This window comes from Streptococcus penaeicida (assembly GCF_002887775.1).
Classification (GTDB): Bacteria; Bacillota; Bacilli; order Lactobacillales; family Streptococcaceae; genus Streptococcus; species Streptococcus penaeicida.
Genome location: NZ_LOCM01000015.1, coordinates 230686 through 288356, shown reverse-complemented (window position 1 = coordinate 288356; position 57671 = coordinate 230686). Strand labels below are relative to the sequence as shown.

Genomic DNA, 57671 nt, shown 5'->3' with positions numbered 1-57671 from the left:
TTTTGGTCAAGCCCTACCCATAATCGGGGGACCTGTTTTCGGTATTTTATTGGGGATGCTAATTGCCCTTTTTTATCAGAAACGTGACAAAACGCAAGTGGGTATTGCATTTACTTCCAAGTATATCTTGCAAACTGCTGTCGTTTTATTAGGGTTTGGGCTTAATTTAACTCAGGTATTAAAAGTGGGTCTGGAGTCGCTTCCCATTATTATTTCAACCATTGCAACAGCTTTGATAGTTGCCTATTTCCTCCAAAAGAAACTTAATCTTGATGTCAATACGGCAACACTGGTCGGTGTCGGTTCCTCAATTTGTGGTGGTTCAGCTATTGCCGCTACAGCACCAGTAGTAGGGGCAAAAGATGATGAAATCGCTAAGGCTATTTCCGTTATTTTCCTTTTTAATATTCTTGCAGCTTTACTTTTTCCAACACTAGGTCAGTTGCTTGGATTATCTAATCATGGATTTGCCATTTTTGCTGGGACTGCTGTAAATGATACCTCTTCGGTAACTGCCACCGCAGCTTCCTGGGATGCTCTTCATCACTCTAATACTTTGGATGGAGCGACAATCGTCAAATTAACCAGAACTCTAGCCATTATTCCCATTACCTTAGGTCTCTCTTATTATCAGGCGAAAAAAGAGGAGCAATCCGATTCAACAAAAGGCTTTAGTTTGAAAAAAGCTTTCCCGACTTTTGTTTTATTCTTTTTATTAGCTTCATTGGTAACGACAATTGCTTCAGCTCTTGGCTTTAATATGATTTTGTTTGAAAATCTCAAAATCTTATCTAAATTCTTTATTGTAATGGCCATGGTAGCCATTGGACTTAACACGAATGTCGTTAAGTTGGTTAAAACAGGAGGACAAGCTATAACTTTAGGTGCTATTTGTTGGCTAGCCATTACCTGTGTCAGCCTTCTGATGCAAGCTCTATTAGGGACCTGGTAAAAGTTAATAATATTTAAGAGACACAATTAAAATTACTTTACATTTAATCTATCACTTTCTGTCATTTCTTTTTGGGAAATGACTTTTTAATTTTCTAAATTTGTAGTCAAAACTTGCTAGTCTTCCAATCTTTTGATAGGCTAAAAGTTGATACATATTTATGAAAAGAAGTGGAGGACTGTGTTGTCTATAATTAAAAAGTTTGCCTTTTTGCTATTAGAATTGATTGTTATTGTTGTTTTTATTTTTAATTTAGCGACTCTCTTTCCCTTACCTTACTTGGGTTCCATCGCAAATCACTACACCGTCCCCTATGTTCGGGTCTGGCTCCCTGTGCTTTGTGGATTATTTCTGGTTAGTGTCTATTTAGGCATCAAAAACAAGAAGAGTGAGTGGCATATTTTTAATGCCGCAATTGCTTCCCTCAGTTTAGCCATGGGCGCCTATATGATTATGACCATTGAAACCAATCTGAATCAGCTTGGGGCCAATGTTTCCTTTCTGAAATCCTATCAGGTGGAGGATACTTCGGGGGTTAAGTTGGCTGTCAAAACCTATAGCTATTCTAAGTTGGGGCCAGTGAAACTCAATGTTTATTATCAGGATGATGATGTTAAGGATAAGCCAGTTCTGGTATATATCCACGGCGGTGGTTGGGTTGCCGGTACCCGTTATTCACATGACTATTACTGGAGAAGTTTTGCTAAGGATGATTTCGTGGTGGTCAGTCTCGATTATGACCTTTCCAACAAGAATCGCCATTTGTCAGATGTGACAGAAGAACAGTTGATTAAAGGTTTTGCTTGGATTGAAAATAATATTGATAAGTATGGTGGCAACACGGATCGCCTTTATACGACTGGTGTTTCTGCTGGCGGTAATTTGGCATTAGAGTTGTCATACAAAATCAATAGTGGCCATTTCCGGGCTGCAAATGGGGAAAAGCTACCTCAGATTGACGCGGTTTCTGTCTCTTATCCCGTTGCTAGTCCTAAGGATTTTTATGAAAATAGTGACCTGGTCAAGGGGGATTTGGCCAAATTAATGGTATTGTCCTACCTAGGAGGCCGTCCCGATCAGTTGCCTAAAAAATATGCTCGCCTAACGCCTAAGAATGCTATTTCACCGCAGACCCCACCAACCTTATTGATGGCTGGTCAACGGGATAGTCTTGTTCCTCAAGAACCTACTTATGAACTGGCAGAAATCTTAACTAAGAAAAAAATTGCCAACAAGCTGGTTATTTTCCCCTATACCAATCATGCCTATGACCGGATTGATGGTAACCTTGGTAGTCAGGCTTATCTTCATTTGACAAAGGAATGGTTTAAAACCTATCCAGAAAAGACGATTAAGCCTTAAGCATCAAACTATTTTCTCAAAACTTAATATGGTAAGATAGAAATAGAGAAAATTTAAGACTGATAAGGAGCTTATGTGAGAAAATATTTACAGGAATTTGAAAAAGAACTTTCAGACTATTTGGAAATGATCTTATCCTTTATTTTAATGATAGCCATGGCCTTTTTTGCCTTTTCATTATTAAGGGATATGACAGGTTTTATGTCAAGCGGAATTGACGACTTAAAATTATTCGAAATTGTCTTAGCACGAGCCATGGCCTTAGCGTAGGTATTGAGCTTATCAAAATGATTTCCAATCCAGGTCCTAAGACAGTCATTGAAGTTTTGCTTTTTGCCTTGACCCGTCAACTGATTGTTGATCATCCAAATATGTTGGATTTTCTCTTTGGCATCATCGCAGTAGCAGTCCTCTTTGCTATTAGACGTTACCTCTTTATTCAATTTGATAACAATACCCGTATGATTGTTAGGGGAAGTCACAAGCTGAAAATGATTAATGTCTTGGCGCGTGTGACCATTCCTGGAGAAAAAGAAGATACTCTCCGTAGCTATATGACTCGTCGTCTCAAAGAGGACAATAAAACCATCTCGGTTGGTTCGGTTGTCTATTTGAAAAATGTCGCTTTACGCGTTGATAAAATGCATGGTGATGTGATTACTCGTGTTGAAATTATAAAAGGCATTTATTAAGAAGTCTTGCTGTGCAAGGCTTTTTTGCTTGTCAGTTACCTTGTATATTGAGGTCAAAATGACATTATTAGAAAATAAGGGTTGACCTAATGGGATTGTCAGAAAATATAAATTAAGTTCTGAAAATTACTGACAACTTAAAGAAAGTTCAGTCAAATCTTTATAATCATTTTTGAAAATCAATATGCCATTTTTCTAAAAGTGTCGGCTTTCAGTTACTGACAAAGTTAGAAAGAAGATGAAATGAACTGATTATGATAAACTTAAAGTAAGTCGAAAATAAATTCAAAACGGAGATTAGAGATGACTGCTAAACTTTTGTCGAAGAAGCAATTTTTAAAAGATGTCTTTCTGTGTGCCTTGGCATCTTATGGCGGCCCGGAAGCTCATTATGGCGTCTTCCAACACCAGTTGATTGAGAAGAAGTCTTATATTACTGAAGAGGAATTGGCAGAATTAATAGGACTTTTTTCAATCGTACCGGGTCCTTCAAGCACGCAAACAATTACTGCCATTGGTTATCACCTAGGTGGTAAAAAATTAGCACTGTTAACCTTCCTTTTATGGGTTAGTCCAGCTATTCTTATGATGTCCACCTTAGGTCTCTTCTTTCAGCTTTTTAAGGACAATCAACATTGGCAAAGCCTTGTCCGCTTCCTACCCGCTGTTGCTATTGGCTTCATCGTCTATGCAGCCATCAATATGACTCGCAAAACCGTCAAAAGAATGCCGGACTTGTTCCTATATATTGCCATAGCTATTCTGGCCTACTTTACCCTTTCATGCTCAGTTTGGATGATTTTCATCCTCCTCATGCTGGCAGGTCTTATTAAATCATTGCCTCATTGGTCTCAAATCAAGGAACAGTGGCATTACCTAGGTCAGATGAATGAAAAGCCACAATGGATTTACTTAGTGGCCTTATTCGCCATTGCCATCATCTTGGAGTTAGCAGCTATCAATGGACAACCCTTAATGACATTGCTTGCTTCACTTTACCGTTATGGCTATTCAGTCATTGGCGGTGGCCAATTGATCATCCCAATGATGATTGAAGATTTTGTCAAACTTCAGACCGTTATTAGTCAATCCGATTTCTTAGCAGGCTATGCCTTTGACCAAGCCGTCCCAGGTCCACTCTTTAGTTTTGCAGCATTTGTAGCATCTAGAGGGTTCTCGCAAAGTATCTTCGCCTTACTTATCGGCATTGTAGGTGGCTTTACCATTTTCCTTCCTGGCACACTATTAGTCTATTTCATGACTCCACTTTGGCAAACCATTCGAAAATTTAAGGCTGTATCCTATTTCCTAAAAGGGGTTACCATCGCAGTTGCAGCCCTAATTACCCTGACAGCAATTACCCAAACCATGACGAGACAAAATAACTTATTGGAATTACTGATTATATTAATCACCAGCCTTTTATTACTTAGTAAAAAGGTGCCCGCTCCAATTTTAATCATTGCAGCTATCCTTTTTGGATTGGTCTATCAAGGGTAAAATGGCTGGCGCTAGCAGAATCTATCTTTTCCCATCTTCAGTAAGGTGGGGTTTTTAAATTTGATAAAGTAAGAATTCATCAGAAATAAAATGAAATTTTTTGAAAATCAAACAAAACACTTGCGAGCATTTTCATAATTGGTTAAACTAGTTTAGTAAGTATTACTAACTAGTATAAAATTCAAATACTTACAGAGGAGAAATTTATGGAAAAACATATAGATCGTTTCAGTCCTTTTGCTTTAGGTTTATTACGTATCGTTGCTGGATACATGATGCTCTTTCACGGTTTGGATAAAGTATTCGGACTCTTTAGTGGAAAAGCAGTCCCTCTAGCAAGTTTAATGGGTGTTGGTGGTATCCTTGAATTAGTACTAGGATTTTTGGTATTGATTGGATTAGGAACACGCCTTGCTGCCTTTGTATTATCTGGTGAAATGGCCGTAGCCTATTTCATGTTTCATGGTTTAGCAGGTAATATTTTCTTACCTTATGTCAATAAGGGTGAATTAGCCGCTTTATATACTTTTGTCTTTTTCCTTTTTGTATTTACAGGAAGTGGAGCATTAGCAGTTGATAATTTCTTTGGCAAAAAAGACAAGTAGGCTATTAAAGCAAAATAGTAAGGTCATGATATAGACACTTTACAAATAAAAAAATCCCTTGAAAATAAAATCAAGGGATTTTTATCCGCGTAACCACAAAACATAGGAGGTTTTTTTAGCCGCCAGATAGCTTAATTTAAGTGTAAGATAATTGATTTCGACTTTCAATCCCTTGGGATTCACTTGTACACTTATCTCATATTGTCAAACTATTAAAAGTTAAAAATGAGAAATTTGTCTCACTTTAAGATATATTAGTATTACTAAGATCTCTAGTTTAGGATAAGTTGAGGAAAACGATGAATATCTATGAAAAATTATCAACCATTAAATTAAGTACCAATGAGGAGGCTATCAAAGCATTGATTTTTGCGGATAGTCCAGCTTTTATTAAGATGTCGCTCAATACTATTTGTAAGAAAACCTTTGTTTCACGCTCAACACTTTATCGATTTTGTGATAAATTGGGTGTCAATGGCTTTTCTGACCTAAAACTTAATCTACAGGCTGACCTGGATCAATACCAAAAAACGCTATCTAATTTTAATATTGATTTTCCAGTACAAAGCCAAGATAGTTTGGAAAAAATGTTAAGCAATATGCAAGAAGTATATGGTGAAACAGTCCAATCGACAGCCAATTTAATGGACCTGCAAGTCTTGAATCGAGTAGCTAGACAGCTTAATAAAGCTGACCGAACCTTACTTTTCACTTCGGCGGGTAATATCTTTTTTGCTGAAAATTTTAAATTCCAACTTACTGAGATTGGTAAAAGAGTTGAAGTTCCAAAAGAAGACTATTACATGTCTTGGACGGCGGCCTCAAGCCGAGAAGAAGACTTTGCTATTGTGATTTCTTTTGGTGGGCGATCTCATCAAATGGGGCATATTTGTAAACTTCTTAAACAGAATCATACCAAGATTTTATTGATTTGTTCACCAGAAGCTGAGCGTCTTTTTGACTACGCTGACTATATTCTATATATGTCGCCTAAAGAAAATCATTATCAGAAAATCTCATCCTTTTCGACGCGACTTTCCTTATTATTTATCCTCGATTTACTTTACACCACTGTTTTTAAGGAAAACTATGATCGCAATAAGGACTATAAGACCTCAACTTATCAAATGATGATTGACCGAGATTGAGACATATGTTTCAAAATTCCTGTCCTAAATTTTCTAAATGTGAGATTTCTTTCCGAATGAATTCTTAGAGAGTCGCAACTTCTTATTTAAGCTTATAATAGGCTTAGTAGAAAAAAAGGAGATTTGATTGTCATGATTAAAGCGATTATTTTAGACATTGACGGTACTTTGACTAACTCGCAAAAAGAGATTACTGCTGAAACTAAGGAAGCTTTATTAAAAGCTCAGAAAATGGGTATCCGCTTGGCCATTGCGTCAGCTCGTAGTGAGAATGGCTACGCCGTTTTGGTCGCTGGTTAGATTTTGAGAAAAATAACGGCATTTTCATTTGTTACAATGGTGGCTTGATTATCAATAGTCAGACCAAAGAAGTCTATTATGAGAAGCTATGCCGACAGAATTAGCTAAGGAAATTTTGGAACATTTGAAGCAATTCGACTGTATTCCAATGGTTAATAAGGACGAGTACATGTACCTGAACGATGCTTTCAAGGGCATGATTCAGACGCCTAATGGTGATGTGGATATTATTCAATATGAGACACGATCCAATGAATTCTTGATTTGTGAAAAAGCTGATTTGGCAGACTTCGTGGATTTCGAAGTACCAAAAATTTTGGTAGCAGCTTCATCTGATTATATGGCTGAAAATGCAGAAAAAATGGGGGCGCCATTTAAAGATCGTGCCCGTACCGGAATGACAGCGCCTTTCTATTATGAATTCAACGCTAAGGGCGTGGAAAAAGATGTGGCTATCGAAAAAGCCTTCGAAGAAATGGGCATTTCAAGCGATGACATGATGGCCTTCGGCGACGCCCAAAATGACATGGCCATGCTCAAATACGTCAAATATGGCATCGCTATGGGCAACGCCATCGATGAATTGAAAGAAGTCGCCTACGATGTCACAGACGACAATGACCACGACGGCATTGCTAAAGCCCTTTACAAATACATCCCAGAATTAAAAGATGTGAAACTTTAAGAAGTAAGAGAAAAGCAGCTTTACGAAAGAAGGGCTGCTTTTTGGGTGGGTTAAAACCATGATTTTCAGATTTTTCACTTGTATTGTTCCGCTAAATCGAAAATGTTATTCCGATAAATCCTCTATTGTTCCGAACTATGGTATAATTGGGTTTGAAAGTGAGGTTATGTATGGACTATATGAGTGTAAAACAAGCAGCACTTCTCTGGGGAATTTCGGATAGACGTATTCGAACCCTTTGTCAGGAAGGCAAAATTGAAGGAGCTTTCCAAGAGCGCAGAGCATGGCAAATTCCAATTGATGCTAAAAAGCCGTCAGATGGGAGATACAAAAAAACTGCTAGTCTCATTCCCCTCATTGAAGAAAAATTGGAAGTTCTGCAATCATTACGACCACTAACAAGTGGAGAATTAGAACGCTTACTAGAAGAATTTACAGTTGAATTTACCTATAATTCAAATGCTATTGAGGGAAATACGCTCACCCTGCGTGAAACAGACATGGTTCTACGAGGGTTAACCATTGATCAGAAGCCTTTAAAAGACCACTTGGAAGCCATCGGACATCAGGAGGCTTTCAAATATATTTGTAATCTTGTTTCTGAAAAACAAAGTTTAACGGAACAAGTCATAAAGGACATTCATTATTTAGTTTTATCAGATAAAAAGGACGACCGTGGTGTTTATCGAAAAGTCCCAGTTCGTATTATGGGAGCAGCTAATGAACCAGCTCAGCCCTATCTTATCCGTCCAATGATGGAACAACTCCTAAGCAAATTTGAAAGCAATAGGGAAAATATTGTTACCAAAATGGCTCTTTTTCATATTGAGTTTGAAAGCATTCATCCCTTTATTGATGGTAATGGCCGTACTGGTCGATTATTAGTTAATTTAGAGCTGATGAAAGCAGGTTATCCTCCAATAAATATTAAGTTTACGGATAGATTGGCCTACTATCAGGCTTTTGATCAATACCATTCAAAAGGTGATTTGTCAGCTATGGAAGATTTATTTGCTCGATATATTAATGAAAGACTTGATCATTACCTTAGTATCTTAGGTGATCAATAATATCTCATGTAATTCGAATCAGTTATTTTATTATTATGATATAATTGGACTCATCAAATGGTCAGGAAATTTTAGAATTTTACTGACACATAATACCTCGTCGCCCTGTTTGCAATCCTAGAAAGGAATCCTAAAATTGTCATACAAATTCTTATTATTCGACCTTGACCACACCTTGCTGGATTTTGATAAAGCAGAAGAAGTGGCTTTGTCTGAACTTTTAATTGAGTGCAAGGTCACCGATGTTCAGGCCTACAAAGACTATTACAAACCCATGAATCAGGCTATGTGGAAGGATTTGGAGCTCAAGTTGGTGACCAAAAAAGAGCTGGTTAATACCCGTTTTGCTAAGTTGTTCGATCATTTTGGGAAAACTGTCGATGGCATTTACATGGCGGAAAGATACCAGGCCCACCTCCAACATCAAGGGCAAACCTATGCTGGTGCGGCAGAATTATTGGCTACTTTAAAAGAAAAAGGCTACCGCATTTATGCTGCGACTAATGGGATTACGAAAATTCAAACAGGTCGTATGAGAAATTCCGAAATTGAATCTTTCTTTGAGAAGGTCTTTATTTCAGAAGCCTCTGGTAGTCAAAAACCAGATAAAGCATTTTATGATTGGATTGGCCAACAAATTCCCGACTTTGACCCAAGTGACTGTTTAATGATTGGCGATTCTTTATCAGCCGATATTCAAGGTGGTAATAATGCTGGCATTGATACGGTTTGGTATAACCCGCATCACTTAGAAAATGGCAGTAAAGCTCAGCCAACTTATGTGGTTTCTAATTATCAGGAACTTTTAGAGATTTTGTCTAAATAGATACTACACACAAAAAAGTTTATGGAAAAGGCAAAATTATTTGCCTTTTTTATATGGTTCTCACCTTATTTTTCCGCTACTTTTGAGAAATTTTCGAAAATTTTCGCATTTCGTAGCATTTTTTTGAAATCGTTCTCAATTTCTGATAGACTTTAAGTAATAAAAAGAGGAGGCTTATTATGGCTTATAAAACTATTTACCCTTTTACAAATGAAGTTCTTAAAGAATATGAGAACACTACTGATGCACAATTAGAAGAAGTGCTTGAAACGGCACACCAACTTTACAAAAAATGGCGCAAAGATGACCAATTAGAAACTCGTAAAGCGCAACTTCATGAAGTGGCTGCTATCTTACGTCGTGACCGTGATAAATATGCGGAAATCTTGACTAAAGATATGGGTAAACTTTTCACTGAAGCTCAAGGTGAAATTGAACTTTGTGCTGACATTGCTGACTACTATGCTGACAATGCTGACAAATTCTTAGAACCAACTCCACTTGCTACTGATACTGGTGACGCTTACTACATCAAACAAGCTACAGGTGTTGTTCTTGCGGTTGAACCATGGAACTTCCCTTACTACCAAATCATGCGCGTGTTTGCTCCAAACTTTATCGTTGGTAACCCAATGGTCTTGAAACATGCTTCAATCTGTCCTTGGTCAGCGCAATCATTTGAAGAATTAGTTGATGAAGCTGGTGCTGAAAAAGGTACATTTACTAACCTCTTTGTTTCTTACGGCCAAGTGTCTAACATCATCGCTGATAAACGTGTTGTTGGTGTCTGCTTAACTGGTTCTGAACGTGGAGGTGCATCTATCGCTGAAGAAGCTGGTAAAAACTTGAAGAAAACTACCCTTGAATTGGGTGGTGATGATGCTTTCATCATTCTTGACGATGCTGATTGGGATGAATTAGAATCTGTTCTTTTCTTCTCACGTCTTTACAATGCAGGGCAAGTATGTACATCTTCTAAACGTTTCATCGTTCTTGAAAAAGACTATGATCGTTTCAAAGAATTATTAACAAAAGTCTTCAAAACAGCTAAATGGGGTGACCCAATGGATCCAGAAACAACTTTGGCACCATTATCATCAGCTCAAGCTAAAGAAGATGTTCTTGCTCAAATTAAATTGGCTTTAGACAACGGAGCTGAATTAGTATACGGTGGTGAATCTATTGACCATCCAGGTAACTTCGTCATGCCAACTATCATTGCTGGTATGACTAAAGATAACCCAATCTACTACCAAGAAATCTTTGGTCCAGTTGGGGAAATCTACAAAGTGGCTTCAGAAGAAGAAGCTATCGAAGTGGCTAATGACTCTAACTATGGTCTTGGTGGTACCATCTTCTCAAGCAACAAAGAACACCGCGAAGCAGTTGCTGCAAAAATCGAAACTGGTATGTCATTCATCAACTCAGGTTGGGCAAGTCTTCCAGAACTTCCATTCGGCGGAATCAAAAACTCAGGTTATGGCCGTGAATTAAGTGAACTTGGCTTCACAGCATTCGTTAACGAACACCTAATCTACACACCAAAAAAATAAGAAACTCAACTAAACAAAGTTAAGGCTTAAAGGGAAACTTTTAAGCCTTCTTTTTAAGAAAAGGAGACGTTTATGGATATTAAAGTATTTGCTACCGATATGGATGGCACTTTCTTAAATAGTCAAAACGATTATGATCGTCAGCGTTTTGCCGCTCTTTTTGAAAAAATAGATGCTCAGCAAAAGCACTTCGTGGCTATCAGTGGCAACCAGTATTATCAGATCAAGACATTCTTCTCAGGCTACGCTGATAAGATGACTATCGTTGGGGAAAACGGGGCTTATATCGTCGATAAAGGACAGGTCCTGAAGACCTATCCGCTTGCAGATGATATTGTGACCACCGTTATCCGATACCTCTACGACAATAATTTGGCCAATCAAGCTGTTGTCTGTGGTGAAAAATCTGCCTACATCTTGGATTCTGCCAGCGCAGCTGATTTGGAAATGTTCTCCATTTACTATACAGAATTACTGCAAGTGGCTAGCTTTGATGCTCTGCCATCTGACAAAATCTTAAAATTCTCATTTAACACCACTGTTTCGGAAACGCAGGAGATCGTCAATGCCCTCAATGGGCAATTAGGTGAGCGAGTGGTGGCAGTGGAGACCGGCAACGGCAATGTGGATGTGATCTCTAGAGGCGTCAACAAGGGTTCTGCCATGGCTTTCTTGCTAGAAAAATGGGGCTTAGAAGCCAGTCAAATGGCTACTTTCGGCGACAGTAACAATGATCTGGAAATGTTAGCCATGACTGAGCATTCCTACGCCATGCTTAACGGCAACGACCAAGTCAAAGAAACCGCAACGTTCATGACCTCCAGCAATGATGACTCGGGTGTTATGGCGGTAATTGAAAAATTTGTAGAAACATCTTAAGTCAATCAGACGCATAAAACTAGCCGACAAAGTCGGCTCTTTTTGCGGTCAAATGGGCAATAATTTGGTAAAATAGGGTCATGAATGAACTGATAAAACATAAATTGGAATTGCTTCCGGGTAGTCCTGGTTGTTACCTGCACAAGGATAAGAATGGGACCATTATCTATGTGGGCAAGGCCAAGAATTTACGTAATCGGGTGCGCTCTTATTTTAGGGGCAGTCACGATACGAAAACAGAACTTCTGGTTTCTGAGATTGAAGATTTTGAATACATTGTAACGGGCTCCAATACGGAAGCTCTTCTTTTGGAGATCAATTTAATCCAGAAGAATATGCCCAAGTACAATATCAAGTTAAAGGATGACAAGTCTTATCCTTTTATTAAGATTACGAACGAGCTTTTTCCGCGTCTTTTAATTACCAGACAAATTAAGAAAAAGGACGGCCTCTACTTTGGTCCCTATCCGGATTCCTATACGGCCAATGAGGTCAAGAAGCTTTTGGACCGGATTTTCCCTTTCAAAAAATGTACCAATCCTGTCAATAAGGTTTGTTTTTACTATCATCTGGGCCAATGTAATGCCCATACCATTTGTCAGACCGACAAGGCCTATTGGGATGGCTTGGTTGAAGATGTCAAACTTTTCTTAGAAGGCAAGGATGATAAAATTGTCAATCAATTAAAAGAGAAGATGACAGCTGCCGCTGGGGAAATGGAATTTGAGCGGGCGGCTGAGTTTCGTGATTTGATTTCGGGAATCGCCAAGCTGCGCACTAAGCAAAGAATTATGAGTAAGGATTTACAGGACCGCGATATCTTTGGCTACTATGTGGACAAAGGATGGATGTGTGTGCAGGTATTCTTTGTCCGCCAGGGAAAATTAATTCAGCGTGATGTTAATATGTTCCCATATTACAATGATGCGGAAGAAGATTTCTTAACCTACATGGGTCAATTCTACCAGGACCAAAGACACTTTATTCCAAGAGAAGTCTTTATTCCTACCAATGTCGACCAAGAATTAGTGGAAGCAATTGTCCCAACAAAAGTGATTAAACCTCAAAGAGGTGAGAAGAAGCAGTTGGTGGCTTTGGCAACTAAGAATGCCAGGGTCAGTCTGCAACAAAAATTTGACTTGTTAGAGAAAGATCTTAAGAAAACGCAAGGGGCTATTGATAATCTTGGACAACTGATTGGGATTCCTACGCCTAAACGGATTGAGGCTTTTGATAATTCCAACATTCAGGGGACAAGCCCTGTTGCGGCTATGGTTGTTTTTGTAGATGGTAAGCCAAGTAAGAAGGACTACCGTAAATTTAAGATTAAAACTGTTGTTGGCCCAGACGATTATGCGAGTATGCGGGAGGTCATTTATCGCCGTTATAGTCGGGTCTTAAAGGATGAGTTAGTAGCACCAGACTTAATTGTCATTGATGGTGGTGCTGGTCAGGTAAACATTGCTAAGGATGTGGTCTATCATCAGCTTGGTTTAAAGATTCCAATTGCTGGTTTGCAGAAGAATGATAAGCACCAAACGCAAGAATTACTTTTCGGTGATCCCTTGCAGGTTATTGATTTGCCTCGTAATTCTGAGGAATTCTTCTTGCTTCACCGGATTCAGGATGAGGTTCACCGCTTTGCTATTACTTTCCACCGGCAGGTGCGTTCCAAGAATTCATTCAGTTCTAAGTTGGATGGGATTGAGGGGCTTGGTCCAAAGCGCAAGCAGCTTTTACTCAAACACTTCAAGGGGGTAACGGCTATTGCGTCAGCGACCGAAGATGAGATTAGAGCCTTGGGGATTCCCCAAAAAGTAGCTCAAAGTATTTTGGAAACTTTTGCTAAAAAATGATTTGTAGAAAGTCCATTTTTTGTAAGAAAATGAATGAAAAGCCTTGCAAAAAGTGGTAAAATAAGACTGTATTTAAATAAAAAAAGATTGGAAGTTTTGCCATGAAATTTCTTGAATTAAACAAAAAACGTCACGGTGTTCGTTCTTTTAATGACCAGCCGGTTGACTTTAAGGATTTGCGGACTGCTATTGAAATTGCAACGCTTGCTCCGAGTGCTAATAATATTCAGCCTTGGAAATTTGTTGTTGTTGAAGATAAAAAGGCAGATTTAGCTAAGGACATGGTTCTTGGGAACAAGGTGCAGGTTGAGCAAGCTCAGTATGTTGTGGCAATTTTTTCTGATACTGATCTGGTTCAAAGATCGCGTAAGATTGCCCGTGTGGGTGTTAAATCACTTCCTGATGATTTGATTGGCTACTACATGGAAACTCTTCCTCCACGTTATGCCAAAATGGAAGAGCTTGAAAAAGCAGAATACTTGTCGTTCAATACTGGTTTGGTAGCTATGAACCTGATTTTAGCCCTAACTGACCAAAAGATTGCTTCAAATATGATTTTAGGTTTTGATAAATCAAAAACTAATGAAATCTTAGATGTTGATCCACGTTTCCGTCCGGAAATTTTAATCACTGTTGGCTATACTGATGATAAATTGGAACCAACTTACCGTTTGCCTGTTGACGAATTAATTGAACGTCGTTAAAAAGAGTGAAAATTCAGATATAAAGTGTTATACTGTCTATATTGACAGTTGATAAAGTTAAGTAAGTTGTATTGTTATGGTACAACTTATTAACTTTGTAAATTTTAAAAGGAGATAAACTTAATGATTGATTTTAAAGCAGAAGTTGAGAGCCGCAAAGAGGCTATGCTTGAAGACTTGATTAGCTTGCTTCGCATTAACTCTGAACGTGATGATTCTCTTGCAGATGAGAAACACCCATTTGGTCCTGGTCCTGTGAAAGCTTTGGAACATTTCTTAGCCATGGCAGAACGTGATGGTTACCAAACGCGTAACATTGATAACTATGCTGGTGACTTCGAATTTGGTGAAGGAGAAGAAGTCCTTGGTATTTTCGGTCACTTGGACGTGGTCCCTGCTGGAGCTGGTTGGGACACTGACCCTTATGAGCCAATCATCAAAGACAATCGCATTTATGCGCGTGGTTCATCAGATGATAAAGGTCCAACTTTAGCTTGTTACTATGCTTTAAAAATCATTAAAGAACTAGGTTTACCAACCTCTAAAAAAGTTCGTTTTGTTGTTGGTACCGATGAAGAATCAGGTTGGGGCGATATGGATTACTACTTTGCCCACAACGGTTTGAAGGACCCAGACTTTGGTTTCTCTCCTGATGCTGAATTCCCAATCATCAATGGTGAAAAAGGAAATATCACTGAATATCTACACTTTGGTGGTGAAAACGATGGTTCATTTGTTCTTCATTCATTCAAAGGTGGCCTTCGTGAAAATATGGTTCCTGAGTCAGCGACTGCTATTATTTCTACATCACGAGAATTTAATATTTTTGAAGCAGAATTTGATCAATACATTAAACGTAAAGAAGTTAAGGGTGATATCTCCAAAGAAGGTGACAAGATTAAAGTTACCATTCATGGTAAATCTGCTCATGGTTCTACACCAGAACTAGGTATTAATGGAGCAACTTTACTTGCGCGTTACCTTTCACGTTATGCTTTCAACAAAGATGCAGAAGCTTACTTACGTTTAGCTGGTCACCAATTACATGAAGCCTTTGATGGTAAAAAATTTGGTCTTGCTTTCAAAGATGAAAAAATGGGTGCCCTCAGTATGAATGCTGGTGTCTTTAGTTTTGATAGAGAATCAAACGATAACACTATAGCTTTGAACTTCCGTTATCCAAAAGGAATCGATGCTTTTGTTCTTAAAGCTGGTTTAGAAAAATTAAAAGGTGTTCGTGAAGTTACCTTGTCACAACATGAACATGTGCCACACTATGTTCCAATGGATGATGAACTCGTTTCAACTCTTTTAAGTGTTTATGAAAAACAAACTGGCTTAAAAGGTTATGAACAAGTTATCGGTGGTGGAACATTCGGTCGTCTCCTTAAACGTGGCGTTGCCTTTGGAGCGATGTTCCCAGGTGATGAAAACACCATGCACCAAGCCAATGAATATATGCCTTTAGAAAACATCTACAGATCAGCAGCAATCTATGCTGAAGCTATCTACGAATTAATTAAATAAGCAAAAAAGAAGCCGTCAGGCTTCTTTTTGTGACATTAATTTATTTCAAATATTTATTATTGTTCATTTCATTTGTGAGTCGGACGTCAGCGACTTCAATCCCTTCGGTCTTGAATTCCATGACTAATTTTTTAGCCTAAGGTCTAAAAAATTCCGAGTACCAAAAAGTGTATTTTTGGTACTTTCACCACAATGAAATGAACTTATAAGGGCTTACACTGATTTCTTACTGAGTATGGTTATAATTTTTCGAAATAATTTATGAATTATTTTCTTAGATTATCTTTACTGATAGTTGTCGTCAGCGACTTCAAATCTCGTGGTCTTGTATTCATGAATTATTTTAATTATTTCATTCACTTACACGATGACAATATTAATTTATTTTTTCTGGAATTTGTACTTATTGTTATTATCAATAAAAAATCACTTGAAAACTTTTTATCAATTTGCTAATTTATATTTACAAAATTTCAATTAATGGAGGTGACAAATTGTCCCATACACTGAAAAATAATTATGAAAGTGATGACCAAATAGTAATGGATTATTTTGAATATGATTTACATAGAGCTTTTACTGACTTGAAAAATGAAATCCTATTAGGACATCGAGATATTTTAGAAGGAAAGATATCATCATTGTCAGATGTTAGGGAAGAATTTGGGCTTAGTTAATTTTAAAATAATGAATCAGCAAATTAATAATTTATTTAATTTTAACAATGTTTTATCAACTGACACAAAAATCATCTTGCAAAGGTTGTCGAAAAATAATATTATTATTGTGTAGTAAGCAACTAACGTTGATTTATTCAATGAAGCTAGTGAGGATAGCCGGCTGCTTTAGGCTTGAATTGGATACTAATTGCAATTAGTATCGGCTTTAAAGGGTTTTGGGATACTTTTTCCACAAGCAGTAAAAAGTATTTCTTATGGAAGAGGGATTAAACAACCCTCTTTTTTGTTTGGATATTAGCAAATTTAAAATTAATACTATGATGAACCTCGGGGTAAAAGGAGTCTGAGAAAAGAAAAAAACTGAAAACAATCCTGTTTGAATTCAATGAAAAAAGGAACTGTTATAGTTCCTTTTTGTGTTATTCAGATAGCTTCCCCTTCGCTTTCAATTTTCAAGACTCAGGCTGAAAAGGTCCACTGGACCTTTTCACTTTCCTAAACAAAATTGGCTGAAGAGTTGGGTGATGAGTTCGTCGGGGGCGGCGTCACCGGTGATTTCGCCAAGGATTTCCCAGGTTCTGGTCAGGTCGACTTGTAGTAGGTCCACGGGCATTCCCATTTCTAGGCCGTCGTTAACAGCTTGGAGGCTTTGGACGGCTTGTTCGATAAGTGAAATGTGGCGGGCGTTAGATAGGTAGGTGGCGTCCTGTTCAACCAAGCCAGCATTATCAAAGAAGAGCTGGTTGATGCGGTCTTCGATCATGTCGATGTTCTCATTTTTCAAGACAGAAATTGGGATTAAATCGTCTGGCAATTCTTGGCGTTCGATGTGTTCTGCTAAGTCGGTCTTGTTAAGGAGAATGAGTCGGTTGGCCTCTTTGCTCAAGTCCAAAAGCGTTCTATCTTGCTCAGTTAAGGGCTCTGATGCGTTGAGGACTAGTAGTACCAAGTCGGCTTCGTTGAGGGCTTTTTTGGAGCGCTCGACACCGATTTTTTCAACCACGTCGTCGGTATCGCGGATGCCGGCGGTATCAATCAGTTTGAGTGGCACGCCTTTGATGTTAACATATTCCTCGATGACGTCACGAGTTGTGCCGGCGATGTCGGTTACGATGGCTTTTTCTTCTCTTAGTAAGTTGTTGAGCAAGCTCGATTTACCAACGTTAGGACGGCCTATGATAGCAGTTGAGAGGCCTTCTCGCAGAATTTTGCCACGCTTAGCGGTGCGCAATAAATTCTCTAAAAGTGTTTGAAACTCTTGGGTCTTTTCACGCATGAGGGCAGTGGTCATTTCCTCCACGTCATCATACTCGGGATAGTCAATATTAACCTCCACTTGAGCAAGAGTGTTGAGAATTTCCTGACGGGTGTCGTTGATCAGTTGGGATAGGGAACCATCAAGTTGCTTAACGGCTATATTCATAGCTTTATCAGTTTTGGCTCTGATAATATCCATAACGGCTTCGGCTTGGGTCAGGTCAACTCGGCCATTCAAAAAGGCCCGTTTGGTGAATTCACCGGGTTCGGCCATGCGGGCACCATTTTTTATTAATAATTGTAAAATTTCATTTGTGACAGCAATCCCACCGTGGGTATTGATTTCAATGACATTTTCTCTGGTAAAGGTCTTAGGTGCCAGCATGACTGTGACCATGACCTCATCAAGAATTTCTTCTGTTTGAGGGTCAATGATGTGACCATAATTAATGGTATGCGAAGCCACCTGCTCTAAATCTTTACCTTTGAAGACTTTGGAAGCAATGTCTAGGGCTTCTGTCCCAGATAGTCGGACGATACCGATAGCACCCTCACCAAGAGGGGTTGAAATAGCTGTAATGGTGTCAAATTCTTTTGTTATACTCATGCCCTTATTTTAGAATAAAGCTTGGTTAAAAGCAAGGCTTTGAATTAATCTTGTCCCTGCTCGGCCATTGCCAAAAGTCCGGAAATTAAAGGTAATTTCATTAACAAGTGGGCGCTTTCATGGTATAATATAAGTCCATAATGTTTAAACTATTCAGGAGGAATCATGGAAGCACTTAAGAAAATTGCTGGCGTGACAGCTGCGCAATATGTTAAAGATGGTATGACAATCGGTTTAGGTACAGGCTCTACGGCTTATTTCTTTGTTGAAGAAATTGGACGTCGGGTTAAGGAAGAAGGCTTGGATGTTGTCGGTGTGACCACATCAAGTGCCACAACCAAGCAAGCTCAAGGTCTTGGAATTCCTTTAAAAGCCGTTGATGAGATTGATTCAATCGATATTACTGTAGATGGTGCTGATGAAGTGGACAAGGATTTCAATGGGATTAAAGGTGGTGGTGCTGCCTTGCTCATGGAAAAAATTGTTGCGACGCCAACCAAAGAGTATATTTGGGTGGTTGATGAAAGCAAGATGGTTGAACATTTAGGTGCATTTAAATTGCCGGTCGAAGTGGTTCAGTATGGTGCGGAACGTCTTTTCCGAGTTTTTGAAAAATCAGGCTACCAACCATCATTTCGGATGAAAGATAGCCAAAAACTGATTACGGACATGCAAAACTATATCATCGATTTGGACTTGAAGAAAATTGAAAACCCACTTGCCTTTGCCGAAATGTTGGATACAACTGTCGGTGTGGTGGAACACGGCTTATTCAACGGCATGGTCAATAAAGTGATTGTTGCCGGTAAAAATGGTGTGGAAGTTTTAGAAGCACCAAAACACTAATTCGTTACTATTATTATAGGTATTTGGGAGCCAACCGTAACCTCCCTTAGAATGGAGACATAATGTCTAAATTTGATCGTATTCATTTAGTTGTACTTGATTCCGTAGGGATTGGGGCAGCTCCAGATGCAAATAATTTCCAAAATGCTGGTGTACCAGATGGTGCATCAGATACCCTTGGACACATTTCAAAAGCTGTCGGACTTGATGTTCCTAACATGGCCAAGATTGGTCTAGGAAATATTCCTCGTCCACAGGCTCTTAAAACGGTGCCTGCAGAAGCAAACCCAAGTGGTTATGCTACAAAATTGGAAGAAGTGTCACTGGGTAAAGATACCATGACTGGCCACTGGGAAATCATGGGTCTAAATATAACTGAACCTTTTGATACCTTCTGGGATGGTTTCCCGGAAGAAATTCTAACAAAAATTGAAGCATTTTCAGGCCGTAAAGTTATTCGTGAAGCTAACAAACCTTATTCAGGAACAGCTGTTATCGATGACTTTGGACAACGTCAAATGGAAACTGGCGAGTTGATTATCTACACATCAGCTGACCCAGTATTACAAATTGCAGCTCATGAAGAAATCATTCCACTTGAAGAGCTATACAAAATCTGTGAATATGCTCGTTCAATCACCATGGAACGCCCAGCCTTATTAGGACGTGTCATTGCTCGCCCTTATCTAGGTCAACCAGGGAACTTCACGCGGACAGCAAATCGTCATGACTACGCCGTAGCCCCATTTGAAGATACTGTTTTGAACAAATTAGACCAAGCTGGCATTGATACTTATGCTGTTGGAAAAATCAATGATATTTTCAATGGTTCAGGTATCAACCATGATATGGGCCATAACAAATCAAACAGCCATGGTATCGATACCTTGATTACAACCATGGGCTTAACTGAATTTGAAAAAGGCTTCTCATTTACTAACTTAGTAGACTTTGATGCTCTATATGGCCACCGTCGTGACGCCTTTGGCTACCGTGATTGCCTGCATGAATTTGACCAACGCTTACCAGAAATCATTGCTGCCATGCGTGACAATGACTTGCTTTTAATCACAGCTGACCATGGTAATGATCCAACTTATGCTGGAACAGACCATACCCGTGAATACATTCCTCTCTTAGCTTACTCACCAGCTTTAACAGGCAATGGCTTAATCCCGCAAGGACATTTCGCTGATATTTCAGCAACTATTGCGGAGAATTTCGGTGTCGACACAGCTATGATCGGGGAATCATTCCTCTCTCAATTACAATAGGACAGGGAACAAATGGAAAAAGTAAGAATTTATCATAATCCAAACTGTGGAACCTCTCGTAACGTGCTTGCTATGATCAAACATGCAGGACTTGAGCCAGAAGTGATTGAATATTTAATCAACCCACCAAGTCGTCAAGAACTCTTGGACTTGATTGCGGCAATGGGCATTTCAGTTCGCGACTTAACCCGTAGCAATGTCCCTGAATTTGACAAACATGGACTTGCTGATGAGAGTAAAAGCGATGAAGACATCATTGATGCCATGATGCTTGACCCTATTTTAATCAACCGGCCTATCGTGGTGACTTCAAAAGGCACTAAACTTTGCCGTCCTTCAGAAATACTTTTAGATATTTTACCAGTCAATTTACCTAGTCCTTATACCAAAGAGGACGGGGAAATTGTTTATCCAAAATAAAAGAAAAAAGGAGACAATATGTCTTTAGTGACAAAAATTAATGAAACAAGAGATTATTTAAATCTTAAAGGAATTAAAGAACCTGAATTTGGGCTTATTTTAGGCTCAGGTTTAGGCGAACTGGCTGATGAAATTGAAAATCCAATTGTCATCGACTATAATGATATTCCTAACTGGGGCAAATCAACAGTTGTCGGCCATGCTGGTAAATTAGTCTATGGTGATTTATCAGGTCGCAAAGTGCTCGCTTTGCAAGGTCGTTTCCATTTCTATGAGGGGAATCCTTTAGAAGTAGTGACTTTCCCAGTACGTGTCATGAAAGCTCTTGGTTGCCAAGGAGTTATCGTAACAAATGCTGCTGGGGGTATTGGCTACGGACCAGGTACCTTAATGGCAATTACAGACCATATTAATATGACTGGTAATAATCCATTAATTGGTGAGAACTTAGAAGAATTTGGTCCACGGTTCCCAGACATGTCAGATGCCTACACAGCTGAATACCGTCAAATTGCTAACCGTGTTGCCCAAGAATTAGGCATCAAACTTGAAGGCGGGATATATATTGGTGTTACTGGTCCTACCTATGAAACACCAGCTGAAATCCGTGCTTTCAAAATGATGGGTGCTGACGCTGTCGGTATGTCAACTGTTCCAGAAGTTATCGTTGCAGCCCATTCAGGCATGAAAGTGCTAGGAATCTCTGCTATTACCAACTTTGCGGCTGGCTTCCAATCAGAATTAAACCATGAAGAAGTTGTTGCTGTAACAGAGCATATCAAAGAAGACTTCAAAGGTTTAGTCAAAGCTATTTTAGGTCAACTTTAAAAAGCTATAAAGTTATAAAATCAAAAATTTTTAGATTAATCGTTTATCACGTATGAACGTTAATCAGGTTTTACTATCACTTACTATCAAATGAAAGGTAAGGGCAGGGTTCTTGTAATAGAACTTTTCAAATCAATTTCTCTAATTCGCTTTTAAAATCTTGTTTAAAAATCAGAATCGAGAATAATTAGAACTGCCCTTAATGTTTACTATTATGTCTATTCATATTTCTGCTGAAAAGGGTCAGATTGCTGACAAAATTCTTTTGCCAGGTGATCCTTTACGTGCTAAATTTATTGCTGAAAACTTTTTAGAAGACGCTGTTTGTTTCAACGAAATCCGTGGCATGCTAGGATATACAGGTACATATAAAGGTCACCGTGTTTCAGTAATGGGTACTGGAATGGGGATGCCATCTATCTCAATTTATGCCCGTGAATTGATTGTCGATTACGGGGTTAAAACCTTAATCCGTGTAGGGACGGCTGGTGCCATTGACCCTGATGTGCATGTGCGTGAATTAGTTCTTGCCCAAGCCGCAGCAACCAACTCAAACATTATTCGTAACGACTTCCCTGAGTTCGATTTCCCTCAAATTGCGGACTTTGGTCTTTTAGACAAAGCCTACCATATCGCCAAAGATTTAGGCATGACCACTCACGTAGGTAATGTCCTCTCTTCTGATGTTTTCTATTCAAATTCACCGGAACGCACTATGGAGCTTGGTAAGATGGGTGTCAAAGCTGTTGAAATGGAAGCCGCAGCTCTTTATTACTTAGCAGCACAACACCGTGTGAAAGCTCTTGGTATCATGACAATTTCTGATAATTTGAATGACCCAAGTGAAGACACAAGCGCTGAAGAACGCCAAACAACCTTTACTGACATGATGCAAGTCGGGCTGGAAACCCTTATCGCTTATGACTGAAATTGAAAAAACAATAGACATCCTTTTGGGTGTCTATGCTTATAATCACACTTTTAAGATTGCTCAAGAAATGCCTAAGCTGGATGAGGAGTCGCTCTTTCTACTAGAAATGGTCAAGGAAAGACGAGAGCTCAACCTTGCCTTTTTGACTGAGCACAAAACGAAATTGGAAGAGTTAGAAAAGACACACCATTTTAACTTTTTTATGAATGAGGATTTGGAAAAAGAACAAATCGCCAATTATCTCTTGGACTTGGAAGTTAAAATCAAGAACGGTGACATTATCGATTTCGTGCGGTCTGTTTCACCTATCCTTTACCGACTTTTCCAAACATTGATCCGTCAGCAAATCCCTAACTTTGACAGCTTCATCATTGATGCCAAAAATGATGAGTATGATACCTGGGATTTCCACAAGATGAAAGCAGCAGGACTGCCGATTTTTGAGACTTATTTGGGAAAAAGGCAAAGCCGTAATATCACTTCGCGAAGTCTGACGGATCTTTTAATCCTATCTGACCTGCCACAAGAAATCAAAGATACTGTTGAAGAATTGCGTCGATTTGAGAAATCTGTCCGTAATCCATTAGCTCACCTCATAAAAGCTTTTGATGAAGAAGAGTTACACCGAACAACCAATTTCTCTTCACAAGCATTCTTAAACAAAATTATTGAATTAGCCACCTATTCAGGTGTCAACTACCAACGTCAACCTTTCTATTTTGATCAAGTTAATGACATTATCAAAAAAGGGTTCACTGGTCATTAAAATTAAACGATTGAAAAGAAGCCTAACTTTTGTTAGGCTTCTTTGGTTATTCAGGATGCTTAAATTGAACTTCTTCTTTTAGATAATCGATGAATTTTTCGCCCATTTTTGAGAGGTTTGCTTTTTCATGTTTGATATAGACAACATCAATAATATCAGGGACTTCGAGAGGGATGGCTACGATATGATTACCATTGAGTTGGCTATTGAGGACACCTGATGCGACAGTGTATCCATGAAGACCAATCATTAGATTGAAAAGTGTAGCTCGGTCACTGACAACGATAGATTTATTGTGCGGCATGTTGGCCATCATCTCCTCTGAAAAGTAGAAGGAGTTGTGAAGCCCTTGGTCGTAGGATAAATAGGGATAAGGTTCTAAGTCCTCTAATGTCAGACTGGTTTTATCAGCTAGTGGGTGGTCTTCACTGACAAAAATATGGGGCTGGGTTTTAAAGAGTAAATTTGAGATCAGATGGCTCTCATCTAATAACTTAGTCAGGACATCTCGGTTATAGTCGTTTAAGAAGAGAACCCCAATTTCTGAGCGGAAGTTTTTAACATCATCAATAATTTCCCAAGTTCTGGTTTCCCGTAAGAAGAGTTCGTATTGAGACATATCTGTTTCTTTTAGGAGTGACACAAAGGCATTGACCACAAAAGCGTAATGTTGCGAGGAAACACTGAAGAGATCACGGTTGCTATTTTGGTTTTTGTAGCGATCTTCTAATAGCGAGGCTTGCTCCACAATTTGACGGGCATATGAAAGAAATTCCACACCATCTTTGGTCAGGGTAATCCCTTTAGGATTGCGGATAAATATAGAAATACCCATCTCTGCCTCAAGGTCTTTGACCGCATTAGAGAGACTGGGTTGTGTAATATATAATTGTTTGGCAGCTTCATTCATAGAGCCACATTCGACAATTTTAATAATGTAATGTAATTGTTGTAATCTCATAAAGACAGTTTATCTTAAATAGTTGTAAGATTCAAGTATCTAAACATAAAGGGTTTTCATCCGTGTTTTAATAATCTTTTTGGATAATTATAAATGCTGTCACTAAGCGGACATTTCTCATAGAAATTTTAATAATAAATAAATGATTAAAAATTACAGGAAAATGATGTTTCTAGAAATTGCAATTTTTCTCTAAAAATGCTAGAATTAATCTATATTTTTGTGTATTTAAAAGAATCTGGAGATTTTAAAAAATGTCGACAAGGTCACGTAAAAACAGAAAATCAAGTCGTAGAGGAAATGGTACTTTTACCCTTATTAATTTTGCATTATTAATTCTCTATGCCCTTCTCTCAATTATTGTTGGTTTTATGATGTATAGTTATAATTTCTTAGCTTTTCATCATCTCAACCTTATCATCAGTGCCGTTTTAGGAGCTCTTTTTTTTCTAGCGCTTTTATTAGTTATTAAGAAAAAAGCCAAACTTTTTACAATGCTTGGTCTCATTTTGGCTAACATCGCCTTAGCATCATGCTTTATACTTTTAAGTCAACCATTGATTTAACGGCGCAAATGAATAAAACGGCAGCCTTCTCAGAAGTTGAAATGTCAGTTGTTGTGCCAAAAGACAGTAGCATCTCTACCATTAAAGAAGTGGATAGCCTCGAAGCACCGAAGAAAGCTGATGAAAGTAACATCAGTGAACTGATGACCCACTTACAATCTGTCAAAAAAGTCAGTCCAAAAACAAAAGAAGTGGCTTCTTATCAAGCTGCATATCAAGATCTTAAGGACGGCTCTGCCAAAGCCATGGTCATGAACTCTGCTTACCAAGCTTTGATTGAACAAAATGACGAAAATTACAAAGACAAAGTCAAAACCATCTATACCTACAAAATCAAAAAGAACATTAAAAGTTCTGAAAAACCATTAAATAAATCAGGAGTTTATAACCTTTATATTAGTGGTATTGATACTTATGGCGATATCTCAACAGTTTCACGTTCAGATGTCAATATTATCATGACCGTTAATATGAATACTCATAAAGTTCTCTTAACAACAACACCTCGTGACTCTTACGTCAAAATTCCAGATGGTGGTGGCGATCAATACGATAAATTGACCCATGCCGGTATTTATGGTGTTGAAACCTCAATGAAAACCCTAGAAAATCTCTACGGTATTCAAATTGATAATTATGCTCGTATTAACTTCACAACCTTTACGGAACTCATCGACCAATTGGGTGGTATTGAAGTGCAAAATGATACAGCCTTCTCTGCAGGTGGTTATGATTTCCCACGAGGAATCATTGCCTTGAATTCAAAACAAGCCTTGGTCTTCGTCCGCGAACGACACGCCTTACAAGGTGGCGATAACGACCGTGGGAAAAATCAAGAACGCGTAATCACAGCTATTATTAATAAGTTAAGTAGCATCAAATCACCAAGTCAAGCAACAGCTGTTATTTCTGGTCTGCAAAATTCTGTTCAAACCAATTTGAGTTTGAATCAAATGATGACCATAGCAAACAGTCAAATTGAAAATAAAGAAAGTTTCTCCGTTACATCTCAAGATGTCACAGGTACAGGTTCTACAGGTCAATTACCTTCCTATGCTATGCCGGGATCAGCTTTATATATGCTTAAACTAGATGATGCAAGTGTTAACCAAGCAAAAGAAGCCATTAAGGCAACCATGGAGGGAAATGAATGATTGATATCCATTCCCACATCGTCTTTGATGTGGATGATGGTCCGCTAACGATAGATGAAAGTCTATCTCTTATTGGAGAAAGTTATAAACAAGGTGTTCGTACCATTGTTTCGACATCCCACCGTCGAAAAGGAATGTTTGAAACGCCTGAAGATGATATTGCAAATAAATTTTTACAAGTTAAAAGGGAAGCGCAGAAGCTCTATCCTGATTTAACTCTCCTCTATGGAGCAGAACTTTATTTCACCCGTGATATTTTGGAAAAATTAGAGCATCAGTTAGTTCCCCGCATGAATGGGACCCGTTACGCTTTAATTGAATTCTCCATGCTACGCCTTGGAAGGAGATTCACACAGCCTTATCACAGGTTATCATGTTAGGAATTACACCAATTGTAGCCCACATCGAACGTTATGAGGCCCTAGCATTTAAGAAAGACCGCGTCCAAGAATTAATTGATATGGGTTGCTACACACAAGTTAACAGTGCTCACGTTGTGAAAGCGAAGCTATTCGGCGATAAACTAAAAGTCTTTAAAAAGCGAGCAACTTACTTTTTGGATGAAAACCTTGTTCACTGTGTGGCTTCAGATATGCACAACTTAAAGAAACGCCCACCATATATGAAAGAAGCTCGTGATTTAGTGGCTAAAGAATATGGTCGCAACCGGGCACGGGCACTTTTTGAAAGCAATGCTCAGACCTTAATCGATAATCAATATTTATAGGAGATTTTATGAATAACACAGACCGTTCATCAATGGAGATTGATGTTCTTAGCCTTTTGAAAAAACTTTGGAATAAAAAATTTCTCATCCTTTTTATGGCCCTTTTCTTTGGCACACTTGCTTTAATGGCTTCCCTTTTTCTTATTAAGCCTGAATATACTTCTTCAACACGATTGTATGTAATTAATCGTCAGCAATCTGATAACTTGACTGCATTAGATTTACAGGCGGGTGATTATTTGGTAAACGATTATAAAGAAATTATTACCTCTCGTGATGTCATGAAAGATGTGATAGCTAATGATGGTTTGACTGTTACTCCAGAACAATTATCTAAAATGATCTCAGTCACTATCCCAGCTGATACCCGAGTTATCTCAATCTCAGTAACCAACCAAGATCCACAACAGGCTAAAGATTTAGCTAATTCCATTCGTGAAGTGGCTTCAGAAAAAATTAAAAAAGTTACTAAAGTTGAAGATGTGACACCACTTGAAAAAGCGCAATTGCCGTCTAGTCCATCCTCACCAAACATTAAACGTAACACTTTACTTGGTATCTTCATGGGTGCTTTACTGACAATGATTGTCGTTGTTGTTCGTGAAGTTCTCGATGATCGTGTCAAACGACCTGAAGATGTCGAAGAAGTTCTTGGAATGACGCTCCTAGGTATCGTTCCAAATACAGATAAAATGTAAGGGGTGTATCATGGCACAATTAGAATTAGTCAAATCAAAATTAGATTTATATACATTAGCTGAAGAGTATTACAACTCCATCAGAACCAATATTCAATTTTCAGGACGTGATCTCAGAGTTATTGTCCTCACATCAGTTCAACTAGGTGAAGGGAAATCAACAACATCAGTCAACTTAGCAGTATCATTTGCTAAGGCTGGATTGAAGACCTTGCTCATTGATGCTGATATTCGAAATTCAGTTATGTCAGGGACTTTTAAGTCGGATGAAAAATATGAAGGTCTGTCTAGTTATCTCTCTGGGAATGCTGACTTATCAGCAGTCATCTCTAGAAGTAATATCGAAAACCTAATGGTTATTCCGGCAGGTCATGTCCCACCAAACCCAACAACCCTTTTGCAAAATAGTAACTTTAATTACATGATTGATACTTTAAAAGAAGTGTTCGATTATGTCATTATCGATACACCGCCGATTGGTTTGGTTATTGATTCAGCTATTGTGGCTCAAAAAGCAGATGCTTCAGTCATTGTTACTGAAGAAGGAGCCATTAAACGTCGCTTTATTCAAAAAGCCAAAGAACAAATGGAACAAAGTGGTGCCCAATTCCTTGGAATTATTCTTAATAAAGTTGATAGTACAATAGATTCCTATGGTGGTTATGGTTCCTACGGAGCTTACGGTAATTATGGGAATTACGGTAAGAAAGAAAACAGTAGTAAAAAAGCAAAACGTAAGTCAAGAAAGAGATAAATAAAGATGAAAAGAAGCCAGAAAAGAGTAATTTTATATTTCTTAGATTTGTTGATGATTAGCATTTCCTTTGTATCAGCACATCAATTTTTGTTAGCTTATAGCCATAATCTAACAGATAAGGAAGTTCTTCTAACTCTTTTCGTGACTCTTTTTGTTTATACCCTTGTTGGAATTAGATTAAGAATATTTTCAATTATTAATCGTTTCACCGATTATAAAATTATTTTTGAAATTATTGTCAGTTTATTAATTGCCTCAATTGTATCCTATATTGTCGTTTTTCTAAACTTTGATTCCTTTAGCAGACGCTTTATTTTTCTGGGGTATCTTTTCAGTACTTTCCTGGTAGTCATTCCACGAATGACCTGGCGCATTTATCACGATTTTGCACCACAAATGCAAAAGCGCAAACAAAAAAATAAAAAACGCATCTTGGTCGTTGGAGCTGGTGAAGGGGGATCTGCCTTTGTTCAAACAGTTCTCAATAAAGGCAAAAATATGGAGATTGTGGGAATCGTCGATGCTGATATTAACAAGCATGGCACATATCTTCATGGTATCAAAGTTTTGGGTAACAAATATAGTATTCCAAGGATTGTTGCTGATTATGAAGTCAACCAAGTTACCATTGCCATTCCAAGTTTGTCTGAGCCTGAACGTGAAAGTATCTTAGATATTTGTCATTCCGCAAACGTTCCCGTCAACAACATGCCAAGTATTGAAAATATTGTCATGGGAAATGTCTCGCTTAGCAAGTTTAAAGAAATTGACATTGCTGACTTGTTAGGACGAAAAGAAGTTGTTTTGGATCAGTCTTCTTTATCTGAATTTTTTAATGGTAAGACAGTTTTAGTTACTGGTGCCGGTGGTTCAATCGGTTCAGAAATTTGTCGTCAGGTCGCAAAATTCAAACCTAAAAAAATTCTCCTCTTAGGACATGGTGAAAACTCCATCTATCTGATAAACAGAGAATTAAAAGCTAAGTATCAAGATGCCATCGAAATTGTGCCCATTATTGCGGATATCCAAGACCGTCCGTTAATCTTTAGAATTATGGCCGATTATCAACCAGATATTGTTTACCATGCTGCTGCTCACAAACATGTGCCTTTGATGGAATACAATCCACGTGAAGCTGTTAAGAATAATATTTTTGGAACCAAAAATGTGGCGGAAGCTGCAAAAGCAGCAGGCATTCCAAAATTTGTCATGATATCCACAGACAAGGCAGTAAACCCACCTAATGTTATGGGAGCAACTAAACGCTTCGCAGAAATGATTGTGACAGGTTTAAATGAGGTTGGTAAAACACAATTTGCGGCTGTGCGTTTCGGAAATGTTTTAGGTAGTCGTGGGTCAGTTGTTCCGCTCTTTAAAGAACAAATCAAAAAAGCTGGACCTGTAACGGTAACTGACTTCCGCATGACACGTTACTTCATGACTATTCCGGAAGCTAGTCGTTTGGTCATTCAAGCGGGTTACCTAGCCCAAGGTGGAGAAGTTTTTGTTCTTGATATGGGGCAACCCGTTAAAATTTTAGACTTAGCTAAAAAAGTTATCAAGCTTAGCGGACATACCGAAGATGAAATTCAAATTGTTGAATCAGGCATTCGTCCTGGTGAAAAACTATACGAAGAATTGCTTTCTAGCGATGAACGTGTGAGTGAACAAATTCATGACAAAATCTTTGTTGGTAAAGTTACCTCAAAACCATTAGAAGACGTTGAAGCACTAATCAATGGTTTAGATCAATTATCTGAAAAAGATCTCAAAGAAACCTTAATTAAAAATGCAAAACAGGAGTAAAGATGTACCCATATATTAAACGACTCTTAGCTTTTATATTGTCAGCTATCGCAATAGTCCTTCTAAGTCCAATTTTAACTGGGATTGCAGTCGCTATTAAAATTGATTCAAAAGGACCAGTTTTATTTAAACAAAAGCGAGTTGGTAAAAATAAAGAACACTTTATGATATACAAATTCCGAAGTATGTACGTCAATGCTCCAGCTGATATGCCTACACATATGTTGAAAGATCCGACTGCTATGATTACAAAAGTTGGAGCTTTCTTAAGAAAAACAAGTCTTGATGAATTGCCACAACTTTTTAATATTTTTAAAGGAGAAATGGCTATTATTGGACCAAGACCTGCCCTATGGAACCAATACGATTTGATTGCAGAGCGCGATAAATATCAGGCTAATGATATCTTGCCAGGTCTAACAGGTTGGGCCCAAATTCATGGTCGTGATGAACTTGAGATAGAAGAAAAAGCCCAATTAGATGGTTTTTATGTCAAAAATATGTCCTTTATGCTAGACGTTAAATGCTTTATTGGAACTTTTATTAGTGTTCTTAAAAGCGATGGTGTTGTTGAAGGTGGAACTGGAAACAAGGATAAGGAGTCCTCACAATGAAGCATGTATTAATTACAGGAGCCAATTCTTATATTGGAACCTCTTTTGAAAAGTGGCTTGAGAACTCTCAAGGAGAATATCAAGTAGATACCTTGAATATGATAAAGCCTGAATGGAAAAATACGGACTTTACTCCCTACGACGTGATCTTTCATGTTGCTGCCATTGTTCATAAAAATGAAAAAAATGTTGATTCCAATCTATACCAAAAAGTAAATACTGATTTACCTATTGAATTGGCCAGTCTTGCTAAAGCAGCAGGAGTAAAACACTTCATCTTTTTAAGTAGTATGAGTGTTTATGGAAATGAAGAATCAATTATCAACCGTGCCACAAAGGAAAATCCATCAACGTATTATGGTAAAAGCAAATTGGCGGCAGAAGAAGGCTTGAAAGCCTTGCAATCTGACGCTTTCAAAATCCTTATCATGCGTCCACCAATGGTCTATGGACCTAATGCAACAGGAAATTACACACGGCTTTCAAAACTTTCAAAATTGACTCCAGTTTTCCCTAAAATTGAAAATGAACGTAGTATGGTTTACATTGATAATCTTTTGGAATTTGTTAGATTAGCCATTGATAATGAACTTAGTGGCTTGCACTTTCCACAGAATAAGGAATACGTAAATACAAGTAACTTAGTTGAAACAATCAGATCAGCAAATGGTCAAAAGACATTCCTTACACCTCTTTTTAATCCTTTAATTAAAAGCATGTTTGGAGTCAGTCAAATCAATAAGTTATTTGGAAATCTCATCTATGATCAAAGCTTATCTCAAGAAGTCTTTGATTATAATGTCGTCAGTTTCCAAGATTCAGTAATGAAAGCTGAAAAGAAATAGAAATAAAATAAATCAAGGTGTTAAGCTAAAATGAACAAAAAGTATTCAGTTTTAATGTCTGTTTATATTAAGGAAAATCCAGAATTTTTAAAAGAGGCACTTGATAGCATTTTTAATCAAACTGTTTTAACTGATGATTTAGTGTTAGTGTGTGATGGTCCCCTAACAAATGATTTGGAAGAAGTTATTAAAAATTTCAAAAATAAATTTTGCGATATTATTAATGTGATCAGACTAGAGAAAAATATGGGACTTGGATTTGCTTTGAATGAGGGATTGAAGTCTTGTAAAAATGAGTTAGTAGCTAGAATGGATACTGATGATATTTCATTACCAAATAGATGTGAGTTACAATTAAAAAAATTTGAGAAGAATAAAAGCTTAGCATTAATAAGTGGTAAAATTTTAGAATTTCAAGACAAACAGGATGTGATTACTGGTAGTAGGGTTGTCCCTTTAACAAACAGTGATATTATCAATTTTTCAAAAAGAAGAAATCCATTCAACCATCCAGCAGTAATGTTTAAGAAAAGTGTAGTTGAAGCTGTTGGTGGATATGATGAAAAGTATCATCTATTTGAAGATTACTATCTTTGGGTAAGGATATTAAATGAGAAATATTTTGTTGAAAACATTGGAAATCCGTTGTTACTAATGCGTACACCTTCTGATTTGTATTTAAGACGCGGAGGGTATTCTTATGCGAGAGATTTATTAAAATTTAATATTTGGATGAAATCAATTGGATGGATTTCAAGTTTTGACTTTATTCTAAGTGCTTTACCACATGCCATAGTTTGTATACTTCCTAATTTTGTAAGAAAAATTATTTATCAAAGATTACATTCATAAGAGGAGAAATTATGATTCCAAAAATTATTCATTACTGCTGGTTTGGTGGTAATCCGATACCAGAAAAATATCAAAACTACATTGATACGTGGAAAACATATGCTCCTGAATTTAAAATTATAAGATGGGATGAGAATAATTTTGATATTAATAATAATCAGTATTGTAAGGAAGCATATGAAGCAAAACAGTGGGCATTTGTTTCAGATTATGCAAGACTGGAAATAATTTATAAATATGGTGGGGTTTATCTTGACACTGATATTGAATTGCTTAAAGATATCTCACCTTTATTAGATGATGGGATTGGTTTTATTGGATTTCAAAACCCGATGGAAGCCACTACTGGTCTTGGGTTTGCTGCAGAGGCGAATAATGTTTGTGTAAAATCTATGTTAGATATTTATAAATATCGAATTTTTGATTTGGGTGATGGTAAGTTTAATAAAGTACCTTGTCCAGCTGCAAATACTGTAGGACTAATGCAACAGGGATTAAAAATTGGGAAAAACTGGAGCAATAAGATTCAAGAATTACCTGGATTAAAAGTTTATCCTCAAGAATATTTCAATCCTTTAAATGCAGATACGCAACAATTAACTATCACAAAAAATACTTATATGATTCATCAATATGCTGCCACGTGGTTTAGTGATAGTGCTAAACATAAACAGAAAATTAAGAAATTAATTCCTAATTTTATATTAAACCAACGAGTTATCAATATTTCAAAGAGAGATATTGAAAGAATACAACAAGAGGTTAACAAAGGAAATAACAATGAGTAAATCTGTTACATATATTATTGTGACTTGGAATAATGAAAGTGAAATTGAAGATTGCTTAGCTAGTCTTTATAAGTATTCTCCAAAAAATACCGAAGTTATTGTGGTTGATAACAATTCTTCAGATAAGACGGTAGCTATAATAAGGCATAATTTCCCGAATACTAAATTAATTGAGAGTCAGGAAAATTTAGGTTTTGCGGGTGGCAATAATTTAGCATTGAAATTAGTGCATACAGATTTTATTTGCTACTTGAATCCTGATGTCATTTTAACTGAGGATATTATTTCAACCTCTATGGATGTTCTTTCAAATAGGTCAGAAATTGGAATTGTTGCATCTCGATTAAAAAATTTAGATGGTAGTCATCAACAATCATGTTTTAATTTTGCTAATAGTAAAACCATGTTTTTTGACATTTTGCATATTGGTAGAATTATTCCAAATTTTTTTAAAAAAAAGTATTTTTTGAGTTATTATGATACAAATAAGGATTATTTCCCTGATTGGGTAATTGGTGCTCAAATGGTGTTACGAACCGTTGATGCAAAGTCAGTTAATGGTTTCTCAACTGAATATTACATGTATACCGAAGATATGGATCTTTGTAAAAAAGTTCTAGTTCAATTAAATAAGAAAACATTATATCTAACTAATTCATCATTAATACATATTGGTGGTGCAAGTGAAAACCAAAACGTAAGTTATAATAAACAAAAGAAAATGTTTGAAAATATTATTTTATTTGTTAATAAATTTTATGGTCCCTCAGAAGTAAGGAATACCCTAAAAAGGATGATTAGTGCATATAAAATGAGATACCATCTACTTAATATTTTTTATAGAAATGACGATAAGCAGCTTCAATTAGATAAAACAAGTCAAGCACTATCAATATTAGAGGAGCTGAGAACATAATGTCAATAATTGTCGGTATTCTACTAATCTTGTATATAGCATTTTTAATATTTGGTAAAGTTGAGGACTTACTAAGACCATCAATTATTTATTCTTTATTAATTTTGTCTACATATTTTCTTTCAACTTTAAGATATTCATTTTTACAAGCACCTTATCCAATTTGGTTTACAGCTATGATTCTTTCCCTAATCATTATTTTTTATCTTGGTGATAAGACTGCTAGTTTGGTTCATAAACCTAAAGAAAAGGAGTTTGTAGATTATTCTACACTAACAATGAATATTCTAATATTTATTGTATGGTTTCTTTTAATTTTCTCTTTTGTAAAGATGGTCGAAGTCTTAGGCCCACCTCCTGCCATTAGTAAAGGTAATAGAGCAGAATACTTTGTTTCTGGTTGGGGTACAATTGTAATTTTACAATCCTCATTTTTTGGATTATTGTTATATGATAAATTTAATAAAAATGCAACAAAATTGATGTTTTGGGTCTATTGCACATCAATTGTACTTATAGCTTTATTGTTATCGAATAAATTTCAAATAATCTACATGCTAGTACTATTTTTAATTTCATATAATACTTTTAGAAAAAAAATACAGCTAAAAACACTTTTAACGGCAGCGTTAGCAATTATAGCAATGTTCATTCTTCTTTTTGAATTTGTCTATAAAGATATGTATGGTGTTTCGATGGATACATTGTATAGTGCTTATAGGATGGCTATTCCTTTTAATCTAAAATTTTTAACTCAACCATACTTATATGTAGCTTTTAATTATGAAAATCTTTATCATTTTATTATTTCGGATACTCATAATCTTTATGGATTAAAAACATTTGGCTCAATATTAGAATTGCTTAAGTTGAAAGGAATTTATTCACTTCAAACCTATTCATATCTTGATGAATGGAGAAATTTATTACCAATTCCTTCAATGACTACTGGTACTATGTTTCAGGATTTTATCCAGGATGGTGGAGTACCATTTGCTTATGTAATGACATTTTTCTGTGGTTTAATTTCAAGATCTAGCTATGAAGCATTCAAAATAAATAAAAACTTTGGGTCTTTCTTCTTATATGCAGCGACAACGGTTGCAATTTTTATGTCTTTCTTTGCCAATGTTTTCACCTTAAAAGTAACTGTAATGAATGTTCTGATGGCATTGATATTTAGTTTAATATTAAGAATTAATTTAGTATATGGAAGAGGCAAGTAGTGGATAGAAAAAAAGAATTATTTAAAAATACCATTATTATTGGTATTGGAAATATTTTCACTAAAGCTATATCGTTCTTATTAGTTCCACTGTTTACAATTTGGCTAACTCCTTCACAGTATGGTGACTATGACCTTTTGTTTAGTTATGTCTCTCTAATTGTTCCTATATTGACTTTACAATTAGAACAAGCTGTATTACGTTATACACTAGATGACAAAGTAAAAGGGGATGTTTATTTTAGAACATGTATACTATTTGTTTTAATGAACTCAATTATTTTTTCAATAATATTTGGAACATTAGTTGATTTTCAGTACCATCTTTCATTTACTTTTTGTACTGCAATGTTTGCTTTACAAGTTTATTCAACAGAGTATTTGCGAGGTAGAAATGAATTAAAGAGTTATTCAATAGCTAATATCTTCTGTGGAATTGCAACAATTGTTTTTTCATTCGTACTTGTATATCGATTACGATTGGGAGTAGATGGTCTCCTATATGCATTTGGTCTAGCTTATCTTACTACAGCATTAACTATCATTTTTTCAAAAAAACTATACTTGAATTATAATAATAAAACAATTGATTTTGATGTCTTTAAAATGCTACTTTTATACTCATTACCGTTGCTCCCGAATGCAATATCTTGGTGGGTAACGAACGTATCTGATAGAACAATAATTAAAATATTTTTAGGTAGTAGTATGAATGGAATTTATGCTGTTAGTACAAAAATTCCGACCTTAATTGCTGTATTTTATAGTATTTTTAATTTAGCTTGGCAACAAAGTGCGATAACTTCTGCAAAAGATCATATTGAGAAAAGAAGGGAGTTTTACAACAGTACTTTTAGACAGTTATTTTTATTTCTTTTTTCCAGTGCCTTATGTATTGTAGCTATAACGCCATTTCTCTATAAATATTTTCTCGGACATGAATATATTGGAGGAATTTATATTGTTCCAATACTTATTCTTGCCACTGTTTTTTTAAACCTAGCTCAATATTTTGGTGGAATTCTTTTAGGTAATATGGATTCAAAAACAAATGGATTAACAACAGTAGTAGGAGCAGTTGCTAACTTACTTCTAAATTTCTTATTAATAAAATTTATTGGAATTTATGCTGCTGCCATCTCGACTATGATTAGTTATATTATTATGTTCGTTATGAGATTAAAAAAATTAGATAGCTTATTTAATGTCAAGAGAATTATTTTATTCTCGATTATCGGAATCATAGCATTGTCTAGTTTTTCAATAGTTATTTTGTATAGTAATTTAACTGTACAAATACTTATATTATTAGTTACAATTTTCATTTTTTTATATTCAAATAAAAATATTGTTTTAAGCGTCATAAATAATTTAAAAGGGAGAATTTAGTGAAAGCAATAGTTATTAATCAATATACCGAGAACAGAGGGGATGAAGCGGCAGGTACAGCTTTAGTAAAAAATCTACTAAAAAATCCCAAAATTGATCAAATAGACATTATATATAATTCTGCCTATAAACTTGATATTGACGATCCGAAAATCAAACATAGGAATGAAGACTTGAGGCTAAAGAATGCTGGTAAAGTTGGCATATTAAATTATTTATTATTTAGAAAAACTCCTTTCAATAAGTATGCTTTAAACAATAAAGTTATGAAAGATATGGTTGAAACTATTAGAGAAGCTGATTATATTTATGTTACACCATGTGGAGCAAGTATTGGTATTTATAAGGATTGGGCTTTTTTAATCCGATTACTCTTTGTTATAAAAGAAAATAAAACTCCAATCTTTTGTCTAAATACGATTAATGCAAGTGGTAATAAATTATTTGATTTTCTTGCCACAAAAGTTTTACGGAAATCAAAATTATATGTTAGAGAACAAAGAAGTAAGGATTATTTACAATCATTAGGTTTAAATTCAGAACTCGGAGTGGATACAGCATTTTCACTTGATCCAATAACTGCAGAAAGAGATTTGTCAAAAATTGGTTTAGTAGTTACATTACTTGATTGGCATCCTGAGTTTAAAGGTAGAAATATGTCAGAAGAAGTATTGAATAATATCATTCCAGCGATCTCTGAATTCTGTCAAAAAAATAATTATTCAATTGATGTAATTCCTCACATAGGTGAAGAACCTGAAACTTCATATATTAATCAAGTAGTCTCTAAATTAGTTGAAACTGGGTTATCAAGTTCTAAAATTGTATATCGAAATGACATTAAAACTTCAGATGAGTATGATGCAGCTATTTCAAAACTCCGATTTATGGTAGGTATGAGATATCATAGTATTGTGCTTGCTGCTAAGAATGCAATACCATTTTTAGCTTTAGCATATGAAAATAAGATGAGAGAAGTTTGTCGCTATACTAATTGTCTTGAAAATTATTTAAATCTTCAAGATGAGTTAAGCAAGAATGATGTCTTAGAGAAATTAGATAGTGTTGATATGAACATTGAGATTATACATGATAAACTAGAAAAAATATACAAACAAGATTTACAAAGACTCTCTAAATTACCGCTCAAAGAATTAGAAGATTAAAATTTTACAAAAAAGTAATCTTCGCATTACTTTTCCTCTAAATTAAGGGAAAGAGCGGTTGTTTTTGTCACGACATTATCATGCAATAGCATTGCCCTTTTAATTTTCTTGTGTTATATTAATAATATAGTTTTCGCGTATAAGTAGCTGTAAAGGATGGTGTCGTATGAGTGTAACTGAACAAGATGGTCACAAAGTTTTAATTCAAAAATTATTGGTCAGTATTCACTATTTGACACTTTTTAAAGATGAGCTTTTATTGGTGGAAAGAACGCCTTCTATTTTGGGGGCAAATTTCTCGCCAGCACTTGTTCAGTCTGAATTAGGTGACCTCGTTAAAGCTATTGATGGCCTGGATAAACAACAACGGTTGATAGAATCCACTTTTTGGTATGAAGAAAAAGCCTTTAAGTTGATGAATAAAACCCTTCAAATTGTTGAAAAATGGGTTAAAGGACTTGATGAGCTAATAAATCTTTGTCAATCTAAAAAGGTTTTCCAAGCTATTTTAGGGGATAATCGGATTCGTGTTTTTGGTGTTCTCATTGATGTCTTTTCATCTTTGAAAATTATTGCCATGTCTTTGAAAGAAGTACCAGTTCCACCGGTTATGTTTGAACAAATCAAAATGGTTAACATCGAGGAAGAAGCATTCCGCAAACATTATCATAGTCCAAAACACATGTCACCAGAGGCTCAATTTAGTCCCGAACATATTCAATAAAACATGCTAAAGCCAATCTTTTTGATTGGTTTTTTCTCATATCTCTGTCTCATTATTGCCTATTTCCGAATGTTTGGCTGATTCTTCTAAATTTTTTTGACAGCTATACCAAAATAGGCTATAATGAGAAAAATGAGATACCTTTAATCAAGTCCAGAGAGTCTACAAGGTTTACACGTTAATGAGGGGAGCAGTCTGCTCTTTATTTTCTGTAACCTTGCTTCTGTGGAAGTAAGGTTTTTTTGTAGCTTATGTCCAGAAAGGAATTATTTATGCGTGAAGCACGTCCCATTATTGCCCTAGACTTTCCTGATTTTGAGGAATTTAAAGCCTTTTTAGATCTTTTTCCCAAAGTAGAAAAACTTTACGTTAAAATTGGTATGGAACTCTATTATGCTGTAGGTCCTGAGATTGTTCGTTATGTGAAAGATCTTGGTCACAGTGTATTTCTTGATTTGAAACTGCATGATATTCCTAATACTGTCAAATCAACTATGCGCGTTTTGGCTAAGATGGGCATTGATATGACTACTGTTCAAGCTGCGGGTGGGGTTGATATGCTCCAAGCTGCTCGTGAGGGTCTTGGTCAAGGGCCGATTTTAATTGCCGTAACCCAATTAACCTCAACCAGTGAAGAGCAGATGCGTGAGGATCAAAATATCCAAACAAGTTTGATTGACTCAGTTCTCCATTACGCTAAGAAAACAGCTGAAGCTAAGCTTGATGGTGTGGTATGTTCGGCTCATGAAGTTAAGGCTATTAAGGAAGTAACACCTGAGGGCTTTGTTTGCTTGACGCCAGGGATTCGTCCGACAGGCTCTGAGATTGGGGACCAAAAACGAGTTATGACGCCACAAGAAGCTAAGGCTATCGGTTCTGACTACATTGTTGTTGGTCGTCCCATTACACAAGCTGAGAACCCACTGGAAGCCTACCACGCTATTAAAGCCGAGTGGAACGCCTAAGACTTATACTAATATTTGAAGGAGACAATCATGACTTTAGCACAAGACATCGCTGCAGACCTATTAGAAATCGAAGCTGTTTACCTTAAACCTGAAGAGCCATTTACTTGGGCATCAGGCATTAAATCACCAATCTATACGGATAACCGCATTACTTTATCTTATCCAAAGACGCGTACTTTGATTGAGAATGGCTTTGTTGAAACCATTAAAGCCCACTATCCAGAAGTTGAAGTGATCGCTGGGACTGCAACAGCAGGGATTCCTCACGGTGCCATCATCGCTGACAAGATGGAATTGCCATTCGCCTATATCCGCAGTAAACCAAAAGATCACGGTGCTGGCAACCAAATCGAAGGGCGCGTAACTAAGGGCCAAAAAATGGTTATCATCGAAGACCTGATTTCAACTGGAGGTTCAGTTCTTGATGCCGCAGCAGCCGCTATTCGTGATGGAGCAGAAGTACTCGGTGTTGTTGCTATTTTCACTTATGAATTGCCAAAGGCAGAAGCCAACTTTGATAAAGCTGGTATTGAGCTACTAACTCTCTCACACTATACAGAACTGATTCAAGTTGCTAAAGATAAAGGCTTTATTGATGCTGACGGTTTAGCTTTGCTGGAAAAATTCAAGCAAGACCAAGAAAACTGGCAAAACTAAAGGCTTGTAAAGCCTTTGGTTTTACAAACCAAAGATACTTTTCGGATGAAAGGTATCTTTTTTGATATCTTTCTTATAAAGAAATTTTCATTTTTTGATACTTTTCTATGAGGTTCGGGCGGAAGCGACTTTAAAACTGCGTTTTAAATTCCATTCCTAAAAATGAAGCCAGCCTTTTATAATCATTATGCTCGTCTTCATTTTTCCGACCATACTACCAATTATTTGGTAGTATGGTTTCAACTACTAGAAAAGTATCATTAGGATTGCTCGCTTTGCTCGCCGTTTTGGCGTTGAGGACTCGGTAGAAACTGTGTTTTTATGCAAAATTGACGAATTTTTTGTTTGATATCTTTATTTTTTTTGATATTTTCCTTAAGTGGTGGGGGCACTTCAACAGTCAGGGGAGTGACTGTTGAAGGAAATGAGAGAAACTGTGGTACAGTTTCTTCCAACACTGCGTGATTCCATGACTTATTTTTTTGCCAAAGTTGTCAAAAAAATCCCCTTCAACTGAAACGATTGTTTCAGTTACTATCACCACGGCGGAAAATATCATCAGTGGCTCGCTTTGCTCGCCCAGTTGACGGTGAAGCCTCTGTAAATAAATTACTCTCTGTTATTTTTGAGTGAAAATAAGCAAAATTTTTATGAAATCGGTCAATATATTCCTGTTATTTTTGCGGCTTATGTTTTATATTATTAAGTTAAGGAGGTAGGTTGATGACAAAACTTTATACTAAAAAATTTTCAGAAAATAATACTCCCAAAAGTTATAAAAGTCTAGAAGTTTGGGAAGTTGTATCTGACCTCTTTCATGATCAAGTCGCAAATACTGTTCTATCTAGACATTTAATTGCTTTTAAGGAATTAGCAAGCTAAGAAGATTTCGAAAGTAAAAGAGTAAATGGATCTTGAATAATTAGAAAATCCTAAAACATGTTCTCCAGTTTTGGCCTTGAGGACTCGGGTGAGAATGATTTCTTGAAAAAAAGACGACTTTTTTGTCAGCTTGAGTAAAATTTTGATTCATGTTAATATTTTATTAACGAATGGGGGTATAGTACTTAGGTCTATACTTGAAAGAGCTGATGCTGTCAGTTCTTTTTTTATTTTTGTAAGGATAATGATAATATCAGTCCTTTTGTCCTTAACATGATATAATTAAAGAAATTTCAAGACTGGAGAATGGTATGACCTACAAAGAAATTTTGACGGATTATAGTGAAGTTTTTTATGAAAATGACAGATTTTATCGTTTTAAGGATGAGGCTTTAGCCAGTCGTTTTTATTCTAATTATATTGATTATAAGAAAATGCCTTCGCTTGAGCTTTTGCGGGAAGATTTGGCGACTATTAAGGAAGAGCAGAAGGACTATCCTTTGGATTTTGCAATGGTCTTTTTCCCTGAAGATGCTGCTATGAGTGATGATATGAAAGGCTTTTTGGAGGCTGAGACGTTTGCTATTGAAAAGCATATTATTTTTACCTGTCCTTTAGAAAATCTGAAATTATCAGAGAAAGACATTGGTGACATTCGGATTGAGAAGTTGACTCCGGCCTACTTCAAGGATTATCTGGACTACAAGTACCAGCAACGCTTGGAGTATGGTCAGGCTTATGCTAAGCAGATGTATGACTGGGATCAGGAACATTTGCAGGAAGAGGGCTCGCAGATTTACTTGGCCATTGATGGCGAAAAGTTGGTGGGTGATGTGACGGCTTGGGAATACGGTGACTACATCGAAATTGACGACTTTTCACTTTTGGAAGACTACAGAGGACGAGGCATTGGCTCCGCTTTACAACGTGAGGCCAGTCGTGACTTTCAGTCAGCTATCTTAATTTCTGAAGAAGTCAATCGAGACATGTACCAACACCAAGGTTACCAGGAAGTGGCTTTTTATTGGACCGCCTTACGCCATGACAAACCTAGTGACGTCCAGTAATTGGCAAGTCAGCAATTGGCAATCTTTTAAACATTGTGTTTAAATAAAGGGAGAAATGGAGAGAAAATAATGCTTACTAAAGAAATGATTATGGCTGCTCAAGAGCTGTTTTCAGGTAATGATTTTCCTGGGCTGGTTAAGGCATTTTTGGAGATGGGAATTGTGGCTAATACAGTCAATATTAAAGAAGGGCAGGCTACTTACCAGACAGCTGAGGGACAAGAAGTTGAACTACCGGCTTATCGAGTAGAGAGTGTTGCGGGAAGGGTTGATGAGGACTACTTTATTCAACAATTGCGCAAACACCAAAAGCAAGAAACGGATTTTCCAACTTTCTGTCAGGACACTGCAGCGTCAGGCATTTATAAGTGGGATGTTGATTTGTTGGCCAAAACTTGTAGCTATTTCGATTTAGATAATAAACTGGTTTATACAGAAGCAATTCCTGTATAATTGTTAGACTTTATCATGGAGGCTTAGATTATGAGAATTGAACACACTTTTTCAGGCAATGTTTTAGATGATATCTACGCTAAAGGAGCTTCGGATACCATTGAAGGGATGGCGGTTCTGTCTTTCCCATTCACTGTTAAGGATTTGCCAGCGGGCACTAAGAGCCTAGCATGGACCTTTATAGACTATGATGCCGTTCCCGTCTGTGGCTTCCCTTATATCCATTGGCTTGTGGCTAATGTGCCAATTTTTCAGACCCAAATCCCAGCTGATTTCTCACGCAAAGACAAAGAGCATCTGGAGGGTAAAAACAGTTTGACCAGTAAGTTTCTTGGTGACGCCGTCAAGGTCATTGATCAACAGTATATTGGCCCTAAGCCACCAGATAAAGATCATAAGTATCAGCTCAAGGTTTATGCCCTAGATTCAGGACTGGATTTGGCCAATGGCTTTTATTTGAATGAGCTCTACGACGCCATAGCTGATCATATTTTAGAGACAGAAGAGGTGACTTTGATTGGTAAAGTTTGATTATTCTCAGTTCCCAGATGCTTACGCAATGGCCCAGGCAGTCAGAGCGGGTGAAATTAGCCCAAGTGAGTTAGTTGAAGCAGCCATCGCCCAGGCTGACGCTTTAAACCCAACCTTGAATGCTATCGTATCAGAGCGCTATGCATTAGCTCGCCAAGAAGCGCGTGAGCGTGATTTTTCTGACTTGCCTTTTGCTGGTGTGCCTATCTTTATCAAGGATTTAGGGCAAAATATGGCAGGCCTCAAATCAACCTCAGGATCCCTGCTTTTTAAAGATTATGTCGCTCAAAAGTCGATTACCTTGGTTGAGCGATTACAAGCACTAGGTTTCATTATTTTAGGCAATACCAATACCCCAGAATTTGGATTTAAGAATATTTCAGATAGCTCAAGTAATGGAATTGTTAATTTCCCTTTGGACCATAACCGCAATGCGGGAGGTTCCTCGGGTGGCTCTGCAGCTTTGGTAGCAGCAGGTGTAGTTCCTTTAGCCGCAGCCAGTGATGGTGGTGGTTCTATCAGGATTCCAGCATCCTTTAACGGTTTAATAGGCTTAAAACCTAGTCGTGGTCGGATTCCGGCTGGACCCGATTCATATCGGGGCTGGCAAGGGGCTTCTGTCCATTTTGCCCTGACCAAAAGTGTTGGTGATACAAAAGCCTTGTTTTACCATTTGCAAGATTGTCAGATGGAAAGCCCTTTTCCTCTACCTTTGTTAACCAAAGAGGAGGTCTTTGAGAGCAAAGCAGAAGGACTAAAGATTGCTCTCTTACATTCAGATTATGAGGGCCAGCCCTTAAGTGATAACTTGTTAAAAGCATTGGCAAAAACTAAGGCAAGCTTAATGGAATTAGGTCATCAAGTGGTCGAAATCGATGCTTTACCTCTTGATATGACAAAAGTTATGCAGGATTACTATTTTATGAATGCGGCAGAAACAGCAGCCATGTTTGATGGTATTGAATCAGCTCTAGGTCGTTCGGTCACTAAAGATGATATGGAAGTCATGACCTGGGCTATTTATCAAGCAGGTCAAAACTTGAAAGCCAAAGACTATTCCAAAGTTTTATCGGCTTGGGATCGTTACAGTGCCCAAATGCATGCTTTCCACGAGGAATTTGACCTCTTGTTGACACCAACGACATTTGCTAAAGCTCCCTTGCATGAGCAATTAACCCCAGAGCCTGATGTGATGGCGCAGCTGGCAAATGCGGAAATCTATTCTAACAAGGAGCAATTGCAACTGCTTTGGGACATGTTCGACAAAGGCCTAGCCTGAACCCATATACTCCTCTGGCTAATCTGACTGGTCAGCCAGCCATTAGCTTACCACTTTATTCCCTAGAGGAAAAATACCCACTAGGCATGCAGTTTATGGCCGCAAAAGGGCGAGAGGATTTACTTTTGGCCTTGGCTCAGCAATTTGAAGACACTGGCTATTTTGGTCAAAAAAACTAATCTAGTATAGAAATAAGAATCTATTATAGGATAGGTTCTTGTTTTGTGTAAGCATTACCAGCCCTGATTTGACAGCTCTAATGATATACTTAGATTATCAAATAAAAGGAGTATTTTTTTTCTAATGAAAAAATGGTATACACTTATTGCTTTAGCATTTTCAGTTGTTTTTTTGAGTGCTTGTTCTTCTAATAAAGACGATCAAGGCCAGGCCCAATGGGACAAAATTGAAAAAAAAGGTGAATTGAAAGTAGCCACGGCTGGAACCCTTTATCCGCAATCATTTCATGATAAGCAAAACAAATTGACTGGTTATGATGTTGAAATCATTAAAGAAGTTGCAAAACGTTTAGACTTAAAAGTAACATTTACTGAGATGGGTGTTGACGGAATGCTTTCATCTTTAAATAGTGGTCAAGTAGATATTGCTGGCTACTCTATTGAAAAAGATAGTAAAAACGCTAAGAAGTTTTTATATACTGATGCCCACAAATACTCATTTGGTTCGATGATTGTACGTCAATCTGACGATTCAGGTATTAAAAAACTTGAAGATTTAAAAGGCAAAAAAGCTGCTGGGGCTTCAACGACTTCATATATGAAAGTTGCTAAGAAATTTGGTGCTGAATTGGTCATTTATGATAATGTCACAAATGATGTTTATTTAGAAGATGTCGCTAACGGTAGAACAGATGTTATCTTAAACGATTTTTATCTGCAATCAATGGCAAGCAAAGCATTACCAGATATCCCAGTGAAAGTTTTAAAAGATGTTTACTATAATCCTTCTGAATCAAACTTTGCGATTAAATTAGGCAATAAAACACTTCAAAATAAAGTCAATAAAGTTCTTAAGGAAATGAAAGAAGATGGGACCTTGACAAAACTTTCTAAAAAATTCTTTGCTGGTCAAGATGTTTCAAAAGAAAAGAAATATGACTTTAAGAAAATCGACGTTTCTGACGTTGAATAATGCATTAGAAATGGATAATGACCAATGAAATTTATTGATTTTCATTTAATGAAAGATAGTCTTTGGTTTGTCCTATCAGGTCTACCATATACAATTGGCATTGCAGGATTAAGCTTTTTAACGGGTGTCACCCTGGGCATTTTATTGGCTATATTTGGAAGGTCAAAAAATCCTATCATAAGTCGTATGGTTAAGATTTACGTTTCAATCATGCGGGGCGTACCGATGATTGTGGTACTTTTTATGTTGTATTTTGGGATGCCTTATTTTAATTTACAACTCCCAGCACTTTTATGTGCTTATATAGGCTTTAGTTTAGTTAGCTCGGCCTATATTTCAGAGATTTTTCGTTCCTCTATTAATGCTGTTGATGCAGGTCAATGGGAAGCAGCTAAAGCTTTAGGACTTCCTCAAAGAACGGTGATTCAGAAAGTCATTTTACCACAAGCCATTCGAATTGCTATTCCACCTCTTGGAAATGTGGTTATTGATATGATAAAGAGTTCTTCTTTAGCCGCAATGATAACCGTTCCTGATATCTTTCAAAATGCTAAAATTGTTGGCGGTCGGGAATGGGATTATATGTCCATGTATATTCTAGTTGCTTTTATCTATTGGGTTCTGTGTTATCTTTTTGAAAATTTTCAAACCCATCTTGAAGGCAAATTACAGATTCCCAGTTAAAAGACGAATAAAAACCTTAGAAATTCAGATTTCTAGGGTTTTTATCTGTCTTTTGTGCTAAAATATGAGCTAAGAGGGCATATCCTATTAAGGTTTTACAGAAAGGACCAGCATGATAGAATCCACTTGGCAAGAAAAATTAGCAGCAAAATTAAGTCCTGACTATTTAAAAGAAATTGACCGCTTTTTGGATCAAGTCTATTCGGAAGGAAGGATCTATCCAGCAAGGGAAAATGTTTTTCGGGCTTTGGAAGAAACGCCTTATGAAGAAACCAAGGTGGTTATTCTTGGTCAAGACCCTTACCACGGTCCAGGTCAGGCACAAGGTTTATCTTTTTCCGTACCTGACCAGATGAAGGCTCCGCCATCTTTGCAAAATATGCTTAAGGAATTAGCTACGGATATTGGGCCAAGAAATCACCATGATTTAATGTCTTGGGCTAGGCAGGGTGTGCTCTTATTGAATGCCTGTTTGACGGTTCCTGAACATGATGCTAATGCTCATGCAGGACTGATTTGGGAGACCTTTACCGATGCTGTTATTGAGCTAGCTAATGAAAAAGAAAGCCCTGTCGTTTTTATCCTTTGGGGTGGCTTTGCTAAGAAAAAGAAGAAATTGATTACGAACTCTCATCATTTAATCTTGGAAAGTGCCCATCCTAGTCCCTTATCTGCCTACCGAGGTTTCTTTGGTAGTCGTCCCTATTCCAAAACCAATGCTTTTTTAGAAGCAAATGCTTTAAGTCCCATCAACTGGTTAGCTTAAGTGACTTATTAATAAGGAGTTGTCATGTTACTGATTAAAAATGGTCGTCTAATGGATCCTAAAACAGGCTTTGATGCTGTTCGTGATATCCTAGTTTCTGATGTAAAAGTCCTCAAAATTGCCGAAGAAATTACTGAGCCACAAGCGCAAGTGCTTGATGCCAGTGGTTTAGTGGTTGCTCCTGGTTTGGTGGACATACATGTCCATTTTAGAGAACCTGGTCAAACCCACAAGGAAGATATTCATACGGGTGCCTTGGCTGCGGCTGCGGGTGGTGTGACTTCGGTGGTCATGATGGCTAATACCAATCCGGTTATTTCTGATATTGAAACCCTTGAAGAAGTCTTGACTAGCGCAGCTAAAGAGTCCATTCATATTTACACGAATGCTAGTGTGACCAAAGGTTTTGATGGCCAGAACCTTACTGATTTTAAAGCTTTGCTGGCGGGCGGGGCGGTCTCATTTTCTGATGATGGTATTCCACTGGAGTCTTCAAAAGTGCTGAAAGAGGCTTTGCTATTGGCCAAAGAAAATGGCACCTTTATTGCCTTACATGAGGAAGACCCTGAGCTGAATGGCGTTTTGGGCTTTAACGAGGACATCGCTGAAAAGCATTTTCATTTTTGCGGGGCGACTGGCGTGGCTGAATATAGCATGATTGCGCGTGATGCCATGATTGCTTATGATTGCCAGGCTCATGTTCATATTCAGCACTTGTCCAAGGCTGAGTCAGTTAAAGTGGTGGCTTTTGCCCAAAGTATGGGTGCGCAGGTTACGGCAGAAGTTGCTCCTCAACATTTTTCTAAAACAGAGGACCTCTTGCTAGAAGCTGGTGCCAATGCCAAGATGAACCCACCATTACGCCGTGAGAGCGACCGGCAAGCTGTTATTGAAGGTTTGAAATCAGGCGTTATCTCGGTCATCGCTACCGACCACGCGCCTCATCATAAGGACGACAAGGCTGTTGCGAAAATCTGGGAAGCTCCATCTGGCATGACTGGCCTCGAAACTTCCTTATCTTTGGGTATTACCCACTTGGTTGAACCCGGTCACTTGACGCTGATGGAACTCTTAGAGAAGATGACCATTAACCCTGCCTCCCTATATGCCTTTGATGCCGGTTATTTGGCGGAAAATGGCCCAGCAGACTTAGTTATTTTCGATCCCAAAGCAGACCGTTACATCTCCGAAGATTTTGCCTCTAAGGCCAGCAACTCGCCCTTCATCGGCGAAACCTTGAAGGGCAAAGTGGTCTACACCATCGCAGATGGGCAAATCGTTTACCAAGCATGATATGAGCTGCGCTAGCAGAATCAACAAATATAAAAATTCCCTTTCATGCGAAAGGGAATTGCTTTTGCTTTAATCTTTTTTCTGATGGCTGAGGTTAAGCCCCCAGGGTACCAAGTTTTCCGATTTATCCTTGACGCGTTGTATGTTATCTTTATGCCGGTAGATAATGATTGCGGCTAGGGAGATGACAATGAGCAGGAGTACCGGGTCTGGTTTGTCCAGCAGGAAATGCATTCTTGGAAAGACCAAGACTGTAATGGCTGCCAGGATTGCTGTGGTGATGCTGGCTAAAGAAATCATACTGAATAAGTAGAGGATTAGCACAAAGAAAAGAGCAAGGAAAAGGACATAGAGCGGTGAATATCCTAAAATGACACCTGCACTAGTTGCGACGGCCTTGCCCCCTTTGAATTTAGCAAAGACTGGGAAAGTATGGCCTAAGACCGCAAAAAATCCAAAGATAATGGGAGAGATACTTGTGACCCCAAGAGCTAATGGCAAGAGGGTAGCGACTGTCCCTTTAAGGATATCAACGGCTAAGGTGGCTAGTCCAGCTTTGACTCCTAAAATGCGAAACGTATTGGTAGTACCAGTGTTTCCAGAACCATGTTCTCTAAGGTTAATTTTGTAAAAATACTGGCCAATCCAGAGTCCTGTTGGGATGGAACCTAGTAAATAGGCGATGATGATTAATAATGATATTTTCATAATTTATATTATACCATAAAGCCTTTAAGCTGTAATTGAAGCTCGCCAAAATAAGAAAATAAAAAATTTTTTTGCAAAATCCTTAAAAAACTTGTAAGATGATAAAGATGAAAAAATCTGGAGGACACTCTTGGCTAAAAAAGAAATATCCATAACAAATTATAATGATGATGCCATTCAGGTGCTAGAAGGCCTAGATGCCGTACGTAAACGCCCGGGGATGTACATCGGCTCAACAGATGCCACTGGTCTACACCATCTGATTTGGGAAATTGTCGACAATGCAGTCGATGAAGCACTATCTGGTTTTGGTACAGAAATTAAAGTTACTATTAATGCTGATGGTTCCGTAACTGTTGCCGATAGTGGTCGTGGGATGCCGACTGGTAAACACGCCATGGGCATACCTACTGTTCAAGTTATCTTCACTGTTCTCCATGCCGGAGGTAAGTTCGGACAAGGGGGCTACAAAACCTCAGGTGGGTTGCACGGGGTTGGATCTTCCGTTGTAAATGCTCTTTCCGAATGGTTAGAAGTCGAAATTACTCGTGATGGTGCGGTTTATAAGCAGCGCTTTGAGAACGGTGGAAAACCAGCAACAACACTGAAGAAAATTGGGACTGCTCCTAAGAGTAAGAGCGGCACAACGGTTTCCTTCATGCCTGACGCTAGTATCTTTTCAACCACTGATTTTAAATTTAATACCATAGCAGAGCGGCTTAAAGAATCAGCCTTCCTTCTCAAAGATGTCAAAATGACACTGACAGACCTCAGAGGAGAAGAACCAATTACAGAAGAATTCCACTATGAAAATGGGGTTCAGGATTTTGTATCATACCTTAATGAAGACAAAGAAACCTTAACACCAGTCATCTATGTTGAAGGTGAAGATCAGGATTTCCAAGTTCAGGTTGCCCTTCAATACAATGATGGTTTTTCTGATAATATCCTCTCATTTGTTAACAATGTTCGGACTAAAGATGGTGGTAGTCATGAAACTGGTTTGAAGTCTGCCATCACGAAAGTCATGAATGATTATGCTCGCAAAACCAATTTGCTTAAGGAAAAAGACAAGAACTTAGAAGGTTCTGACTACCGAGAGGGTCTGTCAGCTGTCCTTTCCATACTTGTTCCCGAGCAACACTTGCAGTTTGAAGGGCAAACTAAAGACAAATTGGGTAGCCCATTGGCTCGTCCAATTGTCGATGGCATTGTGTCTGAAAAATTAACTTACTTCATGCTTGAGAATGGTGAATTAGCGACGAATTTAGTCCGTAAAGCCATCAAAGCTCGTGACGCTCGCGAAGCCGCACGTAAGGCTCGGGATGAGTCTCGTAACGGTAAGAAAAATAAAAAGGACAAAGGCCTGCTTTCTGGGAAATTAACCCCAGCCCAATCCAAAAATCCAAAGAAAAATGAACTTTACTTAGTCGAGGGAGATTCGGCCGGCGGTTCTGCTAAACAAGGTCGTGACCGCAAATTCCAAGCAATTTTGCCCCTTCGTGGTAAGGTTTTGAACACGGAAAAAGCCAAAATGGCTGATATTCTCAAAAATGAGGAAATCAATACCATGATTCACACTATTGGAGCGGGTGTAGGTGCGGACTTCAGTATTGAGGATATCAACTACGATAAAGTCATCATCATGACCGATGCCGATACTGATGGGGCTCACATCCAGACCTTGCTTTTGACTTTCTTTTATCGCTATATGAGACCGTTAGTTGAAGAAGGTCATGTTTATATTGCCTTGCCGCCATTTTATAAAATGTCTAAAGGTAAAGGGAAAACAGCAAAAGTTAAATATGCTTGGACCGATGGGGAATTGGATGATCTGCGCAAAGAGTTTGGCAAAGGTGCCATGCTTCAGCGCTATAAAGGTCTGGGTGAGATGAATGCCGATCAATTGTGGGAAACAACCATGGATCCAGAAACCAGAACCTTGATTCGCGTCACCATAGATGATTTGGCGCGTGCTGAGCGACGCGTATCTGTCCTTATGGGGGATAAAGCTGCCCCTCGCCGCCAATGGATTGAAGACAACGTCACATTTACTTTGGAAGAGAATACCGTTTTTGATTAAATAGTCATTTCATAGCTGTAAGCCTTAAGTCATTTCTTCATGCTATTATTTCATCGTAGTTTTCTTTTAATATTATTTCCAACTTATGATAAAATAAGGGTAAGTAAGCTAAGCTTACCTTAGAACCGTTAAGTTAGAGAAACTATTAAAAAAAACGAGGGAAAAAGAATGAAAAAACGTATCAATTCAAAACAAGCTATGGATGAGTTGCAAAAAGGATATCAGAAAGCAGACTCTTTATTAAAAGACGATGCTAAGATGGATTCTTTCTTAGATAAAGTGGAAAAACGCCTTAAGTGGATTCCTTTTATTCGACAAGAATTAAAATTATTGCCAATTTTTATTAGTATGGTTCGTTCTTATCTGAAGAAGGACTATACACGTGTGCCACGAGGAACAATCTTGGCCATTATCAGTGCACTTATTTACTTCTTGTCACCAATTGACCTGATTCCGGATTGGATTCCATTCCTTGGTCAATTAGATGATGCCCTAGTAGTAGGGGCTTGCTGGAAGATGGTTAATAAGGACATTGACGATTACCGTCAATGGAAATTAACCCGTAATGTTATGAAATAATCTTTCAGTCTCATGATTGGATAATCGACTTTCATCAAGGCAAATACAGACAAGCTCACTTGTTTGCGTTTGTCTTGATATTTTGTGTCAGCCAGATATTGAAAAGAAAAAGGCAGTTACCCCTTTCAAGCCTCGTCCTAAAAATTAAAAAGACGAGGATGACAAATCTTTTCAATAAAAAATAAGACCTTTTAAAGAAATAGAAAGGAACTGAACCCGCCCTAAATGCTGTGTCAAAAAGATAAATCCCTTAGAAAATCAGGATTTTCTAGTGATTTCCTATTTTGACTTTGCATTTTACGGGCTTGGTATCTTAAGTATGAGTAATATTCAAAATATGTCCCTTGAGGACATTATGGGGGAACGCTTTGGGCGATACTCCAAATACATTATTCAGGAGCGGGCTCTTCCCGATATTCGGGATGGTTTGAAACCTGTTCAACGCCGTATTCTTTATTCCATGAATAAAGACGGTAATACCTTTGATAAAGGTTTCCGGAAATCGGCTAAATCTGTCGGTAACATTATGGGTAATTTCCATCCGCATGGAGATTCCTCTATTTATGATGCCATGGTTCGTTTGAGTCAGGACTGGAAAAACCGTGAAATTCTTGTTGAAATGCATGGTAATAATGGTTCGATGGATGGTGACCCTCCTGCAGCAATGCGTTATACGGAAGCTCGTCTTTCTGAAATTTCAGGCTATCTTTTACAAGATATTGAAAAAAATACGGTTCCTTTTGCTTGGAACTTTGACGATACCGAAAAAGAACCAACCGTTTTACCAGCTGCCTATCCAAACCTTTTGGTCAATGGGGCAACGGGTATTTCTGCTGGTTACGCAACTGATATTCCGCCTCATAACTTAGCAGAGGTTATTGATGCCACTGTTTATATGATTGACCATCCTAATGCTAAATTGGATAAATTAATGGAATTCTTACCTGGTCCAGATTTCCCAACTGGTGGGATTATTCAAGGGCAAGACGAGATTCGTAAAGCATACGAAACGGGTAAAGGTCGTGTCGTTGTCCGTTCTAAAACAGAAATAGAAGAATTAAAGGGTGGCAAGCAACAAATTATTGTCACTGAAATTCCTTATGAAATTAACAAATCTGTTTTGGTTAAAAAGATTGACGATGTTCGGGTCAATAATAAAGTTCCTGGTATAGTTGAAGTTCGGGATGAATCAGATAGAACTGGTTTGCGAATTGCCATTGAGCTTAAAAAAGATGCTGATACACAAACTGTTCTTAACTACTTGCTTAAATATACCGATTTACAAGTCAACTACAACTTCAATATGGTTGCTATTGACAACTTTACCCCTCACCAAGTTGGTATTCAGAAGATTTTAAGTTCTTACATTGCTCACCGTAAGTCAATTATTATCGAACGGTCAAAATTTGACAAAGCAAAAGCTGAGAAGCGCCTGCATATTGTTGAAGGCTTGATCCGTGTCTTGTCAATTCTTGATGAGGTTATTGCCTTGATTCGGGCATCTGAAAACAAAGCGGATGCTAAGGAAAACTTGAAAATTAGCTATGCTTTTACCGAAGAACAAGCAGAAGCAATTGTAACTTTGCAACTCTATCGTTTGACCAATACCGATATTGTGACACTGCAAAATGAAGAAGATGAGTTGCAAAATCTGATTACGACTTTGGCAGCGATTATTGGTGACGAAGCGACCATGTATAATGTGATGAAGCGTGAGTTGCGAGATGTTAAGAAGAAATTCGGTAATCCACGTCTTTCCGAATTGCAAAAAGAAACGCAAACTATCGAAATTGATACTGCTAGCCTTATTGTGGAAGAAGAAACCTTTGTCTCTGTTACTAGAGGTGGCTATATCAAACGGACTAGTCCCCGTTCTTTCAATGCTTCAACTCTTGAAGAAGTTGGGAAACGCGATGATGACCGTCTGATTTTCCTTGCTAATGCAAAGACTACCCAACACTTGCTGATTTTCACCAATTTAGGTAACGTCATTTACCGTCCGATCCATGAATTGCAAGATATCCGATGGAAAGAAGTCGGAGAACACCTATCTCAAACCATTACCAACTTTACTAACGACGAGACCGTTCTTTATGCTGAGTTGGTTGACGATTTCACTAAAGGGACTTATTATTCAGTAACTCAACTTGGTCATATTAAGCGCTTTGAGCGAGCAGAGTTGACACCATGGCGGACCTATCGTTCCAAATCCATGAAATATGCCAAGCTGAAGAATGATCAGGACCGCATTGTCACCGTCCATCCAATTTTCTTTGAGGACATTATGCTAATCTCCCATCAGGGTTATGCCTTACGTTTTTCTTGTGAAGAAGTGCCCCTTCAAGGTTTGAAATCAGCTGGGGTTAAAGCCATGAACCTTAAAAATGGAGATGTCATAGCTGCTGCTTTTCTTGCAAGTACGGACAGTTTCTTTGTTCTTACTCAACGCGGCAGCCTGAAACGTGTAGCAAGTAGTGACATTCCCCAAACAAGCCGTGCTAATCGGGGCTTATTGGTACTGAGAGAATTAAAAGCCAAACCTCATCGTGTCTTCTTTGCTGGCGCTGTTCATGGACCAGCAACAAGTGCAACAATTGACTTGTTCGCGGAAACAGAAGAAGATCATCAAGACACAGAGCAATTAGTTGTTGTCACGAAAACTGGTCAAGAATACCAAATTGACTTGACGGACTATTCATTAGCTGATCGCACAAGCAATGGCAGCTTTATTTCTGACTCAATATCAGACCAAGAAGTTTTTGATGCCTATTTAAACTAGAAAGGTTAAGTCCTTTTTAGTTTTTTAGTTATTTTTTGAAAATTAAAAAAGATTAGAAAATCTTGCATTTTCAACAAAATAGGGTACAATAATAAAAAGTAGAAATGAGGTCTTCATATGACAGTTAATATTGATTGGGAAAACTTAGGATTTGAATACCATAAATTACCATTCCGTTATATTTCTTACTTCAAGGATGGCAAATGGGATCAGGGACAATTAACAGAAGATGCCACTTTGCATTTATCTGAGGCAGCTCCTGCCTTACATTATGGTCAACAAGCATTTGAAGGTATGAAGGCATATCGCACTAAAGATGGCTCTATCCAATTATTCCGACCTGACCGTAATGCGGCTCGTTTGCAGGATACTGCTGACCGTCTTTTAATGCCACAAGTATCTACAGAACAGTTTATTGATGCAGCTAAACAAGTGGTTAAAGCTAATGAAGAATACGTTCCACCTTATGGCACTGGAGCAACCCTATATCTTCGTCCTTTGTTAATTGGGGTTGGTGATATCATCGGGGTTAAACCTGCCGACGAATATATTTTCACAATCTTTGCTATGCCTGTTGGGGCTTATTTCAAGGGTGGTTTGAAGCCAACTAATTTTATTGTTTCTGAAGACTATGATCGAGCAGCTCCGCATGGAACAGGTGCTGCCAAAGTTGGCGGGAACTATGCTGGTTCACTTTTACCTGGTAAAAAAGCCAAGTTAAGTGGCTACTCCGATGTTATTTACTTAGATCCAGCTACTCATACAAATATTGAAGAAGTGGGCGCAGCAATTTCTTTGGAATAACGGCTAACAACGAGTTTATCACTCCACTTAGTCCATCAATTCTTCCGTCAATCACTAAGTATTCACTTTTAGAGATTGCTGAAAAGAGACTCGGTATGACCGTGATTGAAGGCGATATCCCGGTTACTGCATTAGACAGATTTACAGAGGCTGGAGCTTGTGGAACTGCTGCAGTTATCTCGCCTATTGGGGGTATTCAATACCGCGACAATCTCCATGTCTTTTACAGTGAAACAGAAGTAGGTCCTGTAACCCGTCGTCTTTATGATGAGTTGGTTGGGATTCAATTTGGTGATATTGAAGCACCAGAAGGTTGGATTGTCAAAGTTGATTAATTTGAAAGCTTGCCCTTGCAAGCTTTTTTCTTTTCGTGTAAAATGGAAAAAGTGAGGTGTGAAATGAGTAAAAAAGACAAAAAAATTGAGATTCAAATCATTGATCAAAAGGTTTCACTAGAAAATGCTATGGTTGATGGCTACCAATTACAAATTGGTAAACGTACAGTTGGTGAAATTGCTGAGCTTGACGACAAGTTCGTGGTGATCAAAAATGGAAGCGCTGAAAGTTTCTTTAAAACATTGGAACAAGCAGTTGAAAACATCATTGAAAACTACAATTTGAATCACTAAAAAAGGGCAAAAACACTTGCGTGAGCACTGAAACTATGATAGAATAGTTTTTGTTGTTATGGAAAGATAGCGAAGAGGCTAAACGCGGCGGACTGTAAATCCGCTCCTTCGGGTTCGGGGGTTCGAATCCCTCTCTTTCCATTTTTTGGGGTATAGCCAAGCGGTAAGGCAAGGGACTTTGACTCCCTCATGCGTTGGTTCGAATCCAGCTACCCCAGTCAGAGGTATCAGAATTATCTGAGACCGTCAAAGATAAATCATGTTGTCGTTGCGGGTTACCTTGAGAAAATATATTGTTATCAAAAACTAGGGGACTAGTTTTTGTTGGAGGATTTTTTAGAATGAATGAATTTGAAGATTTGCTAAACAGTGTTAGCGAAGTAAACCCTGGTGATGTAGTCACTGCGGAAGTTTTAACAGTTGATAACGGTCAAGCAAACGTTGTTATCGATGGAACTGGTGTCGAAGGTGTGTTAACACTTCGCGAACTTACAAATGATCGCGATGCTGACATCAACGATTTTGTTAAAGCTGGCGACACAGTTGAAGTGCTTGTTCTTCGTCAAGTAGTAGGTAAAGATACTGATACAGTTACTTTCCTAGTATCTAAAAAACGTTTAGAAGCTCGCAAAGCATGGGACAAACTTGTTGGACGTGAAGGTGAAGTTGTTACTGTTAAAGGAACTCGCGCTGTTAAAGGTGGCCTTTCAGTTGAATTTGAAGGATTACGTGGATTTATCCCTGCTTCAATGATCGATACTCGTTTCGTACGCAACACTGAAAAATTTGTTGGTCAAGAATTTGACGCAAAAATTAAAGAAGTTGATGCTGCTGAAAACCGTTTCATCTTATCTCGTCGTGAAGTGATTGAAGAAGCTTCAGCTGCAGCTCGTGAAGAAGTTTTCTCTAAACTTTCTGAAGGTTCAGTTGTAACTGGTACAGTTGCTCGTTTAACAAGCTTCGGTGCTTTCATCGACCTTGGTGGTGTTGACGGACTTGTTCACGTAACTGAGTTATCTCACGAACGTAACGTTTCACCTAAATCAGTTGTATCTGTTGGTGAAGAAGTGGAAGTTAAAGTACTTTCAATCGACGAAGAAGCTGGTCGTGTATCACTTTCACTTAAAGCTACAACCCCTGGACCATGGGATGGCGTTGAACAAAAACTTGCTCAAGGCGATGTTGTAGAAGGTAAGGTTAAACGTCTTACTGACTTTGGTGCTTTTGTTGAAGTATTACCTGGAATTGATGGACTTGTTCACATTTCACAAATCTCACACAAACGTGTTGAAAATCCAAAAGATGTACTTTCTGTAGGTCAAGAAGTTACTGTTAAAGTTCTTGAAGTTAATGCTGCTGATGAGCGTGTATCACTTTCAATCAAAGCTCTTGAAGAACGTCCAGCACAAGCTGAAGGCGAAAACAATAACAACAGCGAACGTCAATCACGTCCACGTCGTCCAAAACGTGAACAAAAACGTGACTATGAATTACCAGAAACTCAAACTGGTTTCTCAATGGCTGACTTGTTCGGTGATATTGAATTATAATACAAGTAAAAGCTAAGATTTTCTTAGCTTTTTTTGTATAAAATATCCTTTATCCATCTTCTCATTTATGCTAATATATGGTATACTATTATGGTGTTACCACCTTTAGTGTAATGGATATCACGTAAGATTCCGGTTCTTGAGATGGGAGTTCGATTCTCTCAAGGTGGATTCTAACCACTATGAAAAGCCTATTAAAATAGGCTTTTTTATTTTATTGTCCTAAATTTGATTTAAAAAAAGTGAGGCTAGCATGCCCCACTCTTTCATTATGATTTAAAATGATCAATTGATCAAGCCTTTTTGTTCCATTTTCACTAACTTATCGTTTTCGAATAAGAGTGAGATGTT

At 37.7% G+C, this 57671-nt stretch carries 53 protein-coding genes, 3 tRNA genes and 5 pseudogenes (2 of these 61 only partly in view); 56 read left to right on the top strand and 5 right to left on the bottom strand.

What is annotated here, in order from left to right:
• The 16 genes and pseudogenes from AT575_RS04350 to AT575_RS11065 all read left to right on the top strand — a co-directional run.
• A protein-coding gene (locus AT575_RS04350) for a YeiH family protein (RefSeq protein ID WP_102777321.1) crosses the window boundary here: on the top strand, positions 1-952 show its 3' portion. Its footprint begins 68 nt before the window's first position; 952 of the gene's 1020 nt are visible here — the last part of the coding sequence; the start codon falls outside the window, past its left edge; it ends in the stop codon at positions 950-952.
• A 180-nt stretch (positions 953-1132) separates the two neighbouring features.
• Positions 1133-2314, top strand: coding sequence for an alpha/beta hydrolase (locus tag AT575_RS04345; protein ID WP_245871450.1), 1182 nt, complete (start codon positions 1133-1135; stop codon positions 2312-2314).
• 75 nt (positions 2315-2389) lie between these two features.
• A pseudogene (locus AT575_RS04340) lies at positions 2390-3006 on the top strand (hypothetical protein).
• A 303-nt stretch (positions 3007-3309) separates the two neighbouring features.
• Positions 3310-4506 (top strand): chromate efflux transporter, encoded by a 1197-nt coding sequence (gene chrA, locus AT575_RS04335; protein ID WP_102777319.1) that lies wholly within the window; start codon positions 3310-3312, stop codon positions 4504-4506.
• Positions 4507-4712: 206 nt separating this feature from the next.
• Positions 4713-5111, top strand: coding sequence for a DoxX family protein (locus tag AT575_RS04330; RefSeq protein ID WP_102777318.1), 399 nt, complete (start codon positions 4713-4715; stop codon positions 5109-5111).
• Positions 5112-5410: 299 nt separating this feature from the next.
• Entirely contained in the window at positions 5411-6259 is an 849-nt protein-coding gene (locus AT575_RS04325; protein WP_102777317.1) for a MurR/RpiR family transcriptional regulator, read from the top strand.
• Positions 6260-6391: 132 nt separating this feature from the next.
• A complete protein-coding gene (locus tag AT575_RS10985) occupies positions 6392-6559 on the top strand; it encodes an HAD family hydrolase (RefSeq protein ID WP_102777316.1) in 168 nt (55 codons plus the stop codon).
• Positions 6560-6647: 88 nt separating this feature from the next.
• Positions 6648-7244, top strand: coding sequence for an HAD hydrolase family protein (locus AT575_RS04315; RefSeq protein WP_102777315.1), 597 nt, complete (start codon positions 6648-6650; stop codon positions 7242-7244).
• Positions 7245-7414: 170 nt separating this feature from the next.
• The gene (locus tag AT575_RS04310; protein WP_102777314.1) at positions 7415-8314 is read left to right on the top strand and encodes a Fic family protein; all 900 of its coding nucleotides are present in this window, start codon (positions 7415-7417) and stop codon (positions 8312-8314) included.
• 136 nt (positions 8315-8450) lie between these two features.
• Positions 8451-9140: a pyrimidine 5'-nucleotidase PynA gene (pynA, locus tag AT575_RS04305; protein ID WP_102777313.1), complete on the top strand. Its 690-nt coding sequence runs from the start codon at positions 8451-8453 to the stop codon at positions 9138-9140.
• Positions 9141-9319: 179 nt separating this feature from the next.
• A complete protein-coding gene (locus AT575_RS04300; protein ID WP_102777312.1) occupies positions 9320-10693 on the top strand; it encodes an NAD-dependent succinate-semialdehyde dehydrogenase in 1374 nt (457 codons plus the stop codon).
• 99 nt (positions 10694-10792) lie between these two features.
• Entirely contained in the window at positions 10793-11572 is a 780-nt protein-coding gene (locus tag AT575_RS04295) for a Cof-type HAD-IIB family hydrolase (protein ID WP_245871448.1), read from the top strand.
• A gap of 80 nt (positions 11573-11652) precedes the next feature.
• Positions 11653-13428 carry an excinuclease ABC subunit UvrC gene (gene uvrC / locus AT575_RS04290; protein WP_102777310.1) on the top strand — a complete coding sequence of 592 codons (1776 nt, stop codon included), beginning with the start codon at positions 11653-11655 and terminating at the stop codon, positions 13426-13428.
• Positions 13429-13529: 101 nt separating this feature from the next.
• On the top strand, positions 13530-14132 hold the full coding sequence (locus AT575_RS04285) for a nitroreductase family protein (RefSeq protein ID WP_102777309.1): 603 nt from the start codon (positions 13530-13532) through the stop codon (positions 14130-14132).
• Between the two features lie 123 nt (positions 14133-14255).
• Positions 14256-15659 carry a dipeptidase PepV gene (gene pepV, locus AT575_RS04280; protein WP_102777308.1) on the top strand — a complete coding sequence of 468 codons (1404 nt, stop codon included), beginning with the start codon at positions 14256-14258 and terminating at the stop codon, positions 15657-15659.
• A gap of 494 nt (positions 15660-16153) precedes the next feature.
• A complete protein-coding gene (locus AT575_RS11065) occupies positions 16154-16336 on the top strand; it encodes a hypothetical protein (protein ID WP_425444824.1) in 183 nt (60 codons plus the stop codon).
• A 490-nt stretch (positions 16337-16826) separates the two neighbouring features.
• On the opposite strand, the gene mnmE is transcribed toward AT575_RS11065, so the two are convergent.
• A complete protein-coding gene (mnmE, locus tag AT575_RS04270) occupies positions 16827-18203 on the bottom strand; it encodes a tRNA uridine-5-carboxymethylaminomethyl(34) synthesis GTPase MnmE (RefSeq protein ID WP_102777307.1) in 1377 nt (458 codons plus the stop codon).
• Between the two features lie 165 nt (positions 18204-18368).
• On the opposite strand from mnmE, the gene rpiA reads away from it, so the two are divergent.
• The 6 genes from rpiA (at position 18369) to AT575_RS04240 (ending at position 23268) form a co-directional block, all read left to right on the top strand.
• The gene (gene rpiA, locus AT575_RS04265; protein WP_102777306.1) at positions 18369-19049 is read left to right on the top strand and encodes a ribose-5-phosphate isomerase RpiA; all 681 of its coding nucleotides are present in this window, start codon (positions 18369-18371) and stop codon (positions 19047-19049) included.
• A gap of 62 nt (positions 19050-19111) precedes the next feature.
• On the top strand, positions 19112-20323 hold the full coding sequence (locus tag AT575_RS04260; RefSeq protein ID WP_102777305.1) for a phosphopentomutase: 1212 nt from the start codon (positions 19112-19114) through the stop codon (positions 20321-20323).
• A 12-nt stretch (positions 20324-20335) separates the two neighbouring features.
• Positions 20336-20743 carry an arsenate reductase (glutaredoxin) gene (gene arsC / locus AT575_RS04255; RefSeq protein ID WP_102777304.1) on the top strand — a complete coding sequence of 136 codons (408 nt, stop codon included), beginning with the start codon at positions 20336-20338 and terminating at the stop codon, positions 20741-20743.
• An 18-nt stretch (positions 20744-20761) separates the two neighbouring features.
• Positions 20762-21571: a purine-nucleoside phosphorylase gene (locus AT575_RS04250; RefSeq protein WP_102777303.1), complete on the top strand. Its 810-nt coding sequence runs from the start codon at positions 20762-20764 to the stop codon at positions 21569-21571.
• Positions 21572-21785: 214 nt separating this feature from the next.
• Positions 21786-22499: a purine-nucleoside phosphorylase gene (deoD, locus tag AT575_RS04245; protein ID WP_102777336.1), complete on the top strand. Its 714-nt coding sequence runs from the start codon at positions 21786-21788 to the stop codon at positions 22497-22499.
• Positions 22492-23268: a LytR family transcriptional regulator gene (locus AT575_RS04240; RefSeq protein WP_102777302.1), complete on the top strand. Its 777-nt coding sequence runs from the start codon at positions 22492-22494 to the stop codon at positions 23266-23268. Before deoD ends, AT575_RS04240 begins: the two co-directional genes overlap by 8 nt.
• Positions 23269-23314: 46 nt before the next feature.
• On the opposite strand, the gene AT575_RS04235 is transcribed toward AT575_RS04240, so the two are convergent.
• Positions 23315-24229 carry a LysR family transcriptional regulator gene (locus tag AT575_RS04235; protein ID WP_102777301.1) on the bottom strand — a complete coding sequence of 305 codons (915 nt, stop codon included), beginning with the start codon at positions 24227-24229 and terminating at the stop codon, positions 23315-23317.
• 254 nt (positions 24230-24483) lie between these two features.
• Between AT575_RS04235 and cpsA the strand changes: the two are divergent.
• The 16 genes and pseudogenes from cpsA to pyrE all read left to right on the top strand — a co-directional run bounded on the left by cpsA (position 24484) and on the right by pyrE (position 40081).
• A pseudogene (gene cpsA, locus AT575_RS04230) lies at positions 24484-25949 on the top strand (LCP family glycopolymer transferase CpsA).
• A pseudogene (gene cps4B / locus AT575_RS04225) lies at positions 25946-26676 on the top strand (capsular polysaccharide biosynthesis protein Cps4B). The pseudogenes cpsA and cps4B overlap by 4 nt, the downstream one beginning before the upstream one ends.
• 8 nt (positions 26677-26684) lie before the next feature.
• Entirely contained in the window at positions 26685-27374 is a 690-nt protein-coding gene (locus AT575_RS04220; RefSeq protein WP_102777300.1) for a Wzz/FepE/Etk N-terminal domain-containing protein, read from the top strand.
• Between the two features lie 10 nt (positions 27375-27384).
• Positions 27385-28128, top strand: a complete 744-nt coding sequence (locus AT575_RS04215; protein ID WP_102777299.1) for a tyrosine-protein kinase — start codon at positions 27385-27387, stop codon at positions 28126-28128.
• A gap of 6 nt (positions 28129-28134) precedes the next feature.
• Complete coding sequence (locus AT575_RS04210) at positions 28135-29937, top strand: polysaccharide biosynthesis protein (protein ID WP_102777298.1); 1803 nt, start codon at positions 28135-28137, stop codon at positions 29935-29937.
• A gap of 2 nt (positions 29938-29939) precedes the next feature.
• Positions 29940-30551 (top strand): sugar transferase, encoded by a 612-nt coding sequence (locus AT575_RS04205; RefSeq protein ID WP_102777297.1) that lies wholly within the window; start codon positions 29940-29942, stop codon positions 30549-30551.
• Complete coding sequence (locus AT575_RS04200) at positions 30548-31396, top strand: NAD-dependent epimerase/dehydratase family protein (RefSeq protein WP_102777296.1); 849 nt, start codon at positions 30548-30550, stop codon at positions 31394-31396. The genes AT575_RS04205 and AT575_RS04200 overlap by 4 nt, the downstream gene beginning before the upstream one ends.
• 30 nt (positions 31397-31426) lie before the next feature.
• Positions 31427-32248, top strand: coding sequence for a glycosyltransferase (locus AT575_RS04195; protein WP_102777295.1), 822 nt, complete (start codon positions 31427-31429; stop codon positions 32246-32248).
• An 11-nt stretch (positions 32249-32259) separates the two neighbouring features.
• Positions 32260-33036: a glycosyltransferase family 32 protein gene (locus AT575_RS04190; RefSeq protein ID WP_102777294.1), complete on the top strand. Its 777-nt coding sequence runs from the start codon at positions 32260-32262 to the stop codon at positions 33034-33036.
• The gene (locus AT575_RS04185; protein ID WP_102777293.1) at positions 33029-33952 is read left to right on the top strand and encodes a glycosyltransferase family 2 protein; all 924 of its coding nucleotides are present in this window, start codon (positions 33029-33031) and stop codon (positions 33950-33952) included. Before AT575_RS04190 ends, AT575_RS04185 begins: the two co-directional genes overlap by 8 nt.
• On the top strand, positions 33952-35178 hold the full coding sequence (locus AT575_RS04180; RefSeq protein WP_102777292.1) for an O-antigen polymerase: 1227 nt from the start codon (positions 33952-33954) through the stop codon (positions 35176-35178). The genes AT575_RS04185 and AT575_RS04180 overlap by 1 nt, the downstream gene beginning before the upstream one ends.
• Entirely contained in the window at positions 35178-36566 is a 1389-nt protein-coding gene (locus AT575_RS04175; protein ID WP_102777291.1) for a lipopolysaccharide biosynthesis protein, read from the top strand. The genes AT575_RS04180 and AT575_RS04175 overlap by 1 nt, the downstream gene beginning before the upstream one ends.
• A complete protein-coding gene (locus tag AT575_RS04170; protein ID WP_102777290.1) occupies positions 36566-37732 on the top strand; it encodes a polysaccharide pyruvyl transferase family protein in 1167 nt (388 codons plus the stop codon). Before AT575_RS04175 ends, AT575_RS04170 begins: the two co-directional genes overlap by 1 nt.
• 166 nt (positions 37733-37898) lie before the next feature.
• Positions 37899-38456 carry a hypothetical protein gene (locus AT575_RS04165; RefSeq protein ID WP_102777289.1) on the top strand — a complete coding sequence of 186 codons (558 nt, stop codon included), beginning with the start codon at positions 37899-37901 and terminating at the stop codon, positions 38454-38456.
• 272 nt (positions 38457-38728) lie between these two features.
• On the top strand, positions 38729-39421 hold the full coding sequence (pyrF, locus tag AT575_RS04160) for an orotidine-5'-phosphate decarboxylase (protein WP_102777288.1): 693 nt from the start codon (positions 38729-38731) through the stop codon (positions 39419-39421).
• Between the two features lie 30 nt (positions 39422-39451).
• Entirely contained in the window at positions 39452-40081 is a 630-nt protein-coding gene (gene pyrE / locus AT575_RS04155) for an orotate phosphoribosyltransferase (protein ID WP_102777287.1), read from the top strand.
• A gap of 260 nt (positions 40082-40341) precedes the next feature.
• On the opposite strand, the gene AT575_RS04150 is transcribed toward pyrE, so the two are convergent.
• Positions 40342-40536, bottom strand: a complete 195-nt coding sequence (locus AT575_RS04150) for a hypothetical protein (protein WP_129587064.1) — start codon at positions 40534-40536, stop codon at positions 40342-40344.
• 268 nt (positions 40537-40804) lie between these two features.
• Between AT575_RS04150 and AT575_RS10610 the strand changes: the two genes are divergently transcribed.
• From AT575_RS10610 to AT575_RS04110, 9 genes and pseudogenes are all read left to right on the top strand, one after another.
• Entirely contained in the window at positions 40805-40963 is a 159-nt protein-coding gene (locus AT575_RS10610; RefSeq protein WP_165778642.1) for a hypothetical protein, read from the top strand.
• Positions 40964-41274: 311 nt separating this feature from the next.
• Positions 41275-42030 (top strand): GNAT family N-acetyltransferase, encoded by a 756-nt coding sequence (locus AT575_RS04145; protein ID WP_102777285.1) that lies wholly within the window; start codon positions 41275-41277, stop codon positions 42028-42030.
• Between the two features lie 69 nt (positions 42031-42099).
• On the top strand, positions 42100-42483 hold the full coding sequence (locus AT575_RS04140) for a DUF1398 family protein (protein ID WP_102777284.1): 384 nt from the start codon (positions 42100-42102) through the stop codon (positions 42481-42483).
• A gap of 30 nt (positions 42484-42513) precedes the next feature.
• Positions 42514-43014 carry a YbhB/YbcL family Raf kinase inhibitor-like protein gene (locus AT575_RS04135; protein ID WP_102777283.1) on the top strand — a complete coding sequence of 167 codons (501 nt, stop codon included), beginning with the start codon at positions 42514-42516 and terminating at the stop codon, positions 43012-43014.
• 28 nt (positions 43015-43042) lie between these two features.
• Positions 43043-44472 (top strand): annotated as a pseudogene (locus AT575_RS04130) (amidase).
• Between the two features lie 124 nt (positions 44473-44596).
• The gene (locus tag AT575_RS04125) at positions 44597-45445 is read left to right on the top strand and encodes a transporter substrate-binding domain-containing protein (RefSeq protein ID WP_102777282.1); all 849 of its coding nucleotides are present in this window, start codon (positions 44597-44599) and stop codon (positions 45443-45445) included.
• Positions 45446-45469: 24 nt separating this feature from the next.
• Positions 45470-46129 (top strand): amino acid ABC transporter permease, encoded by a 660-nt coding sequence (locus AT575_RS04120; RefSeq protein ID WP_102777281.1) that lies wholly within the window; start codon positions 45470-45472, stop codon positions 46127-46129.
• A 112-nt stretch (positions 46130-46241) separates the two neighbouring features.
• On the top strand, positions 46242-46895 hold the full coding sequence (locus AT575_RS04115; RefSeq protein ID WP_102777280.1) for a uracil-DNA glycosylase: 654 nt from the start codon (positions 46242-46244) through the stop codon (positions 46893-46895).
• 24 nt (positions 46896-46919) lie between these two features.
• Positions 46920-48188, top strand: coding sequence for a dihydroorotase (locus AT575_RS04110; protein WP_102777279.1), 1269 nt, complete (start codon positions 46920-46922; stop codon positions 48186-48188).
• Between the two features lie 69 nt (positions 48189-48257).
• Here AT575_RS04110 and plsY read toward each other — a convergent pair whose 3' ends face one another.
• Positions 48258-48896, bottom strand: a complete 639-nt coding sequence (gene plsY, locus AT575_RS04105) for a glycerol-3-phosphate 1-O-acyltransferase PlsY (protein WP_102777278.1) — start codon at positions 48894-48896, stop codon at positions 48258-48260.
• A 130-nt stretch (positions 48897-49026) separates the two neighbouring features.
• Here plsY and parE point away from each other — a divergent pair, with 130 nt between their 5' ends.
• The 9 genes and pseudogenes from parE (at position 49027) to AT575_RS04060 (ending at position 57491) form a co-directional block, all read left to right on the top strand.
• The gene (gene parE / locus AT575_RS04100; protein ID WP_102777277.1) at positions 49027-50979 is read left to right on the top strand and encodes a DNA topoisomerase IV subunit B; all 1953 of its coding nucleotides are present in this window, start codon (positions 49027-49029) and stop codon (positions 50977-50979) included.
• Positions 50980-51147: 168 nt separating this feature from the next.
• Entirely contained in the window at positions 51148-51558 is a 411-nt protein-coding gene (locus AT575_RS04095; protein ID WP_102777276.1) for a YkvA family protein, read from the top strand.
• Between the two features lie 319 nt (positions 51559-51877).
• The gene (gene parC / locus AT575_RS04090) at positions 51878-54337 is read left to right on the top strand and encodes a DNA topoisomerase IV subunit A (protein WP_102777335.1); all 2460 of its coding nucleotides are present in this window, start codon (positions 51878-51880) and stop codon (positions 54335-54337) included.
• A gap of 117 nt (positions 54338-54454) precedes the next feature.
• A pseudogene (locus AT575_RS04085) lies at positions 54455-55476 on the top strand (branched-chain amino acid aminotransferase).
• Between the two features lie 63 nt (positions 55477-55539).
• Positions 55540-55770: a DUF2969 domain-containing protein gene (locus AT575_RS04080; protein ID WP_102777275.1), complete on the top strand. Its 231-nt coding sequence runs from the start codon at positions 55540-55542 to the stop codon at positions 55768-55770.
• 60 nt (positions 55771-55830) lie between these two features.
• A tRNA-Tyr gene (locus tag AT575_RS04075) sits at positions 55831-55911 on the top strand.
• A gap of 5 nt (positions 55912-55916) precedes the next feature.
• Positions 55917-55988 (top strand) — tRNA-Gln (locus AT575_RS04070).
• 123 nt (positions 55989-56111) lie between these two features.
• Positions 56112-57320 carry a 30S ribosomal protein S1 gene (gene rpsA / locus AT575_RS04065; protein WP_102777274.1) on the top strand — a complete coding sequence of 403 codons (1209 nt, stop codon included), beginning with the start codon at positions 56112-56114 and terminating at the stop codon, positions 57318-57320.
• 99 nt (positions 57321-57419) lie between these two features.
• Positions 57420-57491, top strand: a tRNA-Arg gene (locus AT575_RS04060).
• Between the two features lie 114 nt (positions 57492-57605).
• Here AT575_RS04060 and AT575_RS04055 read toward each other — a convergent pair.
• A protein-coding gene (locus AT575_RS04055) for a DUF3862 domain-containing protein (protein WP_102777273.1) crosses the window boundary here: on the bottom strand, positions 57606-57671 show its 3' portion. 564 nt of this gene lie beyond the right edge of the window; the window shows 66 of its 630 coding nt (coding positions 565-630); the start codon falls outside the window, past its right edge; its stop codon occupies positions 57606-57608.

Bases quoted from the DNA above. Each gene is read 5' to 3' on its own strand.
- chrA (WP_102777319.1), top strand. From the start codon at position 3,310: ATGACTGCTAAACTTTTGTCGAAGAAGCAATTTTTAAAAGATGTCTTT.
- AT575_RS04330 (WP_102777318.1), top strand. From the start codon at position 4,713: ATGGAAAAACATATAGATCGTTTCAGTCCTTTTGCTTTAGGTTTATTA.
- AT575_RS04325 (WP_102777317.1), top strand. From the start codon at position 5,411: ATGAATATCTATGAAAAATTATCAACCATTAAATTAAGTACCAATGAG.
- AT575_RS10985 (WP_102777316.1), top strand. From the start codon at position 6,392: ATGATTAAAGCGATTATTTTAGACATTGACGGTACTTTGACTAACTCG.
- AT575_RS04315 (WP_102777315.1), top strand. From the start codon at position 6,648: ATGCCGACAGAATTAGCTAAGGAAATTTTGGAACATTTGAAGCAATTC.
- AT575_RS04310 (WP_102777314.1), top strand. From the start codon at position 7,415: ATGGACTATATGAGTGTAAAACAAGCAGCACTTCTCTGGGGAATTTCG.
- AT575_RS04300 (WP_102777312.1), top strand. From the start codon at position 9,320: ATGGCTTATAAAACTATTTACCCTTTTACAAATGAAGTTCTTAAAGAA.
- AT575_RS04295 (WP_245871448.1), top strand. From the start codon at position 10,793: ATGGATGGCACTTTCTTAAATAGTCAAAACGATTATGATCGTCAGCGT.
- uvrC (WP_102777310.1), top strand. From the start codon at position 11,653: ATGAATGAACTGATAAAACATAAATTGGAATTGCTTCCGGGTAGTCCT.
- AT575_RS04285 (WP_102777309.1), top strand. From the start codon at position 13,530: ATGAAATTTCTTGAATTAAACAAAAAACGTCACGGTGTTCGTTCTTTT.
- pepV (WP_102777308.1), top strand. From the start codon at position 14,256: ATGATTGATTTTAAAGCAGAAGTTGAGAGCCGCAAAGAGGCTATGCTT.
- mnmE (WP_102777307.1), bottom strand. From the start codon at position 18,203: ATGAGTATAACAAAAGAATTTGACACCATTACAGCTATTTCAACCCCT.
- rpiA (WP_102777306.1), top strand. From the start codon at position 18,369: ATGGAAGCACTTAAGAAAATTGCTGGCGTGACAGCTGCGCAATATGTT.
- AT575_RS04260 (WP_102777305.1), top strand. From the start codon at position 19,112: ATGTCTAAATTTGATCGTATTCATTTAGTTGTACTTGATTCCGTAGGG.
- arsC (WP_102777304.1), top strand. From the start codon at position 20,336: ATGGAAAAAGTAAGAATTTATCATAATCCAAACTGTGGAACCTCTCGT.
- AT575_RS04250 (WP_102777303.1), top strand. From the start codon at position 20,762: ATGTCTTTAGTGACAAAAATTAATGAAACAAGAGATTATTTAAATCTT.
- deoD (WP_102777336.1), top strand. From the start codon at position 21,786: ATGTCTATTCATATTTCTGCTGAAAAGGGTCAGATTGCTGACAAAATT.
- AT575_RS04240 (WP_102777302.1), top strand. From the start codon at position 22,492: ATGACTGAAATTGAAAAAACAATAGACATCCTTTTGGGTGTCTATGCT.
- AT575_RS04235 (WP_102777301.1), bottom strand. From the start codon at position 24,229: ATGAGATTACAACAATTACATTACATTATTAAAATTGTCGAATGTGGC.
- AT575_RS04220 (WP_102777300.1), top strand. From the start codon at position 26,685: ATGAATAACACAGACCGTTCATCAATGGAGATTGATGTTCTTAGCCTT.
- AT575_RS04215 (WP_102777299.1), top strand. From the start codon at position 27,385: ATGGCACAATTAGAATTAGTCAAATCAAAATTAGATTTATATACATTA.
- AT575_RS04210 (WP_102777298.1), top strand. From the start codon at position 28,135: ATGAAAAGAAGCCAGAAAAGAGTAATTTTATATTTCTTAGATTTGTTG.
- AT575_RS04205 (WP_102777297.1), top strand. From the start codon at position 29,940: ATGTACCCATATATTAAACGACTCTTAGCTTTTATATTGTCAGCTATC.
- AT575_RS04200 (WP_102777296.1), top strand. From the start codon at position 30,548: ATGAAGCATGTATTAATTACAGGAGCCAATTCTTATATTGGAACCTCT.
- AT575_RS04195 (WP_102777295.1), top strand. From the start codon at position 31,427: ATGAACAAAAAGTATTCAGTTTTAATGTCTGTTTATATTAAGGAAAAT.
- AT575_RS04190 (WP_102777294.1), top strand. From the start codon at position 32,260: ATGATTCCAAAAATTATTCATTACTGCTGGTTTGGTGGTAATCCGATA.
- AT575_RS04185 (WP_102777293.1), top strand. From the start codon at position 33,029: ATGAGTAAATCTGTTACATATATTATTGTGACTTGGAATAATGAAAGT.
- AT575_RS04180 (WP_102777292.1), top strand. From the start codon at position 33,952: ATGTCAATAATTGTCGGTATTCTACTAATCTTGTATATAGCATTTTTA.
- AT575_RS04165 (WP_102777289.1), top strand. From the start codon at position 37,899: ATGAGTGTAACTGAACAAGATGGTCACAAAGTTTTAATTCAAAAATTA.
- pyrF (WP_102777288.1), top strand. From the start codon at position 38,729: ATGCGTGAAGCACGTCCCATTATTGCCCTAGACTTTCCTGATTTTGAG.
- pyrE (WP_102777287.1), top strand. From the start codon at position 39,452: ATGACTTTAGCACAAGACATCGCTGCAGACCTATTAGAAATCGAAGCT.
- AT575_RS10610 (WP_165778642.1), top strand. From the start codon at position 40,805: ATGACAAAACTTTATACTAAAAAATTTTCAGAAAATAATACTCCCAAA.
- AT575_RS04145 (WP_102777285.1), top strand. From the start codon at position 41,275: ATGACCTACAAAGAAATTTTGACGGATTATAGTGAAGTTTTTTATGAA.
- AT575_RS04140 (WP_102777284.1), top strand. From the start codon at position 42,100: ATGCTTACTAAAGAAATGATTATGGCTGCTCAAGAGCTGTTTTCAGGT.
- AT575_RS04135 (WP_102777283.1), top strand. From the start codon at position 42,514: ATGAGAATTGAACACACTTTTTCAGGCAATGTTTTAGATGATATCTAC.
- AT575_RS04125 (WP_102777282.1), top strand. From the start codon at position 44,597: ATGAAAAAATGGTATACACTTATTGCTTTAGCATTTTCAGTTGTTTTT.
- AT575_RS04120 (WP_102777281.1), top strand. From the start codon at position 45,470: ATGAAATTTATTGATTTTCATTTAATGAAAGATAGTCTTTGGTTTGTC.
- AT575_RS04115 (WP_102777280.1), top strand. From the start codon at position 46,242: ATGATAGAATCCACTTGGCAAGAAAAATTAGCAGCAAAATTAAGTCCT.
- AT575_RS04110 (WP_102777279.1), top strand. From the start codon at position 46,920: ATGTTACTGATTAAAAATGGTCGTCTAATGGATCCTAAAACAGGCTTT.
- plsY (WP_102777278.1), bottom strand. From the start codon at position 48,896: ATGAAAATATCATTATTAATCATCATCGCCTATTTACTAGGTTCCATC.
- AT575_RS04095 (WP_102777276.1), top strand. From the start codon at position 51,148: ATGAAAAAACGTATCAATTCAAAACAAGCTATGGATGAGTTGCAAAAA.
- parC (WP_102777335.1), top strand. From the start codon at position 51,878: ATGAGTAATATTCAAAATATGTCCCTTGAGGACATTATGGGGGAACGC.
- AT575_RS04080 (WP_102777275.1), top strand. From the start codon at position 55,540: ATGAGTAAAAAAGACAAAAAAATTGAGATTCAAATCATTGATCAAAAG.
- rpsA (WP_102777274.1), top strand. From the start codon at position 56,112: ATGAATGAATTTGAAGATTTGCTAAACAGTGTTAGCGAAGTAAACCCT.